This is a genomic window from Mycobacterium hippophais (genome assembly GCF_027529605.1).
Lineage (GTDB): Bacteria > Actinomycetota > Actinomycetes > Mycobacteriales > Mycobacteriaceae > Mycobacterium > Mycobacterium arseniciresistens.
This window is the reverse complement of the sequence record NZ_JAPZPY010000005.1, coordinates 1-56472: the sequence shown is the minus strand read 5'-3', so window position 1 is coordinate 56472 and position 56472 is coordinate 1. Positions and strand designations below refer to the sequence as shown.

The window sequence follows — 56472 nt, the reverse complement described above, 5'->3', positions numbered from 1 at the left end:
GCTGGTAATACTGAGCGGATGCGCAAGCCGTCCGCCGAGTCCCTCGTGCACTTCCATCCCGATCTGCGCAAGGCGGCCAGGTACGTCCCGAAGCAGATCGTCACGCCGGTCACACTGCCGCTGATCCGCGCCGTCACCCGGCTGCAGCCCAAGCGCACACCGAAGGGCGTCGAGAAGTTGACGCTGCACTCAGGCGTCCGCGTGCGGCTGTACCGGCCTGCGGACGTCGCCGGTGCCGCGCCGGCACTGCTGTGGATACACGGCGGCGGATACGTCCTGGGCAGCCCCGCGCAGGACGACGACCTGTGCCGGCGCTACGCCGCCGAGCTCGGCATCACCGTCGCGTCGGTGGACTACCGGCTCGCGCCCGAGCACCCGTACCCGGCGGCGCTCGACGACTGCTACGCGGCGCTGCAATGGCTGGCCGGACTGCCCGCCGTGGACCGTGAAAGGGTGGCGATCGCCGGCGGCAGCGCCGGCGGTGGACTGGCCGCGGCGCTGGCGCTGCTGGCCCGCGAACGCGGGGAGATCCCACTGGTGGCGCAGCTGCTCGTCTACCCGATGGTCGACGACCGCACCGTCGAGCGCCACGACCTCGACAATCCCGGACACCGGCTCTGGAACCAGTGGAGCAACCGGTTCGGCTGGGACGCCTACCTCGCCGACGCCGACCGCGACGTTGCGGTGCCTGCGCGCCGCAACGACCTCGAGGGCCTGCCGCCGGCCTGGCTGGGGGTCGGGACGCTGGACCTGTTTCACGACGAGGGCCTCGCCTACGCCGAACGGCTGCGCGCCGCCGGAGTGCCGTGCGACGTCGAGGTGGTCGAGGGGGCGTTTCACGGATTCGACGCCGTGGTTCCGAAAGCCGATGTCTCCGTTGAGTTCTTCGAGAGCCAGTGCGAAGCGCTGCGGAAGGCGTTCGACGCCGCGGGCTGACCCACCTGACGGCGTCCGCACCGGCTTTGACGGGCGTGTGGTGTGCCCTTAGCGTGACCGGATGCACGGCGACGGGATCATCACCGACGACATCGATGTCGCGCGTCAGGCGGTCCCGCACTTCGCGCTCGCACCGGACTCGGCGCTGCGACTGCTCAACCTGTCGGAGAACGCCACCTACCTGGTCGACGACGCGGGCACCGGCGTCACCTCGGTGCTCCGGGTGCATCGCCGCAACTACCACAGGCCGCACGAGATCGAATCCGAGCTGGACTGGCTCGACGCGCTGCACAGCGACGCCGCCGGGGTCGCGGTGCCCACGGTGCTGCCCGCCCGCGACGGGCGCCGGATGGTCACGATCGACGTCGACGGAACACCGCGGCACGTCGTGCACTTCGCGCTCGTCCCCGGCGCCGAACCGGACGAGGCAACCGTCACCGCAGACGACTTCCGCACGCTGGGCCGCATCACTGCGGCACTGCACGACCATTCCCGGTCGTGGCGGCGGCCTGCGGGTTTCGGCCGCTTCACCTGGGACTGGGAGAGCTCACTCGGCGCCGGCGCACGCTGGGGCCACTGGCAGCAGGCCGCCGGTGTCGGGATCGCCGAGCTCACGCTGCTCGACCGTGCGCAGGACGTCCTGCACCACCGGCTCACCGAATACGGCTGCGGGCCTGACAGGTTCGGCCTGATCCACGCCGACCTGCGGCTGGCGAACCTCATCGTCGACGGACCCGACACCACTGTCATCGACTTCGACGACTGCGGATTCAGCTGGTACTTCTACGACTTCGGTGCGGCGGTGTCGTTCATCGAGGATGATCCGGCGCTGCCCCGGTGGCAGGACGCCTGGGTCGCCGGGTACCGGAGCCGCCGACCGATGACGGCCGCCGACGAGGAGATGCTGCCGTCGTTCGTCATGCTGCGGCGCCTGAAGCTGCTGGCCTGGATGAGCACACACACCCACTCCAAGGAGTCGCGCACCAAGGCCGTCACGTACGCGCGCGGAAGTTGCGTTCTCGCAGAACGCTATCTGTCCTCGAACGGTCTGCGGCTGAGCTGACGCGTGTACACCAGGTCGCCGCCGACGATCGTCGCGGCGACCAGGTCGGCGTCCAGCGCATCGAGCACCTCGGCCGGTGGCGCGGCGAGCACGCAGAGATCGCCGGGCTGTCCCGGCGCCACCCGGCGCGGCCGGGACGGCTCCTCCGCCGCGCCGAAGAACAAGCTCAACGCCGTTGCGGCGCTGACACGTTCGTCCGGACCGAGGACGGCGCCCGCTGGCGTCTCGCGGCGCACCGCCGCCCGCATGGCCGCCCAGGGGTCACCACCGCCGAACGGCGAGTCGGTCGACAGCGCCACGTTGACCCGTGACTCCAGCAGCGAACGCAGCCGCCACAGCTGCGGGAGTTCGGCGGCCGGGACGTCGACCAGGTACTGGTCGCCCCGTTCGGCGACGAAGTTCGGTTGGGTCACGACGGTCAGGCCGAGTTCGGCGAGGTCGGTCAGGCAGTCGTCGGGCACCACGGCCGCGTGCTCGACTCGGTCACCCGCGCGCGTTCCGGCGGCACGCAATGCCGCGATGGTCACGACGAGCTGGGCGGCGGTCACACAGTGCACCGCGACAGGGGTGTCACGAAAGTGGCGGCCGGCGATCCAGCTGGTCAGCTCATCGAGGTCGAGGCCGTCGTCGTGCAGGATGCGCTTACCCGGCGCCAGCACGTGCACCCTGGCGGCGAGTTCCCCGCAGCGGTGCGCATCGCGCAGGCCGGTGATGTCGTCCTCCGTGAGATCCGGTGTGGCGTCGGTGATCCCGGTGACACCCCGGGACGTCAGCCGGCGCGACACGTCGGCCAGCTCGGCGTCGCGGCGCTCCGGCGCCCAGCTCGGGTCGGCGCTGCGCAGCACGCCGTCGGGATGATCGGTCATGCCGACACGTCTCAGGCCCGCGGTGTTCAGCGTCCACACCACCCCGCTGCGATGCTGCACCCGTACCGGCACCGGCGGGGACACCGCGTCCAGCGCATCGCGGTCGAGCGGGCCCGCGACGGCCTCGTGGTAGCCGACCGCACGGACCCAGCCGTCGGCATCGACCTCGGCGCCGGCCAGGGCATGGGCGAGCCCGTCGCGTCCGCGCACATCGGCCGGGCCGACCCGCAGGGAATGCGCCGCCGCCGCTGTCGAATGCAGGTGCAGGTGGTGGTCGTGCAGGCCCGGGATCACCGTGCCGCCCGCGGCATCGAGCACCGTCTCGCCCCGTCGCGCCGTGAGCCCTCGAGCCACCTCGAGGATCTGCTCGCCGACCCGGATGTCGGCGGGCGTGCCGTCGAGGAGTACGGCCCGCGTGATCAGCACGGCGCCGGTCGCCTTCGCGCAGCCATCGCGGCGACGGACGCGTTGTCGGCGCCCAACGCGGCGGCCCGGCCCGGCGACGACGGCGCCAAGGCCTGCACCTGGTCGGCGGGCCCGGCCGCGTCGGCGTAACAGGCGGCCACCGCGGCCATCGACACCTCGACGAGCTCGCCGCCGCCGCGGCCCAGCGACTCGGCCACCGCCTGCGCGGCGTGCAGACCGGTGAGCGGATCGGCGATCGCGTCGCCGCAGAACTCCGGACCGTCGGCGCCCGCGACCACGAGGCCTCCGGAGACGGCGGCGTCGTCGCCGAACGCCACCCACTCGCCGCGGTCACCGGCGGTGCCGTGGCCGGTGATGCGCAGCCAGACCCGGCCGTCGCGCCCGTCGATGTCGTGGGGTCCGAGGGAGCGGCGGCGCAAGGCCGCCGGTCGCGATCCCTCGATCACCACGTCGGCGGCGCCGAGCAGGGTCCTCAGGTCCGTCGCGAGATCGAACTCGACCGCGTAGGCGAGTTTCCCGTGATTCATCCAGTCGAAGAACGCCGGTGCGCCGGCGCGGGTGCCGTCCGGGCGGTGCGGGCTCTCCACCTTGACCACGGTGGCGCCGGACTGCGTGAGCAATTGCCCGCACAGCGGGCCCGCCCACATCGACGACAGGTCGGCGACGAGCAGACCGGTCGTGCTGCGCGGCGTCGCCGGCCTGCCGAGTGGTCGCACCACGGGTGAGGCCGGTGCGGTCTCGCCGAGGACGGCGGCGGGCAGGCCGAGCAGGCGGGCTCGGGCCACCGCGTCGGCAGCGGTGCGGCATGCCGCCCATTCGGCGATCGCCGGCCACGGATCCGAATCTCGCGCATCGGTTTCCAGCAGAGCGGGCACGGCGTCGATGTCGTCGCCACGGGACAGCGTGAGGGCGCACCAGCCGTCACGCGTGCCCAGTAGCCGGGTCGCGCCGCCCGCGGAGACCCGGCCGCCTGCGCTCAGACCCAGCAGCGCTGCGCGGCCGGTGAGCAGTTCGTCGGCGCCCACGGCGACGCCGAGCAGTGCGGAGACCGCGGCCGCCGTGTCGCGGGCACGGATGAGCACCGCCGCCGGAATAGCGAGCGCAGTCACTCCCCCATTGTCCCGCGGGGTCACTTTCCTTCCGCGAGCAGACGCGAATTCGCACGGAACCGCCCCCTGGAATGCGAATTCACGTCTGCTCGCGGGAAGAGACTGGCCTAGAACTGCAGGGCGGTGAAGCGCCAGTCCAGCACCTGGCGGTCCGCGCCGCCGTCGGGTTCCACCGCGTACACGAGCGACCGCAACCGGTAGACCCCGCCGCGGCCGTCGGGTGCCTGCATCGCGCCCTCGACGTGCAGTTCGCTGTAGAGCGTGTCGCCCTCCTGCACCGGCCCGGTGTGGTCGCAGGACTCCCAGCCCAGCACCGTCACCAGATCGGGCAGTGCCCTCGTCGCCTGCGCCAGTGCCAGGCCGATGGTGTGCCCGCCGTACACCAGGCGTCGCCCGCTTACCCGCGAATCATGATGCGTCGCAGCAATGTTCAGTGACAGTCGAGCGAGCTCGGGGGCGCTGCTGACCACGTCCGCGGTGCCGTGCAGCACCTGTCCCGCGAGCCCGGCGTCGAAGCGGGCACCGGGCACCCGGGCGCGGAAGGCGTCGGCGTCCCAGGCCGAGGTCGGATCCGGCGCGGGAGCCGCCTCGGTGCCCACGGTCGACAGGTCGTCGGCGTGGCCGGTGTCGCCCGCGCCGTCTGACAGCGGCAGCATCGCGCACCGGTGGAAGTCGAGCACCAGGCGGCCGAGCTGATCGACGGTCGTCATCCGCAGCGCCGCGAGGCCGGTCGGCGCACGGCCCGCCCTGGTGGAGTTCTGCCGCAGGCCCACCACCTCGGTGCGGGTGAACAGGGTGTCGCCGATGACGGGATACCGGTGGAACACCAGGCCGCGGTAGAACAGGTTCGCCTTCACCCGGTGGGTGGCCAGCGTGGACTGTCCGATCGCCACGTCGCAGACCAGGGCCGGGTGGGCGATCGGCGCGCTCGCCCCGGTGACAGCCGTGGCCAGTTCGGCGTCGAGCGTCAGCCGCAGCCGGTCGCCGATGATCGAGTGGTGCACGGCGGCGGTGCCGGGGGTCAGCGTCATCGACGGCGCCGAGTCGAACACCTCGCCGACGTGCAGGTCGTCGAAGTAGGGGCCGCCCTCGATTTGGCCGGACAAAGTCACAAGGCGTCATGCTGGCAGTGCGCTGATAGGTGTGTCAATATGGCCGTACATATGACCGAAGAAGAGAAGCTCCTCGTCGAGACCGTGCGCGCGTTCGTCGACCGGGAGGTAAAGCCGGCGGTCCGCGACACCGAGCACGCCAACGACTACCCGGGCGCGTGGATCGACCAGATGAAGCGGATCGGGATCTACGGCCTCGCCATCGCCGAGGAGTACGGCGGCTCCCCGGTGTCCATGCCGTGCTACGTCGAGGTCACCCAGGAGCTCTCCCGCGGGTGGATGAGCCTCGCGGGGGCGATGGGTGGGCACACCGTGGTGGCCAAGCTGCTGGCGCTGTTCGGCACCGAGGAGCAGAAGCGCACCTACCTGCCGCCGATGGCCACCGGTGAGACGCGCGCGACGATGGCCCTGACCGAACCCGGTGGCGGTTCCGACCTGCAGAACATCTCCACCACCGCCGTGCACGACGGCGACGACCTGGTGATCAACGGCACCAAGACCTGGATCAGCAACGCCCGCCGGTCCGGCCTGATCGCGCTGCTGTGCAAGACCGATCCGAATGCCGAGCCGCGTCATCGCGGCATCTCGGTGGTGCTCGTCGAGCGCGACACCCCCGGCCTCACGGTGTCGCGCGATCTGCCCAAGCTCGGCTACAAGGGCGTGGAATCGTGCGAGCTGTCCTTCGCCGACTGCCGGGTGCCTGCGTCGGCCGTGCTGGGTGGCACGCCGGGCAAGGGCTTCGCGCAGATGATGAAGGGCCTGGAGACCGGCCGCATCCAGGTGGCGGCCCGGGCGCTTGGCGTGGCGACCGCGGCGCTCGAGGACTCGCTGCGCTACGCCCAGCAGCGCGAGAGCTTCGGCAAGCCGATCTGGAAGCACCAGTCCATCGGCAACTACCTGGCCGACATGGCGACCAAGCTGACCGCCGCCCGCCAGCTGACCCGGTATGCGGCCGAACGCTACGACAGCGGCGAACGCTGCGACATGGAGGCCGGGATGGCCAAGCTGTTCGCCTCTGAGGTGGCGATGGAGATCGCACTCGATGCGGTCCGGATCCACGGCGGCTACGGCTATTCCACCGAGTTCGACGTCGAACGGTACTTCCGTGACGCGCCACTGATGATCGTCGGCGAGGGCACCAACGAGATCCAGCGCAACGTGATCGCCGGCCAGCTCGTCGCGCGGGGCGGGATCTGACGACTTGACCGCGCCCGCGTACCAGCTGCTGCGCGACCGGTTGCGCGACGAGATCGCCGCCGGCCGTTACCGCAACGGTCTCCGGCTGCCCACGGAATCCGAACTGGTTGCGCGCGAACGGTTGTCGCGTCAGACGGTGCGGCGGGCGTTCCAGGACCTGGTCGCCGAGGGGATCGTGTACCGGGTGCCCGGCCGCGGCACCTACGCCAGCGACTCCGCGCGGCGCTACCTGCGGCAACTGGGTTCCATCGAGGACCTGATGAACCTGTCGCAGGACACCACGATGGAGGTGCTAAGCGGGTTGTCACGCCGGGTGGACGTGGCGGCCGCGAGCCGGCTGCGGCTCGACAACGACGTGGTGCACACCGTCGCGTTCCGCCGCCTGCATGACGGGGTGCCGTTCGTCGCCACCATCGTGCACCTGCCCGAATCGGTGGCCGCATCCGTCGCCGGCGCCGACGCGATGGCGACCGGATCGGCGGGGACCCACACCGTCATCGGGCTGCTCGAGCCGCGCCTGCGGGAACCCATCGTGGAAGCGGCGCAGTCGATCACCGTCGCCGCGGCCGACGCGGCGGTGGCCGACGCGGTGAACTGCACCGTCGGGCACCCGATGCTGCGGGTCGACCGGCTCTACTCGGACAGTTCCGGGCGTCCGGTCGAGCTGGCGATCAGCCACTTCCTGCCCGAGCAGTACACCTATCGCGTGACGTTGCGCCGCTCCGGGTAGTGATTTCGGCGTGTTCATGCGCGGTGAGCGCGCGTTGTCACGCCGAGATCACTCAGACGGAGCGGCTCGCGGCGATGCTGCCGAGCAGCGCCAGCCCGTCGGCGCTCGGGCTGCCCGGCTCCGCGTCGTAGACCACGAGCTCCTGGGCCGGGGCGGCCCTCACGTCGAACGTCTGCATGCTCAAGGTCAGCAGCCCGACCTCCGGATGACGGAAGCGCTTGACCGCCAGACACTTCCGACGAGCGTCCTGCCTGCTCCACAGTGTCCGGAACTCCTCGCTGGCGTCGAGCAGTTCGGTCAGCACCGCCCGGGCGTGCGGGTCGTACGGGGCGGCGCCGTAGCCCATCCTGAACCCGGCCACCGAGTCGGCCGCGACGGCATGCCAGTCGGCGTAGAAGTCGCGGGCCCGCGCATCTGTGAACACCAGCCGCATCAGATTGCCCACCGCACCGAACTCGCCGAACAGGGCCTCGGCGAGCGCGTTCACCGCCAGTACGTCGTAGGCCCGGTTGTACACCAGCGCAGGGTTGTTCGGCCAGGCGTCCATCAGTCGAAGCAGCCCGGGGTCGACGCGGTCGGCCACCTGCGTGTGCTGCTCTCGCGGCGCGAGGCCGGCCAACCGGAACAGATGCCTTCGGCCGTCGGCGTCGAGGCGCAGCGCCGCCCCGAGCGCCTCGAGCACCTGCACCGACGGCGAGCGCTCCCGGCCCTGTTCGAGGCGGCTGTAGTAGTCGACGCTGACACCCGCCAGCATCGCCACCTCTTCGCGGCGCAGCCCCGGCACCCGCCGGACACCGTTGCTGGTCAGGCCCGCGTCGGACGGGCTGATTGCGGCCCGCCGGCCCTTGAGGTATTCACCGAACTCGGCCACCGTTCCACACTAGGTCCGCCGCTGGATTCAGGCAGGGTGCACTGCACCCTGGCTGCGCGGGGCGTCACCGCCGATGCTGGTTCCATGACCGATTCGAAGATCATTCTCGTCACCGGCGCCAGCAGCGGCATCGGTGAAGCCGTCGCCGCACGCCTGGCCACGGAGGGCCATCACGTCGTCGCGGGCGCCCGTCGCGAGGACCGCCTCGCCGACCTCGCGCGCCGCATCGAGCAGGACGGCGGCAGCATCGACGTCCGCCGCCTCGACGTGACCGACCGTGCGGACGTGGCGGCGTTCGTCGACGCCGCGGTGGCCGAACACGGCCGGGTGGACGTCGTCGTCAACAACGCCGGCGTGATGCCGCTGTCCCGACTGGACGCACTGCTCGTCGACGAGTGGGACCGGATGATCGACGTCAACATCCGCGGACTGCTGCACGGCATCGCGGCCGCGCTCCCGCATTTCCAGCGCCAAGGCGGCGGCCACTTCATCACCGTCGCGTCGGTCGGCGCGCACGAGGTGGTGCCGACCGGCGCGGTGTACTGCGCCTCGAAGTTCGCGGCCTGGGCCATCACCGAGGGCCTGCGGCTGGAGGTCGACCCGTCGATCCGGGTGACGACGGTGTCGCCCGGTGTGGTCGAATCGGAGCTCGCGGAGTCGATCACCGACCCGACGGCGGCGGGCGCCATGCAGGAGTACCGGGCCGACTCGATCCCGCCCGACGCGATCGCCCGCGCGATCTCCTATGCCATCGGCGAACCCGCCGACGTCGATGTCAACGAGCTGATCATCCGGCCCGCGCGGCAGCGCTGAGCCGTGGTGACGCTGCGCCGGCATCATCCGGCATAGGCTTGCCGGGGGCGCACGGTGCGCGCCGAGACGGGTGCGGAGGAACAGCGTGACGTCCAACATTTCGGTGCTCGCCGACGCCACCGACGTCGGCGAGATGGTCGGCTATGCCGTGATCCCCATCATCGGCCTGGTGCTGCTGATCCTCGGGCTCGTCAAGAGAAGCAGATCCGGTTCCCCGCAACCGAATACACCGTACGGCTGGACCCCGGGCCAGGCGCCCTACGGGAGTCCGCCGCCACCTCCGGGCGGCTACCCCGGGTACGGACAGCCCGGCGGCTATCCGCCGCCCTACCCGCAGCAGCCCTACCCGGCGCCGGGCGGTCAGCCGCCGTACCCGCCGCCGGGCGGGCAGCCGCCGTACCCGCCGCCCGGCTACCCGCCGCCACCGCCCGTCGCGCCGAAGAAGCAGGGCACCGGGCTGATCATCGCCGGTGCGATCATCCTGGTCCTCGGACTGCTCGGGAACCTCGGCCGGATCGCGTCGTCGCCGTCCACATCCTCGTCGTCGGAGCCTTCCGCGTCGTCCGAGCGTTCCTCGTCATCGTCGCCGACATCGACCAGCGACAGCGCGGGGCTCGACGTCGGCGAGTGCGTCATCGACATCCCGGACACCGGCGTGCCCGACAGCGTCGACTGTTCGGACCCCGAAGCCCAGCTGCAGCTGGGTGCCGTGTCCGGACCCGGCCAGTGCCCCGACGGTCCCGCCAGCGAGGGTTCGTACCTCTACCAGGCGACGGTCACCGGCCAGACCCGGTGCTTCCTGCCCAACTTCGAGCAGGGCGACTGCTTCCGGGTCGACTCGATGGAGACGATGTTCAGGAAGGTGGACTGCGCGGATCCCAACGCCGCGGGCAAGGTCACCACCCGCCTCGACAGCAACGATCCCGGCGCGTGCGTGCCGCCCGCGCAGGCGCTGGCATTCCCGGAACCGGAACGCACCTACTGCCTGGCGCAGAACGAGTGACGGCCGCGCCGGTCACGCCGACCGGCCGCTGACGGCCGCGTCCCGCGTTCCGCTGCTGCCGTAGCCGAGCGCACGGCGCACGGTGGTGATGTGGTCGAGGCTCGGCCGCTCCGGGGTGCCGGGGACGCGGATGTAGTGCCCGCCGTCGGCGGCGGCGATGTCGATGCGGTCGGCGAGGACGCCGGTGTCCAAAGGGGTGCCGGCCCGGATGTAGGTGAGCCGGCCCACCACCGCCTCGGGCGACCGGTAGCGCTGCGCCCGTTTGGTCTGCTGGGTGACCGCGCCGAGATGGTCGGGCTCCCACGCCTGCACCAGCGCGGTCATGTACGCCATCAGCGTGCGGTCGTCGGTGCCCGCGTCGACGTCGAACGCGACCTGGTTCTGCGCCCTCGACGGGTCGGTGAAACCCGCCCGCACGACGTACTCGAACCGGGTGGAACTCGTCCCCGGCTGTTCACCGGACCGGCTGCGGGCGAACTCGGCGTAGATGCCCGCCGCCGGGCCGTCGCCGGCTGCGCGTTCGGTGACCTTGTCGATGGCCCGTTCGATGTCGGCGATGTCGTCGACGTCGACCGGTTGCAGGTCATACCCGGTGCGCCCGTCCGGGTCACGGGGCAGCCACACACCCCAGTGCCCGTACACGTCCGGCTGCGACGGCGCCAGCCGCAACGACCGCTGCACCCGCTCTGCGCAGGACGACAGGTGGTCGGGACGGTCGCCCCAGCCGCCCAGAATCCACAGCACAACAGACCCCCGATACCCGTCGACGCCACGCTCACAGTGATCATGCCGTCGTGGCGGCCGTTTCGATAATCGGCGGTGGGTGTCTACCCGTCGGCCAGCGGCCAGAAGTCGGTGGTGACCTCGGCGATGCCGGCGAGCTCCGCCCGCAGCGCCGCAGCCAGCCGGTCTCCCCAGCGGCCCCAGTCCGCGCCGGCGTCAGGCTGGTCCCACCCGAGGTCGTGGTGGAAGTGCCGGTTGAAGAAGCCGGCCCACTGCTCGAGGTCGCGTTCGAGGTCATTCGACAAGGGGAGGTCGCCCGGGGCCAGCAGGTAGCGCTGCCCGCCGGATTCCCAGAGCGGGAAGTCGACCGTGTACTCCGGCATGAGCCGGATGACGAGGGGGACGCCTGTGCGGGCTTCGGTGGTGACCTCGTCGACGAGGCCCCACTGCAGCGCGGTGGCGGGGTCGACAGTTTCGCCGGTGAGGAACAGGTAGGCGGTCCGCCACCGCCCGATGCGGCGGGTGATGCTGACGGTGCCGCCTGCCCCGGGAATCAGGCCCAGTTCCAGTTCCGGCAGCGCGATCGCCGAATCGGGATGTGCCGTCACCCGTCCGCAATACGCGGCCATCTCCAGTCCGCTGCCCAGCACCTGGCCGTGCACCTCGGCCCGCAGCGCAGGCCCGAGGCGGCGGCCCAGCTCGTCGAGCACCAGCGCGGGGCTGTGCCGGGTGCGGGCCAGGTGCGCGTCGGCCGGATCGGTGAAGGAACCGAATTCGGCCAGATCGCCGCCGCTGCAGAACGAGGGCCCGTTGCCTGAGAGCACCACCTCGGTGACCGACGTGTCGAGGCGGGCGATCTCCAGCGCCTCGAGGAGCGCGGCACGGGCGTCGGTGGAGAAGGCGTTGTGCCTGCCCGGCCGGTTGAACCGGACCCGCAGGGTGTCGCCGTCGCGCTGCGCCAGCACCGGATCGGGCAGCGCGGGAGGCGTTCTGGGTCCACGCGCGACGAGCCAGGACTGGAACTCGGCACTGCCCTGCAGCGTCGAGTAGGCCAGCGACTCCGCAATCAGGCCGGCGAAGGCGGGCGCCGCGACGTCCACCGCCCGCAGCACGTCGTCGCCGACCGCGGCCGCCTTCGGCCAGGTTCGGCAGCGCTGTTCGAGTTCGGCGAGGGTGCGCTGCACGGACGGCACCCGGACCACTCGGCGGTCCTCACACGGCTGCTCGGTGAGGGTGAATGTCGCTCGCTGCAACCAGTATTCGGCGCCCGATGCGAGGGGATCGCCGGTGGCGACCACGACGCCCGCCGGCTCCGCGGCCTCCGGCGACGGCGGGTCCGACAGGTCGACGACGCGCATCAGCCCGAGTATCTCGCGATCAGCTCCTGCTTGTAGAGCTTGCCGGTGTCGGTGCGGGGCAGCTGCGCCTCGAACGAGATGGACCGCGGACACTTGTAGTGCGCCAGGCGGTCCCGCAGCCAGCCGAGCAGTTCCTCGGCGAACGCCTCGGTCGCGTCGGCCGGGTCGACGGTCTGCACCACACCTTTGACGCGCTGGCCCATCTCGTCGTCCGGCACGCCGAACACCGCGGCGTCCATCACCTTCGGGTGGGTCACCAGCATGTTCTCGGCCTCCTGCGGGTAGATGTTCACCCCGCCGGAGATGATCATGTGGTGCCTCCGGTCGGTGAGGTACAGGTAGCCCTCCTCGTCGAGGTAACCGATGTCCCCCACCGTGGTCCAGCCGTGGGATTCGCGTGACTTGGCCGTCTTGTCCGGATCGTTGAGGTACTCGAACGACGCGCCGCCCTCGAAGTAGATCTCGCCGGGCTGGTTGGGTCCAAGCTCGTTGCCGTCCTCGTCGAGGATGTGGATGGCCCCGTTCATCGGCTTGCCCACCGACCCGGGGTGGGTCAGCCAGTCCTCGGCCGAGATGAGCGTGGACCCGTGCGCCTCGGAGGACGCGTAGTACTCGTCGACGATCGGGCCCCACCAGTCGATCATCTGCTTCTTGATCTCCACCGGACACGGTGCGGCGGCGTGCATCACCCGCTTGAGGCTGGAGACGTCATAGCTCGTGCGCACGGACTCCGGCAGCTTCAGCATCCTGGTGAACATCGCGGGCACGAACTGCCCGTGGGTGACGCGGTGGCGCGCGATGGCGTCGAGACAGCCCTGCGCGTCGAACTTCTCCAGCACGACGGTGGTGATCCCGGCGGCCTGGATCTGCATCGACCACACCGACGGGGCGGTGTGGTACAACGGCGCGGGGCTCAGGTAGACCGCGTCGGGGTCGAGCCAGAACTGCACCAGCATCGCCATCAGGCCGGGCGCCTCCGACGGACGCACGTGCGGCAGTTCGCGTTTGATGCCCTTGGGCCGACCCGTGGTACCCGAGGAGTACTGCAGCAGATCGCCCTCGATCTCGTCGTCGATCGGTGTGTCGGGTTGTCCGGCAACGCCTTCGGGATAGCGCACCCAGCCGTCGAGGTCGCTGTCGGTGCCTGTCGCCGACGTTTCGGCTCCGTCGGCGATCAGCAGCACGGCGGGCAGCCCGCGCGGCAGATGCTCGCCGAGTTCCGCGCAGGTCTCACGGAGCGCCGCCGATCCGACGACGGCCTTCGCGGCGCTGTTGTCGATGATGTAGGCCGCCTCGGCGGCCGTGAGGTGGGTGTTGATCGGCACGTAGTACAGGCCGCTGCGGCGCGCCGCCCACATGACGGCGTGCATGTGCTCGTTGTTCTCCATCAGGATGGCGACGACGTCGCCCTCCTGCAGTCCGTTGGCGCGGAAATGGTGCGCCAGCCGGTTGGCCCGTGCCTCGAGGTCGTCGAACGTGATGACGGTGCCGGACGGGTGGAGGATGATCGCCGGCTTACCGGCGCCGACATGCTCGCGGATCTGCATGGACCGACTCTACGACGACGATACTTGACGGGTGTCAAGTGGGTCGTTTCGGAGAAAGCGGGCGGGTTACTCCGCTTCGGCGAGGCGGGTCTTCAGCGCGTCGAACTCGTCCTTGATGCCGGTGGGCAGCTTCTCGCCGACGAACTCGAACCACTCCTCGATCAGCGGCAATTCCTTACGCCACTCCTCGGGGTTCACGGCGAGCGCCTCGTCGACGTCGGCGGCGTCCACGTCGAGACCCTCGAGGTCGAGGTCCTCGGCGGTGGGCACGATGCCGATCGGCGTGGTCTTGCCGTCGGCCTTGTGCTCGATGCGCTCGACGGCCCACTTCAGCACGCGGCTGTTCTCACCGAAGCCCGGCCACAGGAAGCGGCCGTTGTCGCCACGGCGGAACCAGTTGACGAAGAACACCGCGGGCAGCTTGGACTCGTCGGCGTTCTTGCCGATGTCGATCCAGTGCTGGAAGTAGTCACCGACGTTGTAACCGAGGAACGGCAGCATCGCCATCGGGTCGCGGCGCACGGTGCCGACCTTGCCCTCGGCGGCCGCGGTCTGCTCGGAACCCAGTGTGGCGCCGATGAACACGCCGTGCTGCCAGTCGCGGGCCTGGGTGATCAACGGGACGGTGGTCTTGCGACGGCCGCCGAACAGGATCGCCGAGATCGGCACGCCCTGCGGGTCGTCCCACTCGGGGGCCAGCGTCGGGCACTGCGAGATCGGGGTGCAGTAGCGCGAGTTCGGGTGCGCCGCCTTGGTTTCCGTCTCACGCAGAACCCAGTCGTTGCCCTTCCAGTCGATCAGGTGGTCGGGCTCGCCCTCCAGGCCCTCCCACCACACGTCGCCGTCGTCGGTCTTGGCGACGTTGGTGAAGACGGTGTTGCCCTTGGCGATCGTCTTCATGGCGTTGGGGTTGGAGTCCCAGTTGGTGCCGGGCGCGACGCCGAAGAACCCGAACTCGGGGTTGGTGGCGTAGAGCCGGCCGTCCTTGCCGAACCGCATCCACGCGATGTCGTCACCGACGGTCTCGGCGCGCCAGCCCGGGATGGTGGGCTGCAGCATTGCGAGGTTGGTCTTGCCGCACGCCGACGGGAACGCCGCGGCGATGTAGTAGGCCTTGTCCTCGGGCGAGATCAGCTTGAGGATCAGCATGTGCTCGGCGAGCCAGCCCTCGTCGCGGGCCATCGCCGACGCGATCCGCAGCGAGTAGCACTTCTTGCCCAGCAGGGCGTTGCCGCCGTAGCCGGAACCGAAGCTCCAGATCTCGCGGGTCTCGGGGAAGTGGGTGATGTACTTCGTGTCGTTGCACGGCCAGGGCACGTCCTGCTCGCCCGGCTCCAGCGGCGCGCCGATCGAGTGCAGCGCCTTGACGAAGAAGCCGTCCTCGCCGATCTTCTCGAGCGCCGCGGCGCCCATCCGGGTCATCGTGCGCATCGACACCACGACGTACTCGGAGTCGGTGATCTCCACACCGAGCTTGGGATCCTCGGAATCCAGGGGGCCCATGCAGAAGGGCACCACCCACATCGTGCGGCCGCGCATGGAGCCGCGGTACAGGTCGGTCATGATGCCGCGCATCTCGGCCGGGTCCATCCAGTTGTTCGTCGGGCCTGCGTCGATCTCGCGCTCCGAACAGATGTAGGTGCGTGACTCGACACGGGCGACGTCGGAGGGATCGGACAGCGCCAGGTAGGAGTTGGGCTGCTTCTTGTCGTTGAGCTTCTGGAACGTGCCCGCCTCGACGAGCTGCGCGGCGAGGCGCTCGTACTCCTCCTGGGAACCGTCGGCGAATGCCACCCGGTCGGGCTGTGTCAGCTCGGCGACCTCCCGAACCCAGGCGAGCAGGCCCTGATGCTTGGTCGGTGCGGTGTCCAGACCCGGAATAGTCGCTGAGGTCATCTCTCGTCTCCTGCATCTTCTGCTGACGGGCGCTGCCGGACGCAGACCCCGACGCCGCCGACTACGAAATCAGTGGTGCCGCGGTCGTCCCTTGTAGTGAGGTTAACGTGGGTGACATACCCGGGGAAATTCTGGATCATGTCCGATCACTCACAGGAACGATTCAGAAAAACTCCTTCTCGCCGGTTGACCGATTCAGTTCCCGGCCGAATCCTCCGACGACACCCGTTCGGCGTCGGCCGACGGGCGGGAGCCATTGGTCGCCGTCGCCGGGGCCGACCCGTAGAGCTCGGTGCGGACGGCGTCGAGCGCCCGCTGCAGCGGCGGTGCCCGTCGGTCTCGTAGGGCCGCCGCCCTGGCCGTGGCCACCGCGTGTTCGCGCAGTTCGGCGTCGATCGTCGCGATCTGCTGAGCGGCGGTGGCCGCCTCAGCCTCGTCGCGGGCGGTCAGCTGCGTGGTCAGCGCCGCCTCCGCGGCCAGCACCCGGGTGGCGACCAGCTCCTCGACGGCCGACCGCAGGGTGGTGGTGACCTCGCCGACCCAGCGGTCGAGCACCGACCGGTCGTGCAGCAGTCCGCGGATCCCGACCACCCACACGGTCAGCAGCAGGCCGACCGCACCGCCCGCGACCACACCGGCGACGGTCAGACCCGGCGCGACTCCGGCGAACAGCCGGCTGAAAGCCAGCGCCACCCCGAGCCCGAACCCGGCGCCGAGCAGCATCATCAGCACGGTCTCAAGGCGGCGGTTCTTCAGCGGCGGGGCGGGGAAGTCCGGGATCCCCGGCGCGGCCGCCGTGGGCGGAGGCGACATCTTCAGCTCGGCCGCCACCCCGGCGAGGTGTTCGGTGATGCCCTCGTCGACCTCGGTGACGACGTCGGCGGCGCGGGTCCGCACCTCGTCCTCGAAGGCGGCGAGGCGGCGCCTGCCGAGTCCGGCGGCGTCCTCCTGCAGTTCGGCCCGCACCGAGGTGCACCGGTTGCGGGCGAAGTAGGCGAGCTGCACCTTGGCCTGCTGGACCTGGCTGCGCAGCGCGATACCCCGCTCGGACTTGGCCAGCCGACTGTCACGGCGGATCTCGTCGCGGCGGGCGCGCAGGGCCGTCACCCGCGCCTCACGGTCGGCGCCCGCACCGTCGGCCTGGTAACGCCGGATCACCGCCTCCAGGCGACTCTCCCACGCCCGCAACCGGTTCCGCCGCTGCAGATCCGGATCGGTGAGCCGCTGACGCAGCAGCCCGACCAGTTCGTCGAGCCGCGGCTCGCCGAGATCGGGCGCGGCCGCCACTCCCACCCACGGCATCTGCCGGTAACGGGCGGAGCGCTCGGCGAGCAGGGTCCGGTCGGCGGTCAGCACGTCGCGCCAGTTCCGGTGCGCATCGATCTTGGTCACCGCACCCACCACAAGGTCGGTGTAGTTGGACGCGAGTTCGACCAGCGCGCAATCGGATTCGGTGAGCGGCGCGCTCGCCGACACGGCGAACACCACCGCCGCGGGCGCCTTGCCCGCAGGCAGGTCGTCGGACTCGACGAAGGTGTGCTCGGGCAGCTCCCGGCGCAGTTCGGCGACCAGGCTGCTGGTTCCTGCCAGCCACGGACCCGTCACCAGCACCACGTCGCTGCTCTCGACTCCCGGCGAGCTCAGGCCCGGATCGATGGCCGCGACCACGGCGTCAGCGGCGGCGACCGGATCGGCCGTCACGGTGCGCCCCGGCCGATCTCGAGCAGCCGCATCGACCCGCGGCAGATGTCGGCGGCGCACTCGCGGTGCACGGCGCCCACCGGGCCACGGCCGTACCTGCGCCACTGCACCGCGCGGCGCAGGTGCGCGGCCCGGTCGTCGGCCGGGTCCACCGTGAGCCCGGCGGCCGAGACGACGTCGACCGCGGCAGCCATCACGGCGAGCACCGTATCGTCTGCGGCCAGGAAATCGGACAGCCGCTCGTCGCCGGAGCGCACAGCCAGCGCCTCCAGTTCGGCCAGCGCGGACCGCATCCGCCGGTACCGCAGCGGCGCCGCCACCTGATCGATCGCCGCGAGCACCCCGTCGATGCCGCTGAGCCGGCGCAGCATGCCGGGCAGCGTTTCGCGGTCGGCGCCCCGCCCCAGAGCCAGCACCGCATGCGCGATCCCGAACCGGTCCAGGCGGGCCAGCAACCGCTCGCGCATCGCACGCCCGAGACGGTGCCCGGAGTCCAGGAAGGCGTCGGTCGACCGCAGGTCCGCCGGATGGTGGACGAGCACGTCGAGCGCCGCGACCAGTTCGGCGTCGGGCGCGGCCCCGGCCAGCAACCCGATGAGCGGCACCGCAGGCACACCGGTGCGGGCGCGGCAGTCGGCGGCGAGCACCTGCGCCCGCGCCATCGGCCCGCCGCCGGCCGCCCCGGACAGGTCGGCCTTGTTCAACACGATCAGCACCGGAGCCCGGGCGGCGGCGACCGCTGCCATGTCCTCCGGCTTGAGCGCCTCGGCGATCACCAGCACCGCCAATTCGGCGCCGCTGCCGTCCACGACCGTCAGACCGGCATCCCGCAGCGCGGCGGTCACCGTGCGCCGGCCCACCCCGGCACGGCCGAGCACCTCGACCGGCAACGGGGCGGTGAGCCGGGCGATGACATGCTCCACGGCGGGCCGGCGGTCACCGGCCCGTGCGGCGAAATCGGTCAGCGCGTCGGCGAAGATGGCGCGTCCTTCCGGTGGGTTGGTGCGTGCAGGTGTTCACGCCGATCGTGGCACCTGCCGCGCCGCTTGGCGAACGCTTCGTCCCCAGGGGCCGCCCTGCGCCGACATACCAGCCGAAGGCAACTGTTGGGTATCAATATGCACCACGGAGCGGGTACCCGACCGTTGATGAGCGACCATGGACGGATGCAAGCGCGCAGGTCCGAGGTCGCGGGCTCCCCGGCTTCGCACGACACCAGCCGCGCCCCCGCCGCCCATCCCCATCCGCGTGTGACCAGCTTCCGCTCCCGGCGCTCCGCGCTGTCCGGCGGTCAGCAGGCCGCCTGGGACCGGCTGTGGTCGGAACTCGGCGCACAGGCCCGTGACGACGAGGGCCGGCCGGCGCCGCTGATCGACCTCCCGTCGTGGTTCGGCCGGTCCGCACCGGTGGTGCTGGAGATCGGCTGCGGCACCGGCACCTCGACGCTGGCCATGGCGCAGGCCGAGCCGCATCTCGACGTCGTGGCGGTGGAGGTCTACCGCCGGGGCCTGGCCCAGCTTCTGAGCGCGATCGACCGCGCCGATCCCCCGGTCACCAACCTCAGGCTGGTCCGCGGCGACGGTGTCGATGTGCTCGAGCACATGTTCGGCAGCGACTCGCTGACCGGGGTGCGGGTGTTCTTCCCCGACCCGTGGCCCAAGGCTCGGCACCACAAGCGCCGGCTGTTGCAGCCCGCGACGGTGGCCCTGATCGCCGACCGGCTACGCCCCGGCGGGGTGCTGCACGCCGCTACCGACCACGCCGGCTACGCCGAGCACATCGCCGCGGTCGGTGACGCCGAACCGCTGCTGCGCCGGGTGGATCCCGACGCCGAGCTGCCGATCTCGGCACAGCGGCCCGTCACCAAGTACGAGCAGAAGGCCCTCGCCGGACCCGACGTCACCGAACTGCTCTGGGAGAAGGCTTCGCGATGAGTCTCACCGAGGACATCCCGGTCGCCACCCCGCCCCCGCCCGCGGGTCCGCCTGCCGGCAGTCAGCGGGTGCTGCTGGTGTGGGACGCGCCGAACCTCGACATGGGCCTCGGCTCCATCCTCGGCGGGCGGCCCACCGCCGCGCACCGGCCGAGGTTCGACGCGCTGGGCCGGTGGCTGCTCGGGCGCACCGCCGAACTCTCCGCACAACTCGCCGACGGCGGCTCGGACATCACCCTCGAACCCGAGGCCACCGTGTTCACCAACATCGCCCCGGGCAGCGCGGACGTGGTCCGGCCGTGGGTGGAGGCGCTGCGCAACGTCGGGTTCGCCGTGTTCGCCAAACCGAAGATCGACGACGACAGCGACGTCGACTCGGACATGCTCGCGCACATCGCACTCCGCCGAAGCGAGGGGCTGGCGTCGGTGATCGTCGCGTCGGCCGACGGGCAGGCGTTCCGGCAGCCGCTGGAGGACGTCGCCCGCGACGACATCCCCGTGCAGGTGCTCGGATTCCGCGAACACGCGAGCTGGGCGCTGGCGTCCGACGTCCTGGAGTTCGTCGACCTCGAGGACATCCCGGGGGTGTTCCGGGAGCCGCTCCCGAGGATCGGCCTGGATTCGCTTCCCGACCAGGGCGCGTGGCTGCAGCCGTTCCGGCCGCTGTCGGCGCTGCTCACCTCCCGTGGGTGACGGCGGCGCCCGGGTGCCGCACTCCTCCGAACAGTCCCGACGTTAGGAGCTCGACGTGTTCGCCTGGTGGGGTCGAATCGTCTACCGGTTCCGGTACATCGTCATCGCCGTCATGGTCGCGATGTGCGCGCTCGGCGGGGTGCTCAGCCTCGACCTGGGCAAGCACGTCACCCAGAGCGGCTTCTTCGACGAGGGCAGCGAGTCGGTGCGGGCCTCGGTGCTTGCCGACGAGGTGTACGGGCGCGACCGGACCAGTCACGTGGTGGGCATCATCTCCGCGCCGGACGGCCGCAAGGTCGACGATCCGCAGTGGTCCAAGGAGGTCACCGACCAGCTGAACGCGGTCAAGGCCGATCACCCCGACCAGTTCCTCGAGTGGTACGGCTACCTGCGCGGATTCCCGGCGGCGCTGGCGACGCCGGATAAGGACCGGGCGTTCGTCTACATCACCCTCAAGGGCGACAACGACGACGTCATCCTCAACAACTACAAGGCCATCGAGCCCGACCTGCAGCAGGTCGACGACGGCAACATCAAACTGGCCGGCCTGAACCCGCTGGCCAACGAGTTGACGGGCACCATCGCCAAGGACCAGAAGCGGATGGAGATCATCGCGCTGCCACTGGTGGCCGTCGTGTTGTTCTTCGTCTTCGGCGGCGTCGTCGCGGCCAGCCTGCCGGTGATCATCGGCGGCCTGTCGATCATCGGCTCGCTCGGCATCCTGCGGGCGGTGATCTGGCTGACCGGCGAACCCATGCACTACTTCGCCCAGCCGGTGGTCACGCTGATCGGCCTCGGCATCGCGATCGACTACGGGCTGTTCGTGGTGAGCCGGTTCCGCGAGGAGATCGCCGAGGGCTACGACACCGAGACCGCCGTCCGGCGCACCGTTCAGACCGCGGGGCGGACCGTGACGTTCTCCGCGGTGCTGATCGTCGCCTCCCTGGCCGGCCTGCTGCTGTTCCCGCAGGGCTTCCTCAAATCGCTGACATACGCAGGCATCGCGTCGGTGTCGCTGTCGGCGCTGCTGTCGATCACCGTGCTGCCCGCGGCGCTGGCCATCCTCGGCCGCAACGTCGACGCGCTCGGTGTGCGCACGCTGTACCGCATCCCGTTCCTGCGCGACAACCAGTTCACCAGCCGCATCATCGACTGGTTCGCCGAGCGGACCCAGAAGACCAAGACGCGTGCCGACGTGGAGAACGGCTTCTGGGGCCAACTCGTCAACCGGGTGATGAAACGGCCGGTGCTGTACTCCGTGCCGATCCTCGTCATCATGGTGCTGCTGATCGTCCCGCTCGGCCAGCTGGCGCTCGGCGGCATCAGCGAGAAGTACCTGCCGCCGGACAATCCCGTCCGCATGGCGCAGGAGGACTTCGACCGGACCTTCCCCGGTTACCGCACCGAGAAGCTGACACTCGTCATCGAGAACGCCTCGCCCACCCAGGTCGACGAGATCAAGAGCAAGGCGGCACAGATCAGCGGCTTCACCGAGCCGGAGTGGAGTGAACGTCCGGTCTCGCCCGACGAGAGCGGCAACACCCCGCAGAAGACCGATCCCGACGTGACCGTGCTGCAGAACGGGCTCGAGGTCCGCAACGACGCCGCCAAGCGGCTCGACGAGCTGCGCGCGATCGAACCACCGCGGGGCGTGACGATCTCGGTGGGCGGTACGCCTGCGCTGGAACAGGATTCGATCCACAGCCTCTTCGACAAGCTGCCGATGATGCTGCTGATCCTGGTCTCCACCACCACTCTGCTGATGTTCCTGGCGTTCGGGTCGCTGGTGTTGCCGATCAAGGCCGCGGTGATGAGCGCGCTGACACTTGGCTCCACGCTGGGCATCCTGACCTGGATCTTCGTCGAGGGGCACGGCTCGGGGGTGCTGAACTTCACCGCGACACCGTTGACCGCTCCGGTCGTCGGCCTGATCATCGCGGTGATCTACGGGCTGTCCACCGACTACGAGGTGTTCCTGGTGTCCCGCATGGTCGAGGCACGGGCCCGCGGGCTGTCGACGTCCGAGGCGATCCGCGTCGGTACGGCGACCACCGGCAGGATCATCACCGCCGCGGCGCTGATCCTCGTCGTCGTCGGCGGCGCGTTCGTGTTCAGCGACCTGGTGATGCTGAAGTACCTGGCCGTCGGCCTGATCGCCGCGCTGCTGCTCGACGCCACCGTGATCCGGATGTTCCTGGTGCCGGCGATCATGAAGATGCTCGGCGACGACTGCTGGTGGGCGCCGCGCTGGATGAAGCGCATCCAGGAGCGCCTCGGCCTCGGCGAGATCGAGCTGCCCGACGAACGGAAACACCCCGCCGCGCAGGAGGGGCGCGACGCGCTCGTCGGCGCAGAGGTGGCCGCGCCGGCCCGCCCGCTGCGATCCCATGATCCGTTCCCGCCGCCCCGCCCGCGCGCCACGCCGAGACGCATTCCGCCGCGAGCGGCGGGCCAGGCGGCGACGCGGATCCCCGGCCGCGAGGACACCCCCGAGCCCGAGCCGCCGACCACGCGCATCCCGGCCGCCGGGAACACCGTGCTCGATGCCGCGACGAGCGCGGTGAACGCCGCAGGCGACGCGACGAAGCGCACCACGCGGCGCACTCCCCCGCCGCCGGTCGAGGACCGGGAGCTCGACGAGCCCACCACCGCGATCCCGACGCCCGCCGAGCAGGATCCCGGGGCGCCGGAGGAGCCGGCTCCCTCCGCGGACGACGACCGGCGGCGCGGCCGAGGGATCAGCGCGCAGGATGTGCTCCGCCGCGAAGGCCGCCTGTGACCGATGATCGGCGCCCGGCGTGATCCGATTGTGACCACCGGTCTGCGGGGAGGATCGTCGCAGGACACGGCCCAGAATGAGGCCCCGTTCCGGCCGCCTGGATTTCGCGAACATGCGAGCTGGGCGCTAGCGTCGGATACCTTGGAGTTCATCGACTTGGAGGGCACCCCTGTGTCCCCCGGGTGCCGCTACCGCGGATCGGACTCGATCGGCGACCCGGTCAGGGTGTGGCTGCAGCCGTCGGGGCCGCTGTCCGCGAAGCTGACCTCGCGTGTCTGACAACTCAATCGACCGCGGCGGGGTCGCCCCAGAGATGCTGTCAATGTAAGGAGCTCACGTGTTCGCCTGGTGGGGTCGAACGGTCTACCGATTCCGGTACATCGTCATCGGTGTCATGGTGGCCCTGTGCCTGGGTGGCGGGGTCTACGGCATCAGCCTTGGCCAGCATGTCACGCAGAGTGGCTTCTACGACGAGGGCAGCCAGTCGGTGCAGGCATCGCTGCTCGGCGACGAGGTGTACGGCCGTGACCGCGCCAGCCACGTCGTCGCGATCCTGACGCCGCCCGACGGCAAGAAGGTCACCGATCCACAGTGGCAGCGCGACGTGGTCGGCGAGCTCGACACGTTCGTCACCGACCACCCCGACCAGGTGCTGAGCTGGGTCGGCTGGCTCAAGGCCCCCGACGCGGCCAGCGAAACCGTCCAGCAGATGAAGACCGAGGACCTGTCGAAGACCTTCGTCTCCATCCCGCTCAAGGGCGAGGACGACGACGCGATCCTGAAGAACTACCAGGCCGTCGAACCCGATCTCAAGGAGATCAACGGCGGCGACATCCAGCTGGCCGGCCTGCAGCCACTGGCCAGCGAGCTGACCGGGACCATCGGCGAGGACCAGAAGCGCGCCGAGGTGGCGGCCATCCCGCTGGTCTGCGTGGTGCTGTTCTTCGTCTTCGGCGGTGTGATCGCCGCGGCGCTGCCCGGCCTCATCGGTGGCCTCACCATTGCCGGTGCGCTCGGCGTCATGCGGCTGGCCGCCGAGTTCATCCCCGTGCACTTCTTCGCCCAGCCGGTGGTGACGCTCATGGGCCTGGGCATCGCCGTCGACTACGGCCTGTTCATGGTGAGCCGATTCCGGGAGGAACTCGCCGAGGGCTACGACACCGAGGCGGCCGTACGCCGCACCGTGATGACGTCCGGCCGCACCATCATGTTCTCCGCGGTGATCCTGGTGGCGTCGTCGGTGCCGCTACTGCTGTTCCCGCAGGGCTTCCTCAAGTCGATCACCTACGCGATCATCGCCTCGGTCATGCTGGCGGCGGTCCTGTCGATCACCGTGCTGGCCGCCGCGCTGGCGATCCTCGGACCCAGGGTCGACGCCCTGGGCGTCAAGACGCTGATCAAGTTCGCCCTGCCCGACCCCGTCCATGCCGACCCGGCGAATCGGAAGACCAACACCTTCGCCATCGCCTCGATTCCACTCGGGCTGCTGGTGCCGCCCGCGGGTATCGCGCTCGGCCACATCGCGCGCAAGCGCATGAAGCAGACGGGTGAGCAGGGCGCCAACCTGGCCCTCATCGGCCAAGTCCTCGGCTACACCGCCCTCTACGGCGCCATGGCTTACGGCGTGATGGCGCTGAAGGACAACGACGTCATCGGCAGCGGCGTCTACTGGATGCTGCTCGGCATCGTGATCTTCCTCGTGGTCGTCACGTTCGGCCTCGCCCTCGCGCGATACGTGCCGCTGGCGCGCCGCCCCATCGTGTGGTGGCTGCACTGGCTGGCCGACAAGACACAGAAGAACAAGACCCGCGCCGAGGTGGAGCAGGGCTTCTGGGGCAAGCTCGTCAACCGCGTGATGAAACGCCCCGCCGCCTTCGCGGTGCCGATCATCATCGTGATGGTGCTGCTCATCATCCCGTTGGGACAGCTGGCACTCGGCGGCATCAGTGAGAAGTACCTTCCGCCGGACAACTCCGTGCGCTCGGCGCAGGAGGACTTCGACCGCAGCTTCCCGGGCTTCCGCACCGAACCGCTGACCATGGTGCTCAAGAGCGACAACGGCGAGCCGATCACCGATCAGCAACTGGCCGACGTGCGCGCCAAGGCGATGACGATCAGCGGCTTCATCGACGCCGACAACGACCCGTCGAAGATGTGGCAGGAACGCTCCGCCCAGGACACCGGGTCGAAGGACCCGTCGGTGCGGGTGATCCAGAACGGCCTGGAGAGCCGCAACGACGCCGCCGAGAAGATCGAGGAGTTGCGGGCGCTGTCGCCACCGCGGGGGGTGACCGTGTACGTCGGCGGCACACCGGCATTGGAGCAGGACAGCATCCACAGCCTGTTCGACAAGCTGCCGCTGATGGTCGCCATCCTGATCGTCACGACGACGATCCTGATGTTCCTGGCGTTCGGTTCGGTGGTGTTGCCGATCAAGGCCGCGGTGATGAGCGCGCTCACCCTCGGCTCCACGATGGGCGTGCTGACGTGGATGTTCGTCGAGGGCCACGGCTCGGGACTGATGAACTACACGCCGCAGCCGCTGATGGCGCCGATGATCGGCCTGATCATCGCCGTGATCTGGGGTCTGTCGACCGACTACGAGGTGTTCCTGGTCTCCCGCATGGTGGAGGCGCGCGAACGCGGGTTGTCCACCGCCGAGGCCATCCGCATCGGCACGGCGACCACCGGGCGACTGATCACCGGCGCCGCCCTGGTGCTGGCCGTCGTCGCGGGCGCGTTCGTGTTCTCCGACCTGGTGATGATGAAGTACCTGGCGTTCGGCCTGCTGATCGCGCTTCTGCTGGACGCGACGATCGTCCGGATGTTCCTGGTGCCCGCGATCATGAAGATGCTCGGCGACGACTGCTGGTGGGCCCCGCGCTGGATGAAACGCATCCAGGAGCGCCTGGGCCTCGGCGAGACGGAACTGCCCGACGAACGCAAGCGCCCCAACTTTGACGAACCGGGCGACGATCCGGAGGCACTCGTCGGCGCGGGCGCCCCGGTGTCCGCACCGCCGCGTCCGCCGCACGACCCGACCCATCCGGAGGTCCCTGTCCGGGCCGCACCGATGCGGGTGCCGCCGCGGGCCAGCGGACCGTCCGCCGCAGGCACCACCCGCATTCCGACGCGGGGCGCCGCGCCTGCCGCGCCGCGCGAGGAACCGCCGACCACCCGGTTTTCGGCGGCCAAGAACGCCGTTCGCGGTGCGGTCGGCAATGCGCCCACCCAGCGGGTGCCGCGGGCAACGCCGCCGGCACAGCAGCGCGAGGAGCGCGAGATCGAGTCGTGGCTCGGCGAGCTGCGCGGCCGTCCGGCCGGCGGAAGTACCGAGCCCGGTCAGCCCGCGCGTCCGCCGCAACCGTCGGCCGATCCGACACGGGCGATGCGTCCGGGCGGACCCCGCGTCGGCAACGGCACGCCGCGCACAGCGGACGAGGGCAACGAGCCGACCACGGCCATCCCGACCCCGCGCCAGCGGCAGCAGCCGAAGAATCCCGATGCCACCACTGCGATCCCGACTCCGCGGACGCAGGACCCGGCGAGCACCGAGAAGATCGACACCCGGGAGTCCGAGGACGAGCAGCAGCGTCGCCGCGGCGGCGGGATGAGCGCGGCGGACCTGCTACGGCGCGAGGGCCGGCTCTAGCCACTCGCGATCTCGGCGCGGAAACGTTCGCTGAGCGACGGTTCGCGCGCCGAAATCACTCGTCGTCGGGGGACTGCGGTCCCACGTCGTCGGGTTCGGCGTCTATCCGCGGCCCGTCGTCCTCCCCCAGTGCCTCAGCCTCCGCCTCGGGATCGGACGCGACCAGGACGCGCACCGCGCTGTTGACGAACGCGATCGTCGGCACTGCGAGCAGCGCGCCGACGATGCCGGCCAGCACGGCGCCCCCCGCGATGGCCAACACCACCGCGAGCGGGTGGATCGACACCGCGCGGCCCATCACCAGCGGCTGCAGCACGTGCGCCTCCAGCTGCTGCACGGCGATGATCAGGCCGAGCGTGATGAGCGCATACACGAAGCCCTTGGCCAGCAGAGCCACGATCACCGCGAGGAATCCGGTGATCACCGCGCCGATGAGCGGGACGAACGCGCCGAGGAACACCAGCGACGCCAGCGGCAGCGCCAGCGGGATGCCCATGATGGCCAGACCGGCGCCGATGCCCACCGCGTCGACCAGCGCGACCAGGAACGTGGCCCGGATGTAGCCGATCAGCGAGTGGAAGCCCGCCCGGCCGGCGTCGCGGACGCGTCCCCGGACGTCCTCAGGGAAGATCCGGGTGACGAAGCCGAAGATGTTCCGGCCGCCGTGCAGCAGGAAGATCAGCGTGAACAGCACCAGCAGCGCGCCGGTGAGGATCTCGGTGATGGTCCCCGCCGTCGACAGCGCGCCGGTGGTGAGCCGCTCCTGGTTGTCGCGCAGCGCCTCGATCGCCGCGTTGCCCGCGTTGTCGATCTGGTCGCGGCTGAGGTGCAGCGGCCCGTCGACCAGCCATCCGCGGACGCCGTCGATGCTTCGGGTCACCTCGGCCACCAGGGCGGGGGCGCCCTCGATGAACTGGCTGACGACGAACGTCAGCAGTCCGCCCACCACCGCGATCCCGGTGAGCATCACCAACGCGACCCCGCCTCCGCGCGGGGCTCCGCGGCGGTCGAGGAAGTCGACGGCGGGCATCAGCAGCGCGGCGATGATGGTGGCAAGCGCGACCGGCACGAAGATCACCTCGAGCCGTTTGACCAGCCACAGCAGCGCCAGGAGCGCGGCGAACAGGATGAGCAGTCGCCACGCCCAGGCGGCGGCCTTGCGGACGAACGGCGTGACCGCGTTGTCGGCGAGCGGATCGGCACCCAGACCTGCTGACATGCCGCGAGCGTAGCCGCCACCGGACCATCCACCCGGTACCGCGCGCGGACGGGGCGAAACGCGCCCGGCGCAGCGGCGTCATACGCGGTACCTGCGCCGTTACCCTGTAAGTCGTGTCCGACGACGCCCCGGCCGCCGGCGCACAGCCGGAACGTGCCAGCCGGGTGGCTTCCGGCCGCAGCAGGTACTGGTGGCTGCGGTGGGTGCTGATCGGCGTCGCGGTGACGGTGCTGACCGTCGAGCTGGTGCTGGTGTGGGATCAGCTGGCGAAGGCCTGGAAGAGCCTCATCTCGGCGAACTGGTGGTGGGTGCTCGCCGCGGTCGTCGCGGCGATGGCGTCGATGCACAGCTTCGCCCAGATCCAGCGGACGCTGCTGGAGTCGGCCGGGGTGACGGTGCGGCAGTGGCGGTCCGAGGCGGCGTTCTACGCCGGCAACGCGCTGTCGACCACGATGCCCGGCGGCCCCGTGCTCTCGGCGACCTTCGTGTACCGCCAGCAGCGGATGTGGGGCGCGTCGCCGGTGGTGGCGTCCTGGCAGCTGGTGATGTCGGGAGTGCTGCAGGTGGTCGGCCTGGCACTGCTCGGGCTCGGCGGGGCGTTCATGTTGGGCGCCAGCAAGAACCCGCTGTCGCTGATCTTCTCGCTCGGCGGCTTCCTGGCCATCGTGCTGCTGGCCCAGGCGGTCGCCACCCGGCCGGAGTTGATCGACGGGATCGCGGTACGCGTGCTCGGCTGGGCCAACCAGGTGCGCGGCAGGCCTGTCGAAACCGGCCTCGGCACGTGGCGGGCGACGCTGAACCAGCTCGAGTCCGTGCAGCTGGGCCGTCGCGATCTCAGCGTCGCCTTCGGCTGGTCGCTGTTCAACTGGATCGCCGACGTGGCCTGCCTGGCGTTCGCCTGCTACGCCGCGGGGGGACATCCCGGGCTGGCCGGCGTGACCGTCGCGTACGCCGCGGCCCGCGCGGTCGGCTCGATCCCGCTGATGCCCGGCGGGCTGCTGGTGGTGGAGGCCGTGCTGGTGCCCGGCCTGGTCTCCAGCGGCATGACGCTGGCCTCGGCCATCTCGGCCATGCTGATCTATCGACTGGTGAGCTGGATCTTCATCGCCGCGATCGGCTGGGTGGTGTTCTTCTTCATGTTCCGCACCGAGAAGGACATCGACCCGGACGCGCCGCGCCAAACCCGGGAAGAGGAGCGCCGATGAGCAATGGAAAGCGCTGCGTCGCAGCATTGTTCGGCGCACTGGCGTTACTGACCGCGTCCTGCACCGGGTCGCAGGACGAACCCGCGGACACCGGCACGCCACCACCGGCGGCGAGCCCCTCGCCGAGCGGCACGTCCGACCGGCCGGCGCAGGCCCCCGCGAAGGTGAGCCCGGTGCTCGTCGACGCCGTCGCCGACCCGATACCGGTGCCCGGCACCGACGGAAGGGACCACCTGGCGTATGAACTCGTGCTCACCAACCAGCTGCCGAGCGAGGTGACGATGGACGCGCTGGAGGTCCGGTCCGGCGACACCACGCTGCTCGAACTCGCCGGCGACCGGTTGGGTTACTGGACCCGGCCGGTGGGCACGCCCGCGCCCGCGCCGACCACCAAGCTAGGGCCGGGGCAGAGCGCGAAGGTCTGGCTCGACGTGGCCGTCGACCGGAAGGCCGACGGCGCACCCGCCGACATCCCGGCCGAGTTGACCCACCGCCTGAAACTCACTCTCGCACAACCCATGCCGCCGCTGTTGCCGGCGACGATGACCGAGGACGTCGCGCCGGTGACCGTCCAGGACCGCAAGCCGGTGGTGATCGAACCACCGCTGCGCGGGCCGAACTGGCTCGACGGCAACGGCTGCTGCGACATGACGCCGCACCGGATGGCACTCAACGGGCTGAACGGGAAGCTCTGGGGCGCAGAGCGTTTCGCGATAGACTACGTCCAGCTACAGCCGGACGGCCTGCTGTTCACCGGCGACAAGGCCAGGCTGGAGAGCTATCCCTACTTCGGCGCCGACATCCACGCGGTGGGTGACGGGCCGGTGGTGGCGGTCGTCGACGACCTCCCCGAACAGGTGGCGGGGGCCAGCCCCACCGGCCTGCCGCTCGACCAGTACGGCGGCAACCACATCGTGCAGGACCTCGGCGACGGCAACTACGCCTTCTACGCGCACCTGAAGACCGGCAGCGTCAAGGTGAAGCCCGGGGACCGGCTCACCACCGGTCAGGTGATCGCATCGCTGGGCAACACCGGCAACACCGACGCGCCGCACCTGCACTTCCACGTGATGAGCACGCCCGACCCGCTGCTGTCGGACGGGCTGCCGTTCGTGTTCTCGTCCTACCGCCTCGACTCCCGGCTCGCGTCCCCCGCCGCGGTCGACGGCCTCTTCGACAGCAAGCCGGCACCCAGGCAGCCCGGCTTCGCCGCCGCCGACGAGACTGACGTCATGCCGCTGTTCCTCGACGTGATGACCTATGCGGACCGGTAGTCGCCCGGCGGCCCTCGCGCTGATCGCCGACGCCGTCTGCGTGACGGTGTTCTGCACGCTCGGCCGGCGCAGTCACGAGGAGGGGCTCACCGCGGCGGGCATCGCGCACACCGCCTGGCCGTTCCTGGTCGGCACCGCCGTCGGCTGGCTGGTGTCCCGCGGATGGCGGCGACCGCTGTCCCTCGCCCCGACCGGTGTGATCGTGTGGGTGTGCACCGTCGCCGTGGGGATGGTGCTGCGCAAGGCCACGGGCCAGGGCGCCGCGACGAGCTTCATCGTGGTGGCGTCGGTGACGACCGCCGTGCTGTTGCTCGGCTGGCGCGCGGCCGCGCTGCTGGCGTCGCGGCGCTAGTCCGCCTGCGCCGGTGCCGTCGACACCGTGAGCGTGGCGCGCAGCCCGCCCAGCGGGCTGTCGGACAGCCGGATCGTCCCGCCGTGCAGCGCGGCCTGCTGAGCCACCAGGGCCAGCCCGAGGCCGGAGCCACCCGGGGCGGCGGTGCTGCCACGCCGGAACCGGCCGAGCACCGTCTCCTGTTCGTCGGCGGGCAGTCCGCGGCCGTCGTCGTCCACCACGATCGTCAGCTCGCCCTGTCCTGCCGCTCCTGCCCTCCGGTGCGCCGCCAGCACCACCCGCGTCGCCCCGCCGTGTGTCACGGCGTTACGAACCAGGTTGTCCACGGCCAGCCGCAGCCCACCCGGCCAGCCCCACACCACGCCGAGCGCGTCGTCGGCCTCGACGACGATCTCCACCCCGGCGCCCGCGCGGCGGTTCTCCCGCGCCACCCGGTCGAGCAGGTCGGTCACGTCGATCAGTTCCCGGTCCTCGTCCTGAGCGAGCTGACCGGACGCCAGCTGCCCGAGCGCGGTGATGATGGCCTCCACCCGGCGCTGCGCCCGGGCCAGGTCGGCCACCACCTCGGCGCGCTCCTCCTCGGGGAGGTCGTGGATGCGCAGGGTGTCCAGGTCGGCCCGCATCGCCGTCAGCGGCGTGCGCAGTTCGTGCGCGGCGTTGGCGGCGAAGTCCTGGGCGGCCTGCAGCGAATTGGTGGTGGCCTGCTGAGCGGCGGCCAGACGCGCCAGCATCCCCGCCATCGCCTCGGACAGCTCCTCGGCCTCCCGGACGCCGTGCACCGCTGGCATCTCGTCGCTGCCCTTGCCGAGCCGGGAGGTGTGCTCGGTCAGCTTGCGCAGCGGGCGGATGGCGGGGCCGGCCAGCAACCAGCCCAGCCCGGCGGCGATCAGGACGGTGACCACCCCGACGAGGGCGTACTCGGGGATCCGCGCACTGCTCAGCAGGATGCTGTCGGCCCGCAGACCGATCGACACCAGCACCCCGCCCTCCTGGTCGACGGGCAGCGTGCGGACCCGGTACTCCAGCCCGTTCACCTCGACGGTCTCGGTGCCCGGCGGAAGGGACGGCAGCTGGAAGCCGCGCTGGAACACCACCTGCCCGGTCGAGCGCGACCGGCCGGTGGTGAGGACGCCGCGGCGCGGATCCTGCAGCTGTTCGGGATACATGCTGGCGTCGACGATCGAGTCGAGCCGGCGGTCCAGCTGGGCGGCGTCGTTGTTGGCCAGCACCAGCGACGTCAGGATCGTGAATGCGGCGACCACGGCCGACGCGGCGGCCGCGGAGGCGATGGCCACCCTGGTCCGCAGCGACGCCGAGCTGATGCGGCGGAAGGCCCGCGAGAACCACACCGCGCTACGGCTCGTCCCGCAACACGTATCCGATACCGCGCACCGTGTGGATCACCCGCGGCAGGCCGTCGCGTTCCAGCTTGCGCCGCAGATACGAGATGAACACGTCGGCGACGTTGGTGTCGACGTCGAAGTCGTAACCCCAGACCAGCTCGAGCAGCCGCTGCCGGGACAGCACGACGCCGGCGTTCTCGGCCAGCACCGTCAGCAGGTCGAACTCGCGCTTGGTGAGCTCCACCCGCTCACCGTCGACGAACACCAGCCGGCGCGCGGTGTCGATGGTCAGCGGCCCCACCACCAGGGTGTCCGACGGCTGGTCGGAGTGACTGGCCCGGCGCAGCAGGGCATGCAGCCGCGCGACGAGCTCACCGAGGTCGAACGGCTTGGTCAGATAGTCGTCGGCGCCGGCTTCCAGTCCCGCGATGCGGTCGTTGACGGTGTCGCGCGCCGACAGCACACAGATCGGGATCTCGTTGCCCAGCGCGCGCAGTGCCGTCACCACCGCGACACCGTCGAGCTCGGGCATCTGGACGTCGAGCACCAGTGCGTCATGGGTTTCGTTGGAGAGCAGCCGCAGCGCCTCCTTGCCGGTCGCAGCGACCCGGACATCGAATCCCGACAGCCGCAGTCCGCGGGCGACGGAGGTTCGCACGTCCGGGTCGTCGTCGACCATCAGCACTGTGCGGCCCGCGCCCTCCTGCTGCGCGGGCAGCCCAGTAGCCACGCGAACGCTGGCTTAGCTGTCGGCGAGGCCGTCGCCGTTGGTGTCGCCGCAGCGATTCTTCAGGTCGACCAACGGCTGCCGGATGGAGGTCAGTTCGCCCTTCACCACCGGATTGGCGTCGAGGTACTTCTGCACCTCGGTGCGGATCTCCTCGCGCGGCCTGCCCTCGAGGCTGGTGAAGAAGTTGTTCACGTCCGGGTGGGTGAACAGGTACGCCGACGTCGAGGCGGAGACGCCTGCGGCCACACCGGCCAGATCGGCGGCGGTGCAGTTCGGCGCCCCCGGGATCGGCTGGGCCGAGGCCGCGGGCAGCGCACCGAACAACATCGCACCGGCAACCGAGCCAGCGCCGACCGCGCCGGCTACCGCACGCCGTGCGGTACGGGCAGAGAGCAACATGGACGAACTCCTTCATCTTGGAGTGGCCGTAACCATGAACGGTTATCGGTAACGCAAAGCTAATCAGAATCGGCGAAGACTTTCCTGCCTTGCGGCCATCCAATATCAAAAACACCAAATCCGCAGGTCGACGGGCGCTGCCACGGGCTGCACCGCCCGGGCGTCTAGCGGTAGGGACCGGGCAGCGGACCGGTGCCCTGGGTGGCCGCCGACACCGGCGACGACTGGGCCGGCGACAGCGACCCCGGCACGCGAGGGGTCTGCGCGCCGGGCAGCGTTGCCGGCGACGTCGCCGTCTGCGACTGTGCCGCCTGCATCAGGCCCATCACCTGCGGAAGGGTGACCGGCAACTTGCACCGTCCGGACAGGTTCGTCAGCGGCCGCTGCAGCTCCTGCATGTCCGCGGCAACCTCGGGGTTGGCGTCGAAGTAGCTCTTGAGCGCCGCCAGCGACTGCGGACCGCCCTGCGACTGCGACGCGGTGGTCAGCGCGGCGTTGGTCTGCGGGTGCGCGTCGAGGTACTCACCGGTGTCGTTGGCGACGGTGCCGATGGTCTTGGCCACGGCGCTGGCCGCGCACGGATCGGGGGCCGCGACGGCCGACGGCCCGGTCAGCGCGGCGCCTGCCGCTGCGGTGGCGACGAAGGCGGCGAGCAGGCCGCGGCGCAGCCCGATGGCGGTGGACTTCATGGACGCTCCTTACGATTCGCGGACGCTCTGGGCGTCAGACGACGCTTTCGAGGGCCCGGCAAACCTCGCGATCGGACGGCGTGGTGTCCCCGACCCGACGTACAACCCGGGCACATCTTGCCATCAACATCCGCGCGGTGCCCAATCCTGACAGCAGACTCGCAGGTGACGGCCACAACCCGGCGGGCAGGCGCTGTAACGATCGGCGGGCCACCGGGCGATTCCAAGAGCGGGCGAGCGTACCTGATGACGGGGTACGCTCACGCTGAAACACAGGGGCAACGCCGGGCACGACATGGGGAGTCCGCCATCCAGCAGTTCATGATGCGCCTCAGCGGCACGCTGCGCAGATTTCGCTGGGCCGTGTTCGCGGTATGGCTGCTGCTCCTGGTGCCTGCGGTCTACCTCGCCCTGAACCACTCGTCGAATCTGACCGGTGGCGGCTTCGAGGTCGAGGGCTCCCAGTCGCTGCACGTGCAGTACGAACTCGAGGACCAGTTCCCGGATCAGGGCGCGTCGCCGCTGGCCCTGGTCGCCTCGCCGCGCGCCGACGCCTCCTACGGCGACATGAACGCCGCGGTGGCGCACCTCGAGCAGATCGCCGCGCAGGTGCCCAGCGTCAAGATCATGCCCAACCCGCAGCAGCCCGCGCCCCAGCCGGACCGCCCCTACGTCCTCACGCTGCAACTCGGCTTCGACAACACCGGCGCCACCGACATCGCCAAGCAGCTGCGCCAGAAGGTCGGCATCGACGGCGAGGAGCCCGGCGAGGTCGAGGGCGGCCGGGTCAAGCTGTACGTCATCGGCCAGGGCGCCCTGGGCGCCGCGGCGTCGGAGGCCATCAAGACCGACATCGGCCAGGCCGAGAAGTGGAACCTGCCGATCGTGCTGATCGTGCTGCTTGCGGTGTTCGGCTCGCTGGCGGCCGCGGCGGTCCCGCTGGTCTTCGGCCTCTGCACCGTCGTAGTCACGATGGGCGTGGTCTATGCGCTGTCGACGGTGACCACCATGTCGGTGTTCGTCGCCTCCACGGTGTCGATGTTCGGCATCGCGCTGGCCATCGACTACTCACTGTTCATACTCATGCGCTTCCGCGAGGAACTGCGTGCCGGCCGAGACCCGCAGCAGGCGGCCGACGCGGCGATGGCGACCTCCGGGCTGGCGGTGGTGCTGTCCGGGCTGACGGTCATCGCCTCCGTCACCGGCATCTATCTCATCGACACCCCGGTGCTGGTGTCGATGGCCACCGGCGCGATCCTCGCGGTGGCCGTGGCGGTGCTGGCCTCGACCACGCTGACGCCCGCCGTGCTGGCGACGTTCGGGCGGTCGGCGGCCAAGCGATCGTCCTACCTGCACTGGTCCCGGCGGCCGGAGGTCGCCCAGTCCCGGTTCTGGACCCGCTGGACCGGCTGGGTGATGCGGCGGCCGTGGATCGCGGCGCTGGGCGCCGCCGCGCTGCTGCTGGTGCTCGCGGCGCCGGCCTTCTCGATGCAACTGGGCAACAGCATGCAGCGGCAGTTCGAACCGACCCACGAGATCCGGGGCGGCGTCAACGCGGCGGCCGAGGCGCTCGGAGCCGGTGCGCTCGGCCCGGTGCGCGTGCTGGTCGGCTTCCCCGGCGGCGACGCCGCGGGCACGAACAACGCCAACATCATCGACACCGTGCGCCAGGAGATGGCCAAGGCGCCGAACATCATGTCGGTCTCCCCGCCGGTGTTCTCCTCCGACAACAGGAGCGCGCTGCTCTCGGCCGTGCTGTCGGTGGACCCGGAGGACAACGGCGCCCGCCAGACCGTGGACTGGATGCGCGAGAAGCTGCCTCCGGTGGCGGGTGAGGGCGTCAACATCGACGTCGGCGGGCCGACCGCGCTGATCAAGGACTTCGACGACCAGGTGTCGGCGAAACAGCCGCTGGTGTTCGCCTTCGTCTCCCTGATCGCGTTCCTGATGTTGCTGATCTCGATCCGGTCGGTGGTGCTCGCCCTCAAGGGCGTGCTGATGACCGTCCTTTCAGTGGCCGCCGCATACGGCAGCCTCGTCGTGGTGTTCCAGTGGGGCTGGTTCGAGGCACTGGGCTTCGAGAGGATCCCGTCGCTGGACAGCACCATTCCGCCGCTGGTGCTGGCGATGACGTTCGGCCTGTCGATGGACTACGAGATCTTCCTGCTCACCCGCATCCGGGAGCGGTTCCTGCAGACCGGCAACACCCGCGACGCCGTCGCCTACGGCGTCAGCACCAGCGCCCGCACCATCACCAGCGCGGCGCTGATCATGATCGCGGTGTTCATCGGCTTCGCCTTCGCCGGCATGCCGCTCGTCGCGCAGCTCGGGGTGGCGTGCGCGGTGGCGATCGCCGTCGACGCGACCGTGGTGCGGCTGGTGCTGGTGCCGGCGTTGATGGCGATGTTCGACCAGTGGAACTGGTGGCTGCCGCGCTGGCTGGACCGGCTGCTGCCGTCGGTCGACTTCGAGAAGCCGCTGCCCAAGGTCGAGATCGACGACCTGGTCATCATCCCCGACGACATCTCGGCGCTCGGCCCGAGCGGCGCGGACCTACGGATGATGGTCCGGTCCGCCGCACGCCTGAAAAACCTTGCGCCACAGACGATCACCGTGGCCGATCCGTTGGCCTTCAGTGGCTGCCAGCCGATCAAGCAGGCGATGCGCCGGGTCCGCGGCGCGGACACCTCCAGGATCCGGACGGCCGCCAGGGTGGGCGGCGGCCGCAACGGGCGCAACGGCTCCGACGGCAACGGCAGGACGGTGCGCACCACGCTGCCCGTGCATCCGGTGACGATGTGGCGGGGCCGGCTGTCGGTGGCGCTCGACGCCCTGGAGACCGAGGCCGACACCGACCGGCCGCCGGTCGAGCGGCGCAGCCCGGTGGAGACCACCAACGTCCAGCTGCCGACCGGCGACCGGCTGCAGATCCCGACCGGCGCCGAGACGTTGCGCCTGGCGAGCTACCTGATCATGTGCCGGAACAGCAGCCACGACTACGCAGAGTTTGCCGATCTGGTCGAGTCCATGGAAACTCAAACCGCCGCTGTGGTGCTGGCCGGGATGGACCGGTACTACTGTGGGCAGCACGCGAGAAAGCAGTGGGTGGCCACTCAGCTGGTGCGCCGCCTGGCCGACCCGCAGCCGTCCGACGAGCACGATTCGGTGATGTCGGACCCGGATGCGGAGGCCGACTGGGCCACGGTCAGGCAGCGCTGCCTGTCGGTGGCCGTGGCCATGCTGGAGGAGGCGAGGTGACGGTGACACCGGACGTGCGGGAATTCCGCCGCGATCCCGGTCCTCCGCGTGGCCGCCCGACGCCGCCCCGGCGGCCCCCGGTCGACGAGCGCCCTGTCGAGTTCTGGTCCACCGCAGCGATCCGCGCCGCGCTGGAGACCGACGACTTGACCGTCTGGCAGCGCATCGTCACCGCTATCAAGCGCGATCCCTACGGCCGCACGGCCCGTCAGGTCGAAGAGGTGCTGGACAAGGCGCGGCCCTACGGCGTGTCCAAGGCGCTGGCCGAGGTGCTGGTGCGCACCCGTGAGCAGCTCGAGGCCGACGAACGCACCGAGGTGGCGCGGCATGTCCGGCTGCTGCTGAAGCGCTCCGGCCTGTCCCCTCAGGAGTTCTCTTCGCGAATCGGTGTGCACGCCATGGACTTCGGCGCTTTCCTCGAAGGCCGCACCAGCCCGTCGGCGTCGCTGATGATCCGCATGCGCCGATTGTCGGACCGGTTCGCGAAGATGGCTCGCCCGCAACAGCAGGGCAGCCCGGACTGAAGCCCGGCGGCGCTCCCGCGTCCTTCGTGCTCGTGCCGGGCGGGGGCGGCAGCGCGTGGGACTGGCACCGGGTGGTGCCGCTCCTCTCCTCGGCCGGCATGCACGCCGTCGCGGTCGAGCTGCCCACACACGACGACACCGCCGACCTGTTCACCTACGTCGACGTGGTGCGCGAGGCGGCACGCGACGTCCCGCGACCGCTGATCCTCGTCGGGCACTCGATGGGCGCCTACACCGCGCCCATCGCGGCGGCCGGTCTCGACCCCGCACTGCTGGTGCTGGTCAACCCGATGGTGCCCGCGCCCGGTGAGACGGCAAGGCAGTGGTGGGAGGCCACCGGACAGCCCGCCGCGATCGCCGCACACTTCGAACGGCTCGGGTTCGGCGGCAGGGCGTTCGATCCCGCCGAGGACTTCCTCCACGACGTGCCCGAGGCGGTGCGAGCCGAGGCGGCGAACGCGCCGGAGCCTGCGCAGTCCGACACGCCGTTCGATCAGCCCTGGCCACTCGACCGCTGGCCGGACGTACCGACCGCCGTGCTGGCCGGCCGCGACGACCGGCTGTTCCCGCTGGAGTTCCAGCGACGGCTGGTCCGCGAGCGGCTGGGACTCGACATCGAGGAGATGCCCGGCGGGCACATGGTGGCCTTGAGCAGACCGGAGGAGTTGGCCGGCCGGTTGGTGGGAATGCTGACTCCATGACGAGCTCCGTCGAATGGACCGAACCCGAAGCCGACGATCTGCGGCGCATCCTCGCCGAGACCCGCACCGTGGCGATCGTCGGCGCGTCCGCGAACCCGATGCGGCCCAGCTACGGCGTGTGGGAGTCGCTGCGAGCGTCGAGCCACTACGAGCTGTACCTGGTCAACCCGACGATCACCGACGTCGACGGCGTGCCCGCCTACCCGTCGCTGGCCGATCTGCCGGTGGTGCCCGACATGGTCGACGTGTTCCGCCGCAGTGAGGAACTGCCCGCGGTGCTGCGTGACGTGCTCGCCCTCGACCCGCGGCCGAAGACGCTGTGGCTGCAGCAGGGGCTGTGGGACGAGCAGGTGGCCCGCGACGGCACGGCGGCCGGCCTGCAGGTCGTGATGGACCGCTGCCTCAAGGTCGACTACGCGCGCTACCGCTAGCGGCTTCGCCCTGGCCGGTATGCGCCGCCGTCGATGTCCTGGACCAGGGTGGGTCCGGTGGGCGTCCAGCCCAGGATTTGTTGCGTTGCAGCACTACTCGCGGCCATGTCGGCACTGAAGAACCCACCGATCCAGCCGAAGTGCTTGTCGACGCGATCGACTGGGATGGCTGCGACGGGCAGATCGAATGCCCGGCCGATCGCCTCGGCGATCACCCGGGTGGGGATCCCCTCTTCGGCGACGGCGTGCAGTCGGGCGCCGGCGGGCGCCTTCTCGAGGCCGAGCACGACCATCCGCGCGGCGTCGGCGACGTGCACTGCGGCCCAGCGGTTGAGTCCGTCGCCGGGGTATCCGGACACGCCTTGATCGCGGGCGACCCGACACAGGGTGGCGATGAAGCCGTGGTCGCCGGTGCCATGCGTGGTGGGCGCGAAGCGCAGCGCGACTGATCGGACTCCGCGGTCGGTGAAGTCGAGCAGCAGGTTCTCGCTGCCGCCGCGCGGCGACTCGGGGCCGTGGAACGGCGAGGCGTCGTCCTCGGTCGCCACCCGGCCGTCGGTCAGGCCGGCGAGTCCCGACGCCAGCAGGACCGGCTTGCCGGTGTCGACGAGCGCTTGTCCGATGGTCTGCGTCGTGGCTCGTGCGGCGGCGTTGGTGCCCGCCATGTCCGCCCAGTCGTGCTTGTTGGCGAGGTGGATGACGGCGTCGGCGTCTCGGGCCCCGGTTCGGATGGCGTCCAGATCGTCGAGATCCCCGCGGCGAACCTCGACTCCCTTGGCCTCGAGCGCGGCAGCGGACGCGTCGGAGCGGGCCAGTCCGTTGACGGCGTGGCCGTTGAGCAGCAGTTCGTCGACGACGGCGCTGCCGATCCAACCGGAAGCTCCGGTGATGAAGACGTGCACGGTGAATCTCCTCAGGTGATGTCAGTTACTGACATCTCCGACGCTACACGTGAGGTCAGTTACTGTCATCACTTAGACTGCTTTCCATGGTCAGGTGGGTGCCGGGAACTCGGGAGCGGCTCCAGGACGCCGCGCTCGACCTGTTCGCCGCCCGTGGCTACGAGCAGACGACGGCCACCGACATCGCCCAGGCCGTCGGCCTCACCGAGCGCACATTCTTCCGCCACTTCAGCGACAAGCGCGAGGTGCTCTTCCACGGCCAGCAGGCGCTGACCGACGCCTTCCTGGCCGGGCTGGACGACGCACCCCCCGATGCGTCGCCGATCGACCTGGCGGTCAGCGCGCTGCGGTCGTCATCGAGTTTCTTCGACGACGAGCGCCGGCCGCACTCCCGCAAGCGCCAGTCCGTCATCGACGACAACCCCGCCCTCCGAGAACGCGAGGCGCTCAAGCTCGTCGGGCTCGGACAGGCGCTCGGCGACGCGCTGCGGGACCGCGGCGTCGACGACATGGCGGCAGACGTGGCTGCCCAGATCGCCGTCATGGCGTTCGGAATCGCGTTCGCGCGCTGGATCGCCGAGGGCGAGCAACGGTCGTTCGAGGCCATCGCCATGGACGTCGTCCGCGAAGTGAGCGCCGTGGCAGCCGAACTAGACCGCTAGCGATTTCGGCGCGCTCTCAATCGCTGAGCGAACGTTTCCGCGCCGAAGTCACCGGGAGTGGATTGGGACGACGTCCTCGACCTGCCAGCGGTCCTCGGTCTTGGTCAGCGTGACGCGCAGCGCCAGCACCGCATTGTCGACGGGCTTGCCCGGCACGCTCTGGGTGCCGCGCAGCACGACCGCCACGCTGGCCAGGCCCGGGCCCATCGCCTCGACGCCCGCCGATACGGTGGTGGCCTGCGCGGAGACGTTGCGGCTGGTCAGCTGCTTTGCCACGCCGGCGAACTCGGCCTTGAACGCCTCGGCACGCTCGGGCGACATCAGCTCGGCGGCGCGGTCGATCGACGCGGTGGGGCTCTGCGGGGTGAACGTGGCGGTCGCCTCCGAGACGCTGCTGGCGATGCCCACCACCTCGTCGGAGTCGGCGCTGAAGTCGCGGTCGGGGGTGGTCCACCGCAGGTAGCCCACCAGCACGGCGGCGCAGAGCGCGGCCGTGGCCACACCGACGACGGCCAGCCGCAGTCCCGGCCCGTCGTCGTCGGTGCCGACGGTCACGCCGTCGCGGCGGGCCAGCACGAAGTCCACGACCATGCCCTGCACGATGAGCAGGCACAGCACCGAGCACACCGACACCCACCACGACGGCCAGGCCAGCGCGACACCGATGTAGACGAGCGCGGCGATCGCGGCGATCGGCGCCAGCACGTCGACGGCCAGTACCCGCAGGCGGTTCCTCATCGGATCGGCTCCAGGCGCGAGATCATCAGCTTGCCGTCCACGTCGGAGACGTCGAGTCGCAGCGTCCAGCGGACCGTGCGGGGCTCCTCGCCTGCGGCGTTCTCGCTGATCGACGTGGCGACCACCAGCACGGTGTCGGTGCGGGAGGCGAACGCGGACAGCTGCGGATTGGGTGGCGGCGGTGGAGTCGGGGCGCCGTCGGGCCCGGTGGCGTGGTGCAGCGTCTCGATCGACACCGAGTCGACCTGGCCGGTGGTGCGTGACTGCAGGGTCTGCACCAGTTGCCGGTACGGCTGCACCGCCGAGTCGAAGTCTGCGTTGAGCTCGCCGATGGTGTTCTCGTGCAGCCGCGCCATGTTGGCCGCGACGTTGTCCTTGTTCATGTTGACCAGGACGCTCGCCCACTCGGCGGCGGCCTGCAGCACCTGCGTCTGGTAGCGGCGCTCGTCGACCTCGTCGCGGTGCCCCGACCAGATCATCGCGGCCAGCAGCACCGCCGCGACGGCCACCGCGCCCAGCGCCATCGATGCCACCCCGAACGCGGTGAACGTCCCGCCGGTCTGTTCGACCTCGTCGGAGGGCTTGTCGGCGGGCTCGTCGGAGGGGTCGTCGGGCATGGCCGTGAGGGTACCGGGCTGGTTCTGGAAGAATGTCGGCGTGACGGTAGAAGCAATCCGGTCAGGCATCGACCTGACCCACGTCGACCCATCAGCCCGCCCCCAGGACGACCTCTTCGGACACGTCAACGGCCGCTGGCTGACCGATTACGAGATCCCCGCCGACCGCGCCACCGACGGCGCGTTCCGCCTGCTGCACGACCGCGCGGAGGAGCAGATCCGCGACCTGATCACTGAAGCCGCCGAGAGCGGCGCGGCGGGCGGAACCGACGAGCAGCGCATCGGCGATCTGTACGCGAGCTTCCTCGACGAGGACACCGTCGAGCGGGTGGGCGTGGCGCCGCTGCTCGAGGAACTGGCCGCCATCGACGCCGCGGACAGCCCCGACGCGCTGGCCGCGGTGCTGGGCGCGCTGCAGCGCACCGGTATCGGCGGCGGCACCGGCGGTTACGTCGACACCGACTCCAAGGATTCGACCCGCTACCTGCTGCACCTGAGCCAGTCCGGCCTCGGGCTGCCCGACGAGTCGTACTACCGCGACGAGCAGCACGCCGAGATCCTGGCCGGCTATCCGCGGCACATCGCGGCGATGCTCGCGCTCGTGCACGGCGGGACGACCGAGGACCACGCGGCGACGGCCGAGCGCATCGTGGCGCTGGAGACCAAGCTCGCCGCGGCGCACTGGGACGTCGTCAAGCGCCGCGACGCCGACCTGACCTACAACCTGCGCCGGTTCGCGGACCTGCCCGACGAGGCGCCCGGCTTCGACTGGGCCGGCTGGCTGGTCGCGCTGGGCGGTTCGGTCGAGAAGGCCGCCGAGGTCGTGGTGCGCCAGCCCGACTACCTGACCGCATTCGCGGCCGCATGGTCGAGCGAGTCGCTGGAGGACTGGAAGGCGTGGGCGCGCTGGCGGGTCATTCACGCCAGGGCCTTCCTGCTGACCGACGCGCTGGTCGCCGAGAACTTCGCCTTCTACGGCCGCACGCTGTCGGGCACCGAGGCGATCCGCGACCGGTGGAAGCGGGCGGTGTCCGTGGTGGAGAGCCTGATGGGCGACGCGCTGGGCAAGCTCTACGTCGAGCGGTACTTCCCGCCGGAGGCCAAGGCCCGGATGGACGAGCTGGTGGCCAACCTGCGAGAGGCCTACCGCGTCAGCATCGACGAGCTGGACTGGATGACGCCGGAGACCCGGCGCAAGGCGCTGGTCAAGCTCGACAAGTTCACGCCGAAGATCGGTTACCCGAAGAACTGGCGGGACTACTCGGCGTTGGTCATCCGCCGCGACGACCTCTACGGCAACTACCGGCGCGGCTACGAGGTGGGCTACGACCGCGAGCTGGCCAAGCTCGGCGGCCCGGTGGACCGCGACGAGTGGTTCATGACGCCGCAGACGGTCAACGCCTACTACAACCCCGGGATGAACGAGATCGTCTTCCCCGCAGCCATTCTGCAGCCGCCGTTCTTCGACGCCGAGGCCGACGACGCCGCGAACTACGGCGGCATCGGTGCGGTCATCGGTCACGAGATCGGGCACGGCTTCGACGATCAGGGCGCCAAGTACGACGGTGACGGCAACCTCGTCGACTGGTGGACCGACGCCGACCGCACGGAGTTCGGCGCCCGCACCAAGGCGCTGATCGAGCAGTACGAGGAGTATGTGCCTCGCGAACTGTCCAACGGTCACCACGTCAACGGCGCATTCACCGTCGGCGAGAACATCGGTGATCTCGGTGGCCTGTCGATCGCGTTGTTGGCGTACCGGCTGTCACGCAACGGCGAGCCGGCGCCGGTGATCGACGGGCTGACCGGCGAGCAGCGGGTGTTCTTCGGCTGGGCGCAGGTGTGGCGCACGAAATCTCGTTCCGCCGAGGCGATCCGGCGGCTCGCGGTCGACCCGCACTCGCCGCCGGAGTTCCGGTGCAACGGCGTGATCCGCAACATGGACGCCTTCTACGAGGCGTTCGACGTGTCGGAGAACGACGCGCTGTATCTGGAACCCGAACGGCGCGTACGGATCTGGAGCTAGTAGCGGTCCGACGCCTGCACGCGAAAGTGCACGTGGGCTGTGCTGCACCCGGATGAGCAGCCCTCAGTGCACTTTCGTTCGCAGGGCCTGTCGTCAGCGATCACTCCGCACCCCGCCGACATACGGCCTGACCGCCAGCAGGTAGCCGGCGAGCAGCACCAGCGGAGCGGCCAGCGGCAGCCACGGCAATTCCACGGGGAGCAGCACCGCGACCGCTGCAGCGACGCCGAAGCCGACGGCGCCGACCACGGTGGCCGCGGCGGCCCGGCCCTCGCCGTGGCGCAGCACCAGGTACGCGGCGGCGGCCAGACCCGCCAGCGCGGTGTACATCGGCGACGGCGCGGCGAGCAGCAGGGTGCCCACCGTCAGCAGCACCGCGACGGTCGCGGCCGGGCGCCACCACGCCGCGATGGCCACTCCGGACAGTGCGGCGGCCGCCACGACGAGCGCAGTGCCGTCCGCGCGGTGCGCTGCGGCAGCGACCATCAGGACACCGAATGCACTGGGCAGCAGCAGCTTCGCCGCCCGAGCCGCCGGAGTCGTCATCGCCGCGTCCCCATTCTGCGGTCGGGGATGAGCGCCATCGCCTGGTCGAGGGTGCCGGTGCTCGGCCAGGCGACGACGTCGACGCCGATGGTGCCCATGTCCCGATACATGAACGAGCGCTGCAGCGCCCACATCCGGTCGACCAGCGGGTCCTGCTCGCCCTCGAGCGGAGATCCCTCGAGCACGTCGACGGCGACGACGGGGTGCCCGCGCTTGCGCAGATCGATGAGCGCCAACGCGAACTCCGTCTCCAGCAGCGTCGAGAACGCGATCACGATCGCCCCGGCAGGCACCGCCGGCCTGGGCGCGAGCGTGCCTCCCGCCCTTTCGAAACCTCCGACAGCGCCCAGCATCGTGTCGAGGATCCGGTAGAACTGCCGCTGACCGATGTCGGCGCCCAGCCAACGGGTGTCCCGGTTGCCGAGCGCCACCAGACCGGCCCGGTCGCCGTAACGCAACGCGCTCTGCACAACCTGCGCCGCGCCACGCGCCATCCGCTCGGTGGCCGCGGTCGCCGGCCCTGGCGGCTGGGCATAGGTGTCGACCAGCACCACCACGTCGGCCGCCCGGTCGGTGAGCCGCTCGGTGACGTGCAGTGCACCGCGCCGCGCGCTGACCGGCCAGTTCACCGTCCGCAGCTGATCGCCCGGGACGTAGGGCCGGATGTCGGCGTACTCGACGCCCGGCCCGGTGTGCCGGGTCAGGTGGGTGCCCAGCCGGTCCAGCAGATCGATGCGCGGGATCGGGGTGGTCTGCGGCGGCGCCACCGGGAACACACAGACCTCGGCCGCGTCGACGCTGCCGGTGCCCTCGAGCAGGCCGCCACGGGCGGTCACCCGTACCTCCGCTCGCACCGGGTAGCGACCCCAGCGCGCCGCCTCGGCGGTGACCGTCAGGGGCGGGCCGGTGTCAGCGGCCTCGAGGTCCAGGCCGGGCACGGCGACGCAGGCGATGTCGACCGCACTGCCGTCGTCGGCGCCCGCCCACACGGTGACACTGACCCGCTCGTTCTCGAAGCACCGCTGCATCCCCGGGCCACCCGCCACCTCGACCGTCGGCGGCGGCCGCTGCCAGGACAGTGAGCACACCACCCCGAGCAGCGGCGCGGCGAAGGCCACCAGGTCCCACCGGCCGGCGAGCAGCGCGCAGACGATCGCGACCGCCGCGCATGTGGTGACGGCGCGGGTCAGCGCCGATGCGCGCCAACGCAACTCCGCGGTCGCACGGTGATCGGGCGTCGTCACCGCGCGGCCCGCGGCACGGGTAGCCGGCGCAGCAGTTCCTCGACGACGTCGGATCCCTGCACCCGACGCACCCACATCTCGGGCCGCAGGCTGATCCGGTGCGACATCGCAGGCACCGCCAGCGCTTTGACGTCCTCCGGCACCACGTAGTCCCGGCCGAGCAGCAGCGCGCGGGCCCGCGCCAGCTGCACCAGGTCGAGTTCGGCGCGCGGGCTGGCGCCGACGGCGACCTGCGGATGCTGGCGGCTGGCGGTCGCCAGCGACACCACGTACTGCAGGACGTCGTCGTGCACCGTCACCTGCTCGACGGACTCCTGCATGGCCAGCAGGTCGTGGGCGTCGACCACCTGACGCACGGTCGGCGGCTCCGATCCGCGGTCCAGGCGGCGGCGCAGCATCGTCGCCTCTTCCTGCTCGGACAGGTACTTGAGTTCCAGGCGGATGGCGAACCGGTCGAGCTGCGCCTCGGGCAGCGGGTAGGTGCCCTCGTACTCGATCGGATTGTCGGTGGCCAGCACCAGGAACGGCGAAGGCAGCGGGTGGGTGACGCCGTCGATGCTCACCTGCCGCTCGGCCATCGCCTCCAGCAGTGCGGCCTGCGTCTTGGGGGGCGTGCGGTTGATCTCGTCGCCGAGCAGCAGGTTGGTGAAGACGGGTCCGCGGCGGAACTCGAACCGGCCCGACTGCATGTCGTAGATCGTCGAGCCGAGCAGGTCCGCGGGCAGCAGGTCGGGGGTGAACTGCACACGGGTGAACTCGAGTCCGAGCGCGGACGCGAAAGACCTTGCGATGAGCGTCTTTCCGAGGCCGGGTAGATCCTCGACGAGGATGTGGCCGCGGGCGAGCACGGTGGTGAGGATGAGCGTGAGCGCCCGCCGTTTGCCGACCACCGCCCTGCCGATCTCGTCGAGCACCGCGTCGCAGTGCGCGCTGGTGGTCTCCACCGGCATCCCCATCTCGGCTGTCATATCTGCTCCAGTCGTCGCAGGATGTCGTTGAGAGTGTCGCGGCCGGGGCCGGGTTCGCTGCTGCCGGTGCGCGAGATGTTCTCGGGATCGACCCAGGGCCACAGCTCGGCGCCGAAGAGCATCTCACCGGTGGCACGGAAGGTGTTGGGGCTCTTCATTCTTCGTTGACCGCTCGCCAGTTCGAACTGCCGTGCCAGCATCGGGCGCAGCCGCCGGTCCCAGTCGGTGCGCGTGGTCTCCGACCACGAGACCATCGTCTCGGTCCTGGCCCGCCACCGCCGCAGCGACGCACCGGCGTCATCGGGGGCGGGTTCGTCGGCGGCCTCGGCGGCGCGGCGGGTGAGGTGCCAGCGCACGGCCAGCAGCACCGCGGCGACCGCGACGCCGGACGCCACCAGCACGTCGGTACGGTCGAGCTGCGCGATCGCGAACAGCTCCACTGCCAACACCAGCGTCACGCCGAGGGCGACCAGCCTCGTCATCGCGCCGCCTCGAGTTCGTCGCGCACCAGTCGCAGCGCGCGCACCGCGTCGGCCCGGTGCTGCTCCCCCATCTCGTGCGGGCTGAACCGCGCCTCCTCGAACAGGTCGACCAGTCCGGTGGCGCTGTCGGCGCGCAGGACGCGACTGCGGACCGCCCGGGCGAGCACCTCCGACGGGGTGTCGGACGCCTGCGGGATGGTGCCCGGCGACTTCTCGAGTTCCCGTTCCATCGCGACGTAGCAGGCGATGATCGCCTCGCGCGGGTCGCGACTGTGGTCGCCGATCTCCGCCAGCCCGAGTTCGGCAGCCCGCGCCAGGTCCGGGCCGGCCGGTGCCGGTTCGGGCGGTGCGACGGCGCTCGGCGGGGACGACACGACGGCGCCCGCCTTCCTGCGGCCGACGATCGTCGCGGCGAACGACAGCACGAACAGGGCGATGGTCGCCGCCATCAGGTACCCGAACACGTTGCCGCCCGGTTGGTCCTCGCCGTCGGGTGGTTCCGGCGGTTCGGCCGGCGGGGCGTCGAGCGGCGGGGCGGATTCGGCGTCCGACGGAACCGGCACGTCGTCGACCGCCAGCTGATTTCCCCAGCGCATCAGCAGCAGCACCACGAGCAGCCACAGCAGCAGGCCCGCCCCGACGATCGCCAGCAGCCGCCACGGCAGCCTGCCGCGCTCCCCGCGGGCATCGCGGGGCGCCTCGACGGGGTATGCGGCCGCTGCCGGACGGCGGGTCTGGTTGGCGATCGCGATCGCGATGACCGCCATCGACACCGCGAGCATGGCGATTACGGCGACCAGCGTGCCGGGACCGCCGGTGGTGGCCTCGGGATCGACGGCCTCGGTCTCGGACCGCTCCACGCCGGGCAGGTGTCCGCGCAGCGCGACGGTCGCGAGCATGACCAGCACGATCACCGCGACCGTGCGTGCCACCGCCTTGTCGTCACCGGGCATGGCCCACCCTCGGCTGTGTACCGACGTCCGGGGCGGCCATCGGCCTTGCCCCATCGTGGCACGGCTCGCGCGCCGCCCGCCGGGAAAGTGGGTGGGCTACCCGCTGCGCAGCGGATCGATCAGAACATCTGCCAGTCCGACGCACCGTCGGGCTGGGTGTAGGACCCTGTCGAGCCCTTGATGACGACCGGGTCGCCGCTGCCGAAGTTGTCGTAGAACCACTGGGCATTGGCGGGGCTCAGGTTGATGCAGCCGTGACTGACGTTCGCCTCGCCCTGCGAGCCGACCGACCACGGGGCGCTGTGCACGAAGACGCCGCTGTTGTCGATCCGGACCGCGTCCTGCACCTTCAGCTTGTAGCCCTCCTCATCGGTGACCGGCACGCCATAGGTCGACGAGTCCATCACGATGTCGGCGAACTTCTCCAGCACGTAGTACGTGCCGTTCTTGGTCTCGTAGCCGCGCTTGCCCATGGAGATCGGGAATTCCTTCTCCACCTCGCCGTTGCGCACGACCGTCATGGTCTTGCTGGCGTTGTCGATCGTGGCGACCAGCTGCTCCGGGACGGTGAAGGACGACTTCGTGCCTGCGGCGTCGATGTTCACGACGGTGCCGGCCGGCCAGAAGTCCTGCGGACGCCAGCGCAGCTGGGTGTCGCTGGTCCAGTAGAACCGGCCGGGAACCGGCGGGTTCGACGAGATGTGGACCGCGTCCTGGGCCATCTGGCGGTTCGCGATCGGCCGCTGGAAGTTGATGTAGATCGGCTTGGCGGCACCGGCGATCGAACCGTTGGTCGGGTTGAACGACGGCGGCAGGAACGGCGCCTGCCCTCTGAAGGGCGTGGGATTCTGGCCCGCCGGGGTGCCCTCGGGAATCGGCAGCGGCGGCCCGGCCAGCGGATCGGCCGCAGGCGGCGCGAGCGGATTGGCCGCCGGTGGCGGCGGGGCGAACGGGTTGGGCGCCGGGGCCGGAGGCGGGGGCGCCCCGAACGGCGCCGCCGGTGGCGGCGGTGCGAAGGGCACCACCGGGGCGGGCGGCGGCGGTGGCGGTGGGGCGGGTTGCGCCGTCGCCGAGGGCGCTGCCAGCGCCATTGATCCCACGAGGGTTCCCGCGAAGATCGCGGTCACCAATTTCCGCACGGTTCGCTGCCGCATGCGTCACCTCCAATTGCACAAAGCTCGGAACCAGTCTCGCACAGCGCACGGACCAGCTACCGCCTCGCGGGGCGGCTCGTCCGCGGCGTCGGCCGGCGGCCGACTCGCTGAACTGGGGTGTTGATCGCTGAGAAGGTTCCCAGCGTTACTCCCGGCAATGGCCGAGGGAACGCCGAACAGGTCGCGAACAGCCAGTACGCCGCCCAGCGCGGCGCCGATCAGCACCGCCGACGCGGTCAGCAGCCCCGCAGGCCCGGCCCACTCGTAGAGCACCCCGGCGGCCAGCGCACCGGCCATGATGCCGACCTGGAAGGCGGTGACGTAGCGGCCGGACGCGGCGTCGGGGTCCTCGGGTGCGCTGCGGATGACGGCGGCCTGCAGCATCGGGGGCAGCGCCGTCGACGTGGCGCCCCACACCAGGACGGCGACGACGCCGATCAGCGCCGCGCGGCCGTCGGCCGCCGTCCAGGCCAGCACGCCGAACGCCGTCGCCAGCAGGGTCAGACCGCACAGCACCGCGGTCCGCGGATCGCGGTCGCCTGCGCGCGCCGTGGCCGCCATCGACAGCAGACCGGCGATCCCGAAGGCGGCCAGCAGCCACGCCAGCTGCGGACCACGCAGTCCGATGACCTCGCGCAGGATCACGACGATGAAGGTGTACGACACGAAGTGTCCGGTGACGCCGACGAGGGTCAGCGCCGACAGCGCATGCGACCGGCGGCCGGCGACACGGCGACCGGTCCGGCAGACAGCGCCCGCCGTGGACGGCAGCGGGGGCAGGACGGCGCGTGCGCCGAGGAGGACGGCAGTCGCCGCGGCCGCGATCATCAGCACCGCGACCCGCCAGCCCGACAGCTCGCTGATCGCCGCGGTGAGCGGGTTGCCGACCACCAGTGCCAGCGCCGTGCCGCTGTACACCGCGGCAGTCGCGCGTCCGGCGTGGTCGGCGGGCACCAGGCGGGCGGCGATGGGAGCGATCACCGACCACATCAGCCCGTGGGTGAGCGCGCACAGCAGCCGCCCGCCCGCCAGCACCGCGAAGTTCGGCGCCGTCGCGCAGATGATCTGGGACACGGCCAGACACACCAGGGTGACCAGTAGGGTGCGTCGTCGGGGCCAGTGCGAGGTCCAGCGCACCAGCGGGACGGTGGTCACCGCGGCGACAAGTGCGTAGCCGGCGAGCAGGGTGCCGACGAGGGCCGCGCTGACGTCGAGATCGGACGCGATCGCGGGCAGCGCCGCGACCGGCAGGATCTCCGCGGTGACGTAGGTGAAGGCAGCCGCGGCCAGCACCGCGAGCGACGTGGCGGTGCGGGGTGTCCACGCGGCGGTGGGCGTCGGGTGGCGGATGTCGACGGTCATGGCGGCGTTGGCCACGGTAGTGACGGGGAATACGGCAACGGCGGCGCGAATTGCTGAGGTGACGGATCGCCGCCCAATCGAGAGAGGATCGTGATGGTCAGTTTCGGCGCGACACCGAAGGTCGAAGTTCCCGACGGTTACGAGCACCTGCTCGATCTACCGCTGTACGGCCATCTGGCGACGGTGCGTCCGGACGGCACGCCGCAGGTCAATCCGATGTGGTTCGCGTGGGACGGGGAACTGCTGCGCTTCACCCACACCACGAAACGGCAGAAGTACCGCAACATCGCCGCCCAGCCCGCGGTGGCGATGTCGATCAGCGATCCGGACAACCCGTATCGCTATCTCGAGGTGCGTGGCGTGGTCGAGGAGATCGTGCCGGATCCGACCGGGGCGTTCTACCTGCACCTCAACGACCGGTACAGCGGGCCGTTGACCGAGCCGCCCGCCGATGCGCAGGACCGGGTGATCCTGGTGGTGCGGCCGACCGGCTTCACTCAGCAGTAGCGAGGTCCACCGGCAACTCCCACCGCCAGACGGTGCCCTCGTCGGGGTCCTCGACCTCGCCGGCGTGCTGGAAACCCAGCCGGCGGAGCACGCTCGTCGAGGCGTTGTGGTCGGGCAGCGTGTGCGCGACGATCGTGGAGATCCGGCTGCTGCTGGCCTTCGCCTTGCCGATCATCGCCCGCGCGGCCGCGGTCGCCAGGCCCTGTCCGCGGAACTCGGGGGCGATCTCGTAACCGATCTCGACCACACCGTTCTGTGGCGGCCCGACGAAACCGCCGGAGCCGACGAGCCGGGCGCCGCTGTCGGCGAGGAAGAAGTGCATCCACCAATCCGCCTGGTGCGGGTGCTCGGTGAGCTTGGTGATGGTGAACTCGACCGATTCCGGGAACTCCGGCCAGCCGTCGGGGACGTCGGCGCCCAGGAGTTCGCCGAACGCGTTGCGGTCGGCACGCAGGGCGGTGAGGTGCTCCACCGTGGCGGGCATTAACACGACGTCGATCACGTCAGCAGTGTGTCAGGCTGGGCCGATGCTCGTGGCGTTCAGTGTCAGTCCGTCCGGCGGCGACGAGTCCGGCGGCGTGCGTGAGGCGGTGGCCGAGGCGATCCGCGTGGTGCGGGCGTCGGGGCTGCCGAACGAGACCAACGCGATGTTCACCAACATCGAGGGCGAGTGGGACGAGGTGATGAATGTCGTGAAGCAGGCCGTCGAGGCGGTCGCCGCGGTGGCGCCCAGGGTGAGCCTGGTGCTCAAGGCCGACATCCGGCCCGGTTTCACGGGTCAGCTGACCGCGAAGGTCGAGCGCCTGGAACGCGAACTCGGGTCCTGACCGGCTGCTAGGAGCGCACCAGCCGGGCGATCGCCGCTGAGGCCTCGGCGAGTTTCGCGTCGGCCTCCTCGCCGCCCTCGGCCACCGCATGGGTGACGCAGTGGCCGAGGTGCTCGTCGAGCAGGCCGAGCGCCACCGACTGCAGCGCGCTGTTGACGGCGCTGATCTGGGTGAGGACGTCGATGCAGTACTTGTCCTCGTCGATCATCTTCGCGATGCCCCTGACCTGGCCCTCGATCCGCCGCAGCCGCTTCGCGTAATTCTCCTTCTGACCCGAATAGCCGTGCGCGCCGGCCGTTTCGACGCCCTCAGTGCTCACACTGACGTCCTTGCCCATCGTGTCTAGCCGCCTCCCAGCATCTTTCTCATCTGGTCGATCTCCGCCTGCTGCGTGTCCACGATGTGCTGCGCCATCTCCTTGGCCCCGGCGTCCTGCCCGTTGGCCAGCTCGGCCTTGGCCATCTCGACTGCACCCTGGTGGTGGTTGATCATGGACTCCAGCCACAGTGTGTCGAATTCCTTGCCGTTGAGCGAGCGCAACCGCGACAGCGTGGTGTCGTCGACCATTCCGGGCATCGACGAGTGCGCGCCGTGGCCCATGTCGGCGTCGGGGTTCTCTCCCCAGCCGCGCAGCATGTCGGCCAGCTGCCCCATCTCCGGGCCCTGTACCGCGGCGATGCCTGCGGCGAGTTCGAGCAGCGCGGGGTCGGTGGACCGGTCGCGCGCCAGGTCGGTGAGTTCGAGGGCCTGTTTGTGGTGCGGCATCATCTGCGTCGCGAACGCCACGTCGTCGGCGTTGTGCGCCGCCTGCCCGGCGCTGTCCTTGGTCTCGCTGTGCTGGTGTTCGGTGTGGCCGTCGGTGGCGTTCCCGGACTCCTGGCTGGTACACGAGGAGAGGAACAGGGCCGTGGCGAGTGCGGCGAGAATCGCGGCGCCGCGTGCGGTGAAGTTCGTCATGACTCCACCCTACAGGTACCCCATGGGGGTATCGATAACGGTTTGGCCGGGCGAAACGCCAGGCGCATAATCGACGGATGCCCTCAGATGCTCCATCCGATTCGTCCGTCGACATCAAGCCGCGCAGCCGCGACGTCACCGACGGCCTCGAGAAGACCGCCGCCCGCGGGATGCTGCGCGCCGTAGGCATGGGTGACGACGACTGGGCCAAACCGCAGATCGGCGTCGGCTCGTCGTGGAACGAGATCACCCCGTGCAACATGTCGCTGCAGCGGCTGGCGCAGGCGGTCAAGGGTGGTGTGCACGCCGGGGGCGGATACCCCCTGGAGTTCGGCACCATCTCGGTGTCCGACGGCATCTCGATGGGCCACGAGGGCATGCACTTCTCGCTGGTCTCGCGCGAGGTGATCGCCGACAGCGTCGAAACCGTGGTGCAGGCCGAGCGCCTCGACGGCACGGTGCTGCTGGCCGGCTGCGACAAGTCGATCCCCGGCATGCTGATGGCCGCCGCGCGGCTCGACCTGGCGAACGTCTTCCTCTACAACGGCTCGATCATGCCGGGCGTCGCCAGGATGACCGACGGCACCGAGAGGGAAGTCACGATCATCGACGCCTTCGAGGCGGTCGGGGCGTGCGCGCGCGGGCTGATGTCCCGCGAGGACGTCGACATCATCGAGCGCGCCATCTGTCCGGGTGAGGGCGCGTGCGGCGGCATGTACACCGCCAACACCATGGCGTCGGCCGCCGAGGCGCTCGGCCTGTCGTTGCCGGGCAGCGCATCCCCGGTGGCGATCGACAAGCGCCGCGACGAGTACGCGCGCAAGTCCGGCGAGGCGGTGGTCGAGATGCTGCGCCGCGGGATCACCGCCCGCGACATCCTCACCAAGGAGGCGTTCGAGAACGCGATCGCCGTCGTGATGGCGTTCGGCGGCTCCACCAACGCCGTGCTGCACCTGCTGGCCATCGCGTGGGAGGCCAACGTGAAGCTCACGCTCGAGGACTTCACCCGCGTCGGGCAGCGGGTGCCGCACCTCGCCGACGTCAAGCCGTTCGGTCGGCACGTGATGAAGCACGTCGACGAGATCGGCGGCGTGCCCGTCGTGATGAAGGCGCTGCTGGACGCCGGTCTGCTGCACGGTGACTGCCTCACGGTGACGGGCCGGACCATGGCCGAGAACCTCGCTCACATCGAGCCGCCCGATCCCGACGGCAAGGTGCTGCGGGCGATGAACAATCCGATCCACCCGACCGGTGGCATCACGATCCTGCACGGGTCACTGGCGCCCGAGGGCGCCGTGGTGAAGTCGGCCGGCTTCGATTCCGACGTGTTCGAGGGCACCGCAAGGGTTTTCGAGCGGGAGCGGGCCGCACTCGACGCGCTGGAGGACGGCACCATCACCCACGGTGACGTCGTCGTCATCCGTTACGAGGGACCCAAGGGCGGGCCGGGGATGCGCGAGATGCTCGCCATCACCGGCGCGATCAAGGGCGCGGGCCTGGGCAAAGACGTCCTGCTGATGACAGACGGCCGGTTCTCCGGCGGAACCACGGGCCTGTGCGTCGGGCACATCGCGCCCGAGGCCGTCGACGCCGGGCCGATCGCCTTCGTCAGGGACGGCGACCGGATCCGCCTCGACGTCGCGAACGGCACGCTCGACCTGCTGGTCGACAAGGACGAGTTCGAGTCGCGCAAGGCGGGATTCGAGCCGCTTCCCCCGGTGTACAAGACCGGCGTGCTGGCCAAGTACACCAAGCTGGTCGGCTCGGCGGCCACCGGCGCCGTCTGCAGCTAGTTCGCCGCCTACCGGCGCTCAGCGGTGGAAGCGGGTCGTCTCCACCAGCGCGGCCCGGGGCACCCGGACCGTGTTGACCGGCGCCGAGTCGTCGGCGTACCCGAATGAGATGCCCAGCAGGAGCTTGCGGTCGGTCACGCCCAGCTGGGCCCGGACGGTGTCGGCGTAGAAGGTGAGCAACGCCTGCGGGCAGGAGGCGATGCCGTGAGCGGCCATCGCCAGCAGCAGCGTCTGGGCGTAGATGCCCATATCGGCGGCGATGCGGGCCTCGGTCTGGGCCGGGGCGAACAGCATGGCGACGTGCGGTGCGCCGTAGAAGCGCAGGCTCCTGGTGTTGTACCCGTCGAGCAGATCGGTGTCGTCGCGGGCGATGCCCAGCGCTGCGTAGAGCTGCGCGCCGAACTGCGCGCGCCGGGTCGCCAGGTCGCCGTCGAATAGGCCGTCCCGGTAGGGGAAGTCGACGGACTGCTCACCGGCGGCGTGGGCCGCGACGAGTGCGTCGGCGAGGCGATCCCGCGCCGCCCCGCTGACCACCTCCACTCGCCACGGCTGGGTGTTCGAGTTCGACGGGGCGTGGCCGGCCAGCTCGAACACGGCCCGCATCGTGTCGGGGGGCACTTCGTCGGACCGGAACGCGCGGGTGGCGCGCCGGCTGCGGATCACGCGATCGACGGATTCGGTCAGCACAGTCGTCGACGACATCGAACTCCTCCAGGTACACGGTATCGTTTACTTCGGCGCCGAGCGTACCGATCATCCGCCTCGATGTAAACGCAGGCGTATACTTCGGTCATGGACAGTCCCCGCGGCCGCGGCGGCAGGGAGCGCATCCTGGCCGCCGCCACCACGCTGTTCGAGGCGCGGGGCATCACCGGGACGACCATGGAACAGATCGCGGCCGAGGCACCGGTGTCCAAACGCACCCTCTACGCCCACTTCCCGGCCAAGGAGGATCTCGTGGTCGCCTATCTGCGCCACCTGTCCGACGCCGGGCTGACGATGGAGAGCATGCTCGACCGCGACGACCTGCCGGCGCATGAGCGGATCATGGCGTTGTTCCGCGTCCATCGGGGCGACGGACCGGTGCGCGGTTGCCCGTTCACCGCGGCCGCGACCGAGTTTCCCGACCCGCACAGTCCGCCGCACGCCTACACGCGGGAACGCAAGCAACAGTTCACCTCTCGAATCGCCGAGCTTTTGGTGGAACTGGGTGCCAGCGCCCCCGACCAGCTGGCCGAGCAATTGGCTATCCTCGCCGACGGCGTCGCGGGACGGGCCATGGTTTTCGACGATCCCGAACGCGCTGACTACGGACGCTTGGCGGCCGAGACATTGCTCGACGCCGCCCTGCGGTGAGTGCCGCGGGAGGCAGCTCAGCGGCTAGTTCGCCGGTGGCGGTTTCGGTTCGAACGGTGAGTACCACCACCAGTCCGCCCGTTCGCCGGTGGGCCCGGGACAGGGTGCAACCACCGGTGGGAATTTCGTCGGGGGGCGGGCCAGCGATGCCGAACTCAACTGCTCCCCTTCACTATCGGTGACGACGAGGCGGTCGGCGGGGCCGGTGATGGTGATGCCGCCGCGATGGTGCATCCGGTGGTGGTACGGACACACCAGCACCAGGTTGTCGAGCTCGGTGGCCCCGCCGTCCTCCCAGTGCCGGATGTGGTGGGCATGCAATCCGCGGGTGGCCCCACATCCGGGCACCACGCAGCAGCGGTCGCGGTGTTCGAGCGCCCGGCGCAGCCGGCGGCTGATCTGGCGGGTGTCGCGCCCGGACCCGATGACCTGGCCGTGACGTTCCAGCCACACCTCGAAGGTGGCATCACACAGCAGGAATTGGCGATCAGCGTCGGTCAGCACCGGACCCAGATGCAACGAGGCGCTCTTCTGCTCGACGTCCACGTGGGCGATCACGGTGGTGCGGTGTCCGTGCGGGCGCCGCGCCACCTCGGTATCCCAACCGGCTTTAACGAGGCTCATGAACGCATCGACAGTCGTGGGCATCGGCGGCGCTTGCTCGTCTGCGCCGTGACCGTCACCGTCACCCTCGCCGTCGGCATCGACTCCGCCCTCGGCGTGATCGTGTTTCCAGTCGGCGACCATCCCGTCAAGATGTGACTGTACGGCGGCGTCGAGTTTGGCCGCCTCCAGTCGCGGCAGGAAGATCCGATAGGTAGTGCCCTTGTCGTCGCAGGTCTTGC

At 70.5% G+C, this 56472-nt stretch carries 52 protein-coding genes and 5 pseudogenes (1 of these 57 only partly in view); 27 read left to right on the top strand and 30 right to left on the bottom strand.

What is annotated here, in order from left to right; genetic code table 11:
• From O6P37_RS13475 to O6P37_RS13465, 3 genes are all read left to right on the top strand, one after another.
• Positions 1–8, top strand: the final stretch of a protein-coding gene (locus O6P37_RS13475; protein ID WP_269894549.1) for an HD domain-containing protein. 517 nt of this gene lie to the left of the window's left edge; the window shows 8 of its 525 coding nt (coding positions 518–525); the start codon falls outside the window, past its left edge; its stop codon occupies positions 6–8.
• A 10-nt stretch (positions 9–18) separates the two neighbouring features.
• Entirely contained in the window at positions 19–936 is a 918-nt protein-coding gene (locus tag O6P37_RS13470) for an alpha/beta hydrolase (protein ID WP_269894548.1), read from the top strand.
• A gap of 61 nt (positions 937–997) precedes the next feature.
• On the top strand, positions 998–1999 hold the full coding sequence (locus O6P37_RS13465) for a phosphotransferase enzyme family protein (protein WP_269894547.1): 1002 nt from the start codon (positions 998–1000) through the stop codon (positions 1997–1999).
• Here O6P37_RS13465 and O6P37_RS13460 read toward each other — a convergent pair.
• The 3 genes from O6P37_RS13460 to O6P37_RS13450 all read right to left on the bottom strand — a co-directional run bounded on the left by O6P37_RS13460 (position 1966) and on the right by O6P37_RS13450 (position 5512).
• Positions 1966–3291 (bottom strand): amidohydrolase family protein, encoded by a 1326-nt coding sequence (locus tag O6P37_RS13460; protein WP_269894546.1) that lies wholly within the window; start codon positions 3289–3291, stop codon positions 1966–1968. The genes O6P37_RS13465 and O6P37_RS13460 overlap by 34 nt on opposite strands.
• On the bottom strand, positions 3285–4400 hold the full coding sequence (locus O6P37_RS13455) for a CoA transferase (protein ID WP_269894545.1): 1116 nt from the start codon (positions 4398–4400) through the stop codon (positions 3285–3287). The genes O6P37_RS13460 and O6P37_RS13455 overlap by 7 nt, the downstream gene beginning before the upstream one ends.
• 107 nt (positions 4401–4507) lie before the next feature.
• On the bottom strand, positions 4508–5512 hold the full coding sequence (locus O6P37_RS13450) for a MaoC family dehydratase (protein WP_269894544.1): 1005 nt from the start codon (positions 5510–5512) through the stop codon (positions 4508–4510).
• A 51-nt stretch (positions 5513–5563) separates the two neighbouring features.
• On the opposite strand from O6P37_RS13450, the gene O6P37_RS13445 reads away from it, so the two are divergent.
• Positions 5564–6709, top strand: a complete 1146-nt coding sequence (locus tag O6P37_RS13445; RefSeq protein ID WP_408633167.1) for an acyl-CoA dehydrogenase family protein — start codon at positions 5564–5566, stop codon at positions 6707–6709.
• A 4-nt stretch (positions 6710–6713) separates the two neighbouring features.
• The gene (locus tag O6P37_RS13440; RefSeq protein ID WP_269894542.1) at positions 6714–7439 is read left to right on the top strand and encodes a GntR family transcriptional regulator; all 726 of its coding nucleotides are present in this window, start codon (positions 6714–6716) and stop codon (positions 7437–7439) included.
• A gap of 52 nt (positions 7440–7491) precedes the next feature.
• Here O6P37_RS13440 and O6P37_RS13435 read toward each other — a convergent pair whose 3' ends face one another.
• Positions 7492–8310 (bottom strand): helix-turn-helix domain-containing protein, encoded by an 819-nt coding sequence (locus tag O6P37_RS13435; RefSeq protein WP_269894541.1) that lies wholly within the window; start codon positions 8308–8310, stop codon positions 7492–7494.
• 84 nt (positions 8311–8394) lie between these two features.
• Between O6P37_RS13435 and O6P37_RS13430 the strand changes: the two genes are divergently transcribed.
• Both O6P37_RS13430 and O6P37_RS13425 read left to right on the top strand, forming a co-directional pair.
• The gene (locus O6P37_RS13430) at positions 8395–9123 is read left to right on the top strand and encodes an SDR family oxidoreductase (RefSeq protein ID WP_269894540.1); all 729 of its coding nucleotides are present in this window, start codon (positions 8395–8397) and stop codon (positions 9121–9123) included.
• A gap of 85 nt (positions 9124–9208) precedes the next feature.
• Complete coding sequence (locus O6P37_RS13425) at positions 9209–10126, top strand: LppU/SCO3897 family protein (RefSeq protein WP_269894539.1); 918 nt, start codon at positions 9209–9211, stop codon at positions 10124–10126.
• A gap of 12 nt (positions 10127–10138) precedes the next feature.
• On the opposite strand, the gene O6P37_RS13420 is transcribed toward O6P37_RS13425, so the two are convergent.
• The 6 genes and pseudogenes from O6P37_RS13420 to O6P37_RS13395 all read right to left on the bottom strand — a co-directional run bounded on the left by O6P37_RS13420 (position 10139) and on the right by O6P37_RS13395 (position 18274).
• The gene (locus O6P37_RS13420) at positions 10139–10870 is read right to left on the bottom strand and encodes a hypothetical protein (protein ID WP_269894538.1); all 732 of its coding nucleotides are present in this window, start codon (positions 10868–10870) and stop codon (positions 10139–10141) included.
• Between the two features lie 401 nt (positions 10871–11271).
• Positions 11272–12210: pseudogene (locus O6P37_RS13415) on the bottom strand (enoyl-CoA hydratase/isomerase family protein); the annotation flags it as partial.
• On the bottom strand, positions 12207–13754 hold the full coding sequence (gene fadD4, locus O6P37_RS13410; protein WP_269894537.1) for a fatty-acid--CoA ligase FadD4: 1548 nt from the start codon (positions 13752–13754) through the stop codon (positions 12207–12209). The gene fadD4 and the pseudogene O6P37_RS13415, both read right to left, overlap by 4 nt.
• Positions 13755–13820: 66 nt before the next feature.
• The gene (locus tag O6P37_RS13405) at positions 13821–15650 is read right to left on the bottom strand and encodes a phosphoenolpyruvate carboxykinase (GTP) (protein ID WP_269894536.1); all 1830 of its coding nucleotides are present in this window, start codon (positions 15648–15650) and stop codon (positions 13821–13823) included.
• A 195-nt stretch (positions 15651–15845) separates the two neighbouring features.
• Positions 15846–17351, bottom strand: a complete 1506-nt coding sequence (locus tag O6P37_RS13400) for a hypothetical protein (protein ID WP_269894535.1) — start codon at positions 17349–17351, stop codon at positions 15846–15848.
• On the bottom strand, positions 17348–18274 hold the full coding sequence (locus tag O6P37_RS13395; RefSeq protein WP_269894534.1) for a hypothetical protein: 927 nt from the start codon (positions 18272–18274) through the stop codon (positions 17348–17350). The genes O6P37_RS13400 and O6P37_RS13395 overlap by 4 nt, the downstream gene beginning before the upstream one ends.
• A 225-nt stretch (positions 18275–18499) precedes the next feature.
• Here O6P37_RS13395 and trmB point away from each other — a divergent pair, with 225 nt between their 5' ends.
• The 7 genes and pseudogenes from trmB to O6P37_RS28525 form a co-directional block, all read left to right on the top strand.
• On the top strand, positions 18500–19285 hold the full coding sequence (gene trmB / locus O6P37_RS13390; RefSeq protein ID WP_269894533.1) for a tRNA (guanosine(46)-N7)-methyltransferase TrmB: 786 nt from the start codon (positions 18500–18502) through the stop codon (positions 19283–19285).
• Positions 19282–19977 carry an NYN domain-containing protein gene (locus tag O6P37_RS13385; protein WP_269894532.1) on the top strand — a complete coding sequence of 232 codons (696 nt, stop codon included), beginning with the start codon at positions 19282–19284 and terminating at the stop codon, positions 19975–19977. Before trmB ends, O6P37_RS13385 begins: the two co-directional genes overlap by 4 nt.
• Positions 19978–20032: 55 nt before the next feature.
• Complete coding sequence (locus tag O6P37_RS13380; RefSeq protein WP_269894531.1) at positions 20033–22756, top strand: MMPL family transporter; 2724 nt, start codon at positions 20033–20035, stop codon at positions 22754–22756.
• A 93-nt stretch (positions 22757–22849) separates the two neighbouring features.
• Positions 22850–23035: pseudogene (locus tag O6P37_RS13375) on the top strand (NYN domain-containing protein); the annotation flags it as partial.
• 58 nt (positions 23036–23093) lie between these two features.
• Positions 23094–24167: pseudogene (locus O6P37_RS28535) on the top strand (MMPL family transporter); the annotation flags it as partial.
• Positions 24150–24359: pseudogene (locus tag O6P37_RS28530) on the top strand (DUF4190 domain-containing protein); the annotation flags it as partial. The pseudogenes O6P37_RS28535 and O6P37_RS28530, both read left to right, overlap by 18 nt.
• A gap of 165 nt (positions 24360–24524) precedes the next feature.
• Positions 24525–26408: pseudogene (locus O6P37_RS28525) on the top strand (MMPL family transporter); the annotation flags it as partial.
• A gap of 55 nt (positions 26409–26463) precedes the next feature.
• Here the strand turns inward: O6P37_RS28525 and O6P37_RS13365 are convergent.
• Positions 26464–27627, bottom strand: a complete 1164-nt coding sequence (locus O6P37_RS13365) for an AI-2E family transporter (RefSeq protein ID WP_269894529.1) — start codon at positions 27625–27627, stop codon at positions 26464–26466.
• Positions 27628–27740: 113 nt separating this feature from the next.
• Here O6P37_RS13365 and O6P37_RS13360 point away from each other — a divergent pair, with 113 nt between their 5' ends.
• The 3 genes from O6P37_RS13360 to O6P37_RS13350 are packed head-to-tail and all read left to right on the top strand — an operon-like array spanning position 27741 to position 30458.
• Entirely contained in the window at positions 27741–28832 is a 1092-nt protein-coding gene (locus O6P37_RS13360) for a lysylphosphatidylglycerol synthase transmembrane domain-containing protein (RefSeq protein ID WP_408633166.1), read from the top strand.
• A complete protein-coding gene (locus O6P37_RS13355) occupies positions 28829–30106 on the top strand; it encodes a M23 family metallopeptidase (RefSeq protein ID WP_269894528.1) in 1278 nt (425 codons plus the stop codon). Before O6P37_RS13360 ends, O6P37_RS13355 begins: the two co-directional genes overlap by 4 nt.
• Positions 30093–30458 carry a DUF3054 domain-containing protein gene (locus O6P37_RS13350; protein ID WP_269894527.1) on the top strand — a complete coding sequence of 122 codons (366 nt, stop codon included), beginning with the start codon at positions 30093–30095 and terminating at the stop codon, positions 30456–30458. Before O6P37_RS13355 ends, O6P37_RS13350 begins: the two co-directional genes overlap by 14 nt.
• Here the strand turns inward: O6P37_RS13350 and O6P37_RS13345 are convergent.
• The 4 genes from O6P37_RS13345 to O6P37_RS13330 form a co-directional block, all read right to left on the bottom strand.
• Entirely contained in the window at positions 30455–31807 is a 1353-nt protein-coding gene (locus O6P37_RS13345; protein ID WP_269894526.1) for a sensor histidine kinase, read from the bottom strand. The genes O6P37_RS13350 and O6P37_RS13345 overlap by 4 nt on opposite strands.
• Before the next feature lie 4 nt (positions 31808–31811).
• On the bottom strand, positions 31812–32480 hold the full coding sequence (locus O6P37_RS13340; protein WP_264015171.1) for a response regulator transcription factor: 669 nt from the start codon (positions 32478–32480) through the stop codon (positions 31812–31814).
• A 63-nt stretch (positions 32481–32543) separates the two neighbouring features.
• Entirely contained in the window at positions 32544–32930 is a 387-nt protein-coding gene (locus O6P37_RS13335; RefSeq protein WP_269894525.1) for a heme-binding protein, read from the bottom strand.
• A gap of 164 nt (positions 32931–33094) precedes the next feature.
• Positions 33095–33619 carry a hemophore gene (locus O6P37_RS13330; RefSeq protein ID WP_269894524.1) on the bottom strand — a complete coding sequence of 175 codons (525 nt, stop codon included), beginning with the start codon at positions 33617–33619 and terminating at the stop codon, positions 33095–33097.
• Positions 33620–33940: 321 nt separating this feature from the next.
• Between O6P37_RS13330 and O6P37_RS13325 the strand changes: the two genes are divergently transcribed.
• From O6P37_RS13325 to O6P37_RS13310, 4 genes are read left to right on the top strand one after another with little or no spacing between them, the layout of a single operon-like run.
• The gene (locus O6P37_RS13325; RefSeq protein ID WP_269894523.1) at positions 33941–36877 is read left to right on the top strand and encodes an MMPL family transporter; all 2937 of its coding nucleotides are present in this window, start codon (positions 33941–33943) and stop codon (positions 36875–36877) included.
• The gene (locus O6P37_RS13320; RefSeq protein WP_269894522.1) at positions 36874–37401 is read left to right on the top strand and encodes an XRE family transcriptional regulator; all 528 of its coding nucleotides are present in this window, start codon (positions 36874–36876) and stop codon (positions 37399–37401) included. The genes O6P37_RS13325 and O6P37_RS13320 overlap by 4 nt, the downstream gene beginning before the upstream one ends.
• 32 nt (positions 37402–37433) lie before the next feature.
• Positions 37434–38102, top strand: a complete 669-nt coding sequence (locus O6P37_RS13315; RefSeq protein WP_269894521.1) for an alpha/beta fold hydrolase — start codon at positions 37434–37436, stop codon at positions 38100–38102.
• Entirely contained in the window at positions 38099–38533 is a 435-nt protein-coding gene (locus O6P37_RS13310) for a CoA-binding protein (RefSeq protein WP_269894520.1), read from the top strand. Before O6P37_RS13315 ends, O6P37_RS13310 begins: the two co-directional genes overlap by 4 nt.
• Here the strand turns inward: O6P37_RS13310 and O6P37_RS13305 are convergent.
• A complete protein-coding gene (locus O6P37_RS13305; RefSeq protein WP_269894519.1) occupies positions 38530–39435 on the bottom strand; it encodes an SDR family oxidoreductase in 906 nt (301 codons plus the stop codon). The genes O6P37_RS13310 and O6P37_RS13305 overlap by 4 nt on opposite strands.
• A gap of 86 nt (positions 39436–39521) precedes the next feature.
• Here O6P37_RS13305 and O6P37_RS13300 point away from each other — a divergent pair, with 86 nt between their 5' ends.
• Complete coding sequence (locus tag O6P37_RS13300; protein ID WP_269894518.1) at positions 39522–40097, top strand: TetR/AcrR family transcriptional regulator; 576 nt, start codon at positions 39522–39524, stop codon at positions 40095–40097.
• 48 nt (positions 40098–40145) lie between these two features.
• On the opposite strand, the gene O6P37_RS13295 is transcribed toward O6P37_RS13300, so the two are convergent.
• Together O6P37_RS13295 and O6P37_RS13290 are read right to left on the bottom strand one after the other, a co-directional pair.
• Entirely contained in the window at positions 40146–40835 is a 690-nt protein-coding gene (locus O6P37_RS13295; RefSeq protein ID WP_264015143.1) for a hypothetical protein, read from the bottom strand.
• On the bottom strand, positions 40832–41452 hold the full coding sequence (locus tag O6P37_RS13290; protein WP_269894517.1) for a hypothetical protein: 621 nt from the start codon (positions 41450–41452) through the stop codon (positions 40832–40834). The genes O6P37_RS13295 and O6P37_RS13290 overlap by 4 nt, the downstream gene beginning before the upstream one ends.
• 40 nt (positions 41453–41492) lie before the next feature.
• On the opposite strand from O6P37_RS13290, the gene O6P37_RS13285 reads away from it, so the two are divergent.
• Positions 41493–43478 (top strand): M13 family metallopeptidase, encoded by a 1986-nt coding sequence (locus O6P37_RS13285; RefSeq protein WP_269894516.1) that lies wholly within the window; start codon positions 41493–41495, stop codon positions 43476–43478.
• A gap of 93 nt (positions 43479–43571) precedes the next feature.
• Here the strand turns inward: O6P37_RS13285 and O6P37_RS13280 are convergent, their stop codons facing one another.
• From O6P37_RS13280 to O6P37_RS13250, 7 genes are all read right to left on the bottom strand, one after another.
• Entirely contained in the window at positions 43572–44024 is a 453-nt protein-coding gene (locus O6P37_RS13280; protein WP_269894515.1) for a hypothetical protein, read from the bottom strand.
• Complete coding sequence (locus tag O6P37_RS13275; RefSeq protein WP_269894514.1) at positions 44021–45268, bottom strand: DUF58 domain-containing protein; 1248 nt, start codon at positions 45266–45268, stop codon at positions 44021–44023. Before O6P37_RS13275 ends, O6P37_RS13280 begins: the two co-directional genes overlap by 4 nt.
• On the bottom strand, positions 45265–46224 hold the full coding sequence (locus O6P37_RS13270; protein ID WP_269894757.1) for an AAA family ATPase: 960 nt from the start codon (positions 46222–46224) through the stop codon (positions 45265–45267). The genes O6P37_RS13275 and O6P37_RS13270 overlap by 4 nt, the downstream gene beginning before the upstream one ends.
• 8 nt (positions 46225–46232) lie before the next feature.
• Positions 46233–46718, bottom strand: coding sequence for a hypothetical protein (locus tag O6P37_RS13265; protein ID WP_269894513.1), 486 nt, complete (start codon positions 46716–46718; stop codon positions 46233–46235).
• Entirely contained in the window at positions 46715–47671 is a 957-nt protein-coding gene (locus tag O6P37_RS13260) for a DUF4129 domain-containing protein (protein WP_269894512.1), read from the bottom strand. The genes O6P37_RS13265 and O6P37_RS13260 overlap by 4 nt, the downstream gene beginning before the upstream one ends.
• A 119-nt stretch (positions 47672–47790) precedes the next feature.
• Positions 47791–48825, bottom strand: a complete 1035-nt coding sequence (locus tag O6P37_RS13255; RefSeq protein WP_269894511.1) for a L,D-transpeptidase — start codon at positions 48823–48825, stop codon at positions 47791–47793.
• 3 nt (positions 48826–48828) lie between these two features.
• On the bottom strand, positions 48829–50187 hold the full coding sequence (locus tag O6P37_RS13250) for an MFS transporter (protein ID WP_269894756.1): 1359 nt from the start codon (positions 50185–50187) through the stop codon (positions 48829–48831).
• Positions 50188–50280: 93 nt separating this feature from the next.
• Between O6P37_RS13250 and O6P37_RS13245 the strand changes: the two genes are divergently transcribed.
• Positions 50281–50694, top strand: a complete 414-nt coding sequence (locus O6P37_RS13245) for a PPOX class F420-dependent oxidoreductase (RefSeq protein WP_269894510.1) — start codon at positions 50281–50283, stop codon at positions 50692–50694.
• Here the strand turns inward: O6P37_RS13245 and O6P37_RS13240 are convergent.
• The gene (locus O6P37_RS13240) at positions 50681–51196 is read right to left on the bottom strand and encodes a GNAT family N-acetyltransferase (protein WP_269894509.1); all 516 of its coding nucleotides are present in this window, start codon (positions 51194–51196) and stop codon (positions 50681–50683) included. The two genes, O6P37_RS13245 and O6P37_RS13240, sit on opposite strands and share 14 nt — an antisense overlap.
• 25 nt (positions 51197–51221) lie before the next feature.
• Between O6P37_RS13240 and O6P37_RS13235 the strand changes: the two genes are divergently transcribed.
• Positions 51222–51521, top strand: a complete 300-nt coding sequence (locus O6P37_RS13235) for a thiamine-binding protein (RefSeq protein WP_269894508.1) — start codon at positions 51222–51224, stop codon at positions 51519–51521.
• A 7-nt stretch (positions 51522–51528) separates the two neighbouring features.
• Here O6P37_RS13235 and ricR read toward each other — a convergent pair whose 3' ends face one another.
• Positions 51529–51858, bottom strand: coding sequence for a copper-sensing transcriptional repressor RicR (ricR, locus tag O6P37_RS13230; RefSeq protein ID WP_408633165.1), 330 nt, complete (start codon positions 51856–51858; stop codon positions 51529–51531).
• 5 nt (positions 51859–51863) lie between these two features.
• Positions 51864–52478, bottom strand: a complete 615-nt coding sequence (locus O6P37_RS13225) for a DUF305 domain-containing protein (RefSeq protein WP_269894506.1) — start codon at positions 52476–52478, stop codon at positions 51864–51866.
• A gap of 77 nt (positions 52479–52555) precedes the next feature.
• Between O6P37_RS13225 and ilvD the strand changes: the two genes are divergently transcribed.
• The gene (ilvD, locus tag O6P37_RS13220; RefSeq protein WP_269894505.1) at positions 52556–54271 is read left to right on the top strand and encodes a dihydroxy-acid dehydratase; all 1716 of its coding nucleotides are present in this window, start codon (positions 52556–52558) and stop codon (positions 54269–54271) included.
• An 18-nt stretch (positions 54272–54289) separates the two neighbouring features.
• Here the strand turns inward: ilvD and O6P37_RS13215 are convergent, their stop codons facing one another.
• Positions 54290–54973, bottom strand: coding sequence for a nitroreductase (locus tag O6P37_RS13215; protein ID WP_269894504.1), 684 nt, complete (start codon positions 54971–54973; stop codon positions 54290–54292).
• Between the two features lie 90 nt (positions 54974–55063).
• On the opposite strand from O6P37_RS13215, the gene O6P37_RS13210 reads away from it, so the two are divergent.
• Positions 55064–55627: a TetR family transcriptional regulator gene (locus tag O6P37_RS13210; RefSeq protein WP_269894503.1), complete on the top strand. Its 564-nt coding sequence runs from the start codon at positions 55064–55066 to the stop codon at positions 55625–55627.
• 24 nt (positions 55628–55651) lie between these two features.
• On the opposite strand, the gene O6P37_RS13205 is transcribed toward O6P37_RS13210, so the two are convergent.
• The coding region (locus O6P37_RS13205) for an HNH endonuclease signature motif containing protein (protein WP_269894502.1) at positions 55652–56472 on the bottom strand (821 nt) is incomplete at its 5' end.

Excerpts from the sequence above, each read along its gene's own strand:
- O6P37_RS13470 (WP_269894548.1), top strand. The coding sequence starts at position 19 with ATGCGCAAGCCGTCCGCCGAGTCCCTCGTGCACTTCCATCCCGATCTG.
- O6P37_RS13465 (WP_269894547.1), top strand. The coding sequence starts at position 998 with ATGCACGGCGACGGGATCATCACCGACGACATCGATGTCGCGCGTCAG.
- O6P37_RS13445 (WP_408633167.1), top strand. The coding sequence starts at position 5,564 with ATGACCGAAGAAGAGAAGCTCCTCGTCGAGACCGTGCGCGCGTTCGTC.
- O6P37_RS13430 (WP_269894540.1), top strand. The coding sequence starts at position 8,395 with ATGACCGATTCGAAGATCATTCTCGTCACCGGCGCCAGCAGCGGCATC.
- fadD4 (WP_269894537.1), bottom strand. The coding sequence starts at position 13,754 with ATGCAGATCCGCGAGCATGTCGGCGCCGGTAAGCCGGCGATCATCCTC.
- O6P37_RS13405 (WP_269894536.1), bottom strand. The coding sequence starts at position 15,650 with ATGACCTCAGCGACTATTCCGGGTCTGGACACCGCACCGACCAAGCAT.
- trmB (WP_269894533.1), top strand. The coding sequence starts at position 18,500 with ATGAGCGACCATGGACGGATGCAAGCGCGCAGGTCCGAGGTCGCGGGC.
- O6P37_RS13385 (WP_269894532.1), top strand. The coding sequence starts at position 19,282 with ATGAGTCTCACCGAGGACATCCCGGTCGCCACCCCGCCCCCGCCCGCG.
- O6P37_RS13365 (WP_269894529.1), bottom strand. The coding sequence starts at position 27,627 with ATGTCAGCAGGTCTGGGTGCCGATCCGCTCGCCGACAACGCGGTCACG.
- O6P37_RS13355 (WP_269894528.1), top strand. The coding sequence starts at position 28,829 with ATGAGCAATGGAAAGCGCTGCGTCGCAGCATTGTTCGGCGCACTGGCG.
- O6P37_RS13350 (WP_269894527.1), top strand. The coding sequence starts at position 30,093 with ATGCGGACCGGTAGTCGCCCGGCGGCCCTCGCGCTGATCGCCGACGCC.
- O6P37_RS13340 (WP_264015171.1), bottom strand. The coding sequence starts at position 32,480 with ATGGTCGACGACGACCCGGACGTGCGAACCTCCGTCGCCCGCGGACTG.
- O6P37_RS13335 (WP_269894525.1), bottom strand. The coding sequence starts at position 32,930 with ATGTTGCTCTCTGCCCGTACCGCACGGCGTGCGGTAGCCGGCGCGGTC.
- O6P37_RS13330 (WP_269894524.1), bottom strand. The coding sequence starts at position 33,619 with ATGAAGTCCACCGCCATCGGGCTGCGCCGCGGCCTGCTCGCCGCCTTC.
- O6P37_RS13325 (WP_269894523.1), top strand. The coding sequence starts at position 33,941 with ATGATGCGCCTCAGCGGCACGCTGCGCAGATTTCGCTGGGCCGTGTTC.
- O6P37_RS13310 (WP_269894520.1), top strand. The coding sequence starts at position 38,099 with ATGACGAGCTCCGTCGAATGGACCGAACCCGAAGCCGACGATCTGCGG.
- O6P37_RS13300 (WP_269894518.1), top strand. The coding sequence starts at position 39,522 with ATGGTCAGGTGGGTGCCGGGAACTCGGGAGCGGCTCCAGGACGCCGCG.
- O6P37_RS13295 (WP_264015143.1), bottom strand. The coding sequence starts at position 40,835 with ATGAGGAACCGCCTGCGGGTACTGGCCGTCGACGTGCTGGCGCCGATC.
- O6P37_RS13290 (WP_269894517.1), bottom strand. The coding sequence starts at position 41,452 with ATGCCCGACGACCCCTCCGACGAGCCCGCCGACAAGCCCTCCGACGAG.
- O6P37_RS13280 (WP_269894515.1), bottom strand. The coding sequence starts at position 44,024 with ATGACGACTCCGGCGGCTCGGGCGGCGAAGCTGCTGCTGCCCAGTGCA.
- O6P37_RS13270 (WP_269894757.1), bottom strand. The coding sequence starts at position 46,224 with ATGGGGATGCCGGTGGAGACCACCAGCGCGCACTGCGACGCGGTGCTC.
- O6P37_RS13265 (WP_269894513.1), bottom strand. The coding sequence starts at position 46,718 with ATGACGAGGCTGGTCGCCCTCGGCGTGACGCTGGTGTTGGCAGTGGAG.
- O6P37_RS13260 (WP_269894512.1), bottom strand. The coding sequence starts at position 47,671 with ATGCCCGGTGACGACAAGGCGGTGGCACGCACGGTCGCGGTGATCGTG.
- O6P37_RS13255 (WP_269894511.1), bottom strand. The coding sequence starts at position 48,825 with ATGCGGCAGCGAACCGTGCGGAAATTGGTGACCGCGATCTTCGCGGGA.
- O6P37_RS13250 (WP_269894756.1), bottom strand. The coding sequence starts at position 50,187 with ATGACCGTCGACATCCGCCACCCGACGCCCACCGCCGCGTGGACACCC.
- O6P37_RS13245 (WP_269894510.1), top strand. The coding sequence starts at position 50,281 with ATGGTCAGTTTCGGCGCGACACCGAAGGTCGAAGTTCCCGACGGTTAC.
- O6P37_RS13235 (WP_269894508.1), top strand. The coding sequence starts at position 51,222 with ATGCTCGTGGCGTTCAGTGTCAGTCCGTCCGGCGGCGACGAGTCCGGC.
- ricR (WP_408633165.1), bottom strand. The coding sequence starts at position 51,858 with ATGGGCAAGGACGTCAGTGTGAGCACTGAGGGCGTCGAAACGGCCGGC.
- O6P37_RS13225 (WP_269894506.1), bottom strand. The coding sequence starts at position 52,478 with ATGACGAACTTCACCGCACGCGGCGCCGCGATTCTCGCCGCACTCGCC.
- ilvD (WP_269894505.1), top strand. The coding sequence starts at position 52,556 with ATGCCCTCAGATGCTCCATCCGATTCGTCCGTCGACATCAAGCCGCGC.
- O6P37_RS13215 (WP_269894504.1), bottom strand. The coding sequence starts at position 54,973 with ATGTCGTCGACGACTGTGCTGACCGAATCCGTCGATCGCGTGATCCGC.
- O6P37_RS13210 (WP_269894503.1), top strand. The coding sequence starts at position 55,064 with ATGGACAGTCCCCGCGGCCGCGGCGGCAGGGAGCGCATCCTGGCCGCC.